We start from the raw sequence: 57,671 nt of genomic DNA, 5'->3' as shown, positions 1-57,671 counted from the left end.
AATGACCCAGCGCCTGGAAAGGGCGGTGGCGGCACAACCGAGTTCCGCCGAGGGCTTGTATTTCCTGGGGCGTACCTACATGGCGCAGGATCGGCCAGCGGATGCGGCGAAGATCTTCGAGCGCACCGTAGCGGTGGCGGGGCGGCAGCCCGAGTTGCTGGGGCAGTGGGCCCAGGCGCAGTATTTTGCCGATGGCAAGAAATGGTCGGACAAGGTCCAGGCCTTGACCGACGAGGCACTGAAGCTCGATCCCAAGGAAGTCACCAGCCTGGGCCTGTTGGGTATCGCCGCGTTTGAAGGCGAGCGCTATCAGGATGCGATCGATTACTGGGGGCGCCTGCTGGCGCAACTGCCGGAGGACGACAAATCCCGCGAGGCGCTGCAAGGCGGTATTGCCCGCGCCACCGAGAGGCTGCAAGCCAGTGGCGGCAAGGTGGCTCAGGCTCCGGTCGTCAAGACCGGTGCGCTGCTCAAGGTCCATGTCGACCTGGCGCCGGCACTCAAGGCCAAGGTGCAACCGGGCGACAGCGTATTCATCTTTGCCCGCGCCGTTTCCGGCCCGCCTGCGCCGCTGGCGGCCAAGCGCCTGACGGTCGCCGACCTGCCCGTCAACGTCGAGCTGGGGGACGCGGACGCGATGATGCCGCAACTGAAACTGTCGAACTTCCCTGAAGTCCAACTGGTGGCGCGTATCTCCCGCGCCGGTCAACCGACTGCCGGCGAATGGATTGGCCGCAGCCAGCCCCTGGCGAGCAGCACCACCACGCCGCAACAACTGACCATCGACAGCCCGGACCAATGACAGGAATTTTCACCATGACCGCCATCGCTCGTATCACTCTGTTGACGCTCGTCCTGGGCCTGAGCGCTTGTGCGGTCCATCGTCCCCCGGAGCCCTCGACGCCGCTGCCCCCCATTCCGCCTTCGACGCCGACCACCAAACCCGCGCCGTCCACCGCGCCGGGCAAGCCGGTCACCCCGAACAAACCGGCCAAGCCGTTGCCGCGCACCTCCGCCAGTTTCGCCCCGCCACCTGGGGGTAACAGCCACTGGGACGCCAAGCTTGGGGTCTATGTGCTGGATAACCAGCCCAACACCTTCTATCGCCAGCGCACCTACTACCGCTGGAACAATGGCTGGAGCCGCTCCGTCAGCCCGAACGGGCCTTGGGAAGACACCACCATCGAAGGCGTACCGGGGGGATTGGGGCGCCAGTTCCACTGAAAAGTGCTTGCTCCTCAGACCTGTAGGAGCTGCCGAAGGCTGTAATCTTCTCGCTGCAGACTCAATTGTCTGGGCAAAGATCGCAGCCTCGCTTCGCTCGGCAGCTCCTACATCGCTCCTGCAAGGTTCGACCTGTCATCCCCATCGTCGTAGAATGCGCGCCTTTGTGAGCTATCGGAGTACCTGACCATGACGACCACCCCGGCCGGCGACTACCTGGAAACCCTCTACGAAGGCTACGGCCAACGTTTCCGGATGGACAAGCTGCTGCACGAAGTGCGTACCGAGCACCAGCACCTGGTGATCTTCGAGAACCCGCGCATGGGGCGGGTGATGGCACTCGATGGCGTGATCCAGACCACCGAAGCCGATGAGTTCATCTATCACGAGATGCTCACCCACGTACCCATCCTGGCCCACGGCAAGGCCAAGCGCGTGCTGATCATCGGTGGCGGTGATGGCGGCATGCTGCGTGAGGTGACCAAACACCTGGGCGTCGAGCACATCACCATGGTGGAAATCGACGGCACCGTAGTGGACATGTGCAAGGAATTCCTGCCCAACCACTCCAAGGGCGCCTACGACGACCCGCGACTGAACCTGGTGATCGACGACGGCATGCGCTTCGTCTCCACCACCCAGGAGAAGTTCGACGTCATCATTTCCGACTCCACCGACCCGATCGGCCCGGGTGAAGTGCTGTTCTCGGAGAATTTCTACCAGGCTTGCCATCGCTGCCTGAACGACGGCGGCATCCTGGTGACCCAGAACGGCACGCCATTCATGCAGTTGGGCGAAGTGCAGACCACCGCCGGTCGCCTGCGAGGCCTGTTTGCCGACTGGCACTTCTACCAGGCTGCCGTGCCGACCTACATCGGCGGTGCCATGACTTTCGCCTGGGGCTCGACCGACAGCGCTTACCGCAAGCTCTCCCGTGAAACCCTGCATGAGCGGTTCATCGGCAGTGGCATCGTCACCCGCTACTACAACCCTGAGATTCATCTCGGTGCGTTTGCCATGCCGCAGTACGTATTGCAGGCGATCAACAAGCCGAGTAACGACTGATTTGGCTGAGTTTTTTTTGTGGCGAGGGGATTTATCCCCTCTCCACAATATGGGCCGCCTGATATTGAGGTGGGTTCGGGCATTTTGTGTTTCCAGATATTCATTGGACGAAATTTTCACAAAATCTTGCGGACAATCCTCCGCGCTTTTATTGCCGTCGGTTATTTAATGGCAATGCCTTAACCGTTCGTGCAACATCTGCGCTCTTGCGCAAACCCCGGGCCAGGCTTTGGTTGGCAGAGGGCGCGCCTTTGTATTTTCTGTTACTCCAACTCCAATAGGGTCCTCAAACGACATGGCAATCCCGGACGCCCTGAGTCAGCAGCGAAGCACGCATCGCCTGCTGCAACCGACCGTCAAATCGCACCTGGCCTACACATTGCTCTGCGCCCTGGTGATGATGGTGATGTTCAGCCTGCTGCGCGTGGCGCTGCTGGTCTATAACCGCCAAATGATCCTCGACACCCCGGCCTCGACCTTCGTCGAAGCCTTCGCCAATGGCCTGCGTTTTGACCTGCGCCTGGTGGTCTACCTCAGCGTTCCGCTGCTGCTGGCGCTGTTCAGCGCCCGCGCCATGGCGGCCCGAGGTTTCTTTCGTTTCTGGCTGACCGTCACCTCCAGCGTTGCGCTGTTCCTGGGCCTGATGGAGATGGACTTCTACCGTGAGTTCCACCAGCGCCTCAACGGCCTGGTCTTCCAGTACGTGAAGGAAGATCCGAAAACCGTGATGAGCATGCTCTGGTACGGTTTCCCGGTGGTGCGCTACCTGCTGGCCTGGGCCGGTGGCACTATCATCCTGAGCTTGGCCTTCAAGGGCGCGGACCGTGCAACCCGTCCGCGCGGCCCGTTCAGCGGCGGCAGCATCGGCACCCGCCAGATCGCCCCGTGGTACGGTCGGGTGGCGGTGTTCGTCGTCTGCCTGCTGGTGGCTGTGGTCGCGGCCCGTGGCACCTTGCGTCAAGGCCCGCCGTTGCGCTGGGGCGATGTCTATACCACCGATTCGAACTTCGCCAACCAGCTGGGCCTCAACGGCACGCTGTCACTGGTGGCGGCGGCCAAGAGCCGCATGTCCGAAGACCGTGACAACATCTGGAAAGCCACCCTCGAGCAGCCACTGGCACAACAGACCGTGCGCGACATGCTGGTGTTGCCCGACGACAAGCTGGTGGATACCGCCACCGCTGCCGTGCGCCGCGACTACATGCCGCCAGCCGACAAGACCCTGCCGATCAAGAACGTGGTCGTGATCCTCATGGAAAGCATGGCCGGTCACTCGGTAGGCGCCCTGGGTGCTCCGGGCAACATCACGCCTTACCTGGACAAGCTGTCCAAGGAAGGCTTGCTGTTCGACCGCTTCTTCTCCAACGGCACCCATACCCACCAGGGCATGTTCGCCACCATGGCGTGCTTCCCGAACTTGCCCGGCTTCGAATACCTGATGCAGACGCCAGAAGGCAGCCACAAGCTGTCGGGCCTGCCGCAACTGCTCAGTGCCCGTGACTTCGATGACGTGTATGTCTACAACGGTGATTTTGCCTGGGACAACCAGTCGGGTTTCTTCAGCAACCAGGGCATGACCAACTTCATCGGGCGTAACGATTTCGTCAACCCAGTGTTTTCCGATCCGACCTGGGGCGTGTCCGACCAGGACATGTTCGACCGTGGTCTGATCGAGCTCAAGGCGCGGGAAAACGGCAAGCCGTTCTATGCCCTGCTGCAAACCCTGTCCAACCACACGCCATATGCGCTGCCGACGCCATTACCGGTGGAGCGGGTCACCGATCGCGGCAGCCTGAACGAACACCTGACTGCCATGCGCTACTCGGACTGGGCGTTGGGCCAGTTCTTCGAGAAGGCACGCAAGGAGCCTTACTTCAAGGAGACGCTGTTCATCGTGGTGGGCGACCATGGTTTCGGTAACGAACGCCAGATCACCGAGATGGACCTGGGCCGTTTCAACGTGCCCATGTTGATGATCGGTCCTGGTATCCAGGAAAAGTTCGGCCAGCGTAACCACACCGTGGGTACCCAGGTCGACATCGTTCCTACCATCATGGGGCGGATCGGTGGACAGGTGCGCAACCAGTGCTGGGGCCGCGACCTGCTGAACCTGCCGCAAGGCGATACCGGTTTTGGTGTAATCAAGCCGTCGGGCAGTGATCAGACTACGGCGATCATCCAGGGCGACCGGATCCTGGTACTGCCAAAGGAAAAAGAAATGGGGCCGAAGATGTTCCGCTATGAACTGGGGGCCAACCCGCGTGCAGAAGTCATTCCGGATGCACCCGATAGCGCCCAGATGAAGCTCAAGCTCGAGTCTTTCCTGCAAACCGCCACCAAGAGTCTGCTGGATAACACCGCCGGCGTGGTGGATGGAAAGCCGGACTGATGATCGGCAAATAAAAAAGAGGCCTTGAAGAAGGCCTCTTTTTTTTTGCCATTGATTTATATCTTGCCCAGTAACAGCAGTATCAACAGCACTACCAACACTACGCCGATGATGCCGGACGGGCCGTAACCCCAACTTCTGGAGTGCGGGAAGACCGGCAGACCGCCGATCAGCAAAAGGATCAGGATAATGATGAGTATTGTGCCCATTGTTGATTTCCTTATTGGTCAGTTTTGGAGTGATACAACTTTCAACTGCCAGCGCGCTGCATTAAATCCGGGCGGCTTAATAAGTCCGACCGTAACGTCCTGTAAAAAATTCAAAGTTTTTTAGTGCCTGTCGGGCGGCCGGGAAACCTATGGCGAGGTCTTCACAACCTATTACGGTTTGCCCCCGCCATTCAGCAATCTGATGGAGCGTGGGTCTCGCCGGCTCCTTCGCTACACTCGGCCCATCTCTCCCGGAACAACAAGGCTGTTTCCTATGCAAAATCGCATGATGATCACCGGTGCCGGCTCGGGCCTGGGCCGCGAAATCGCACTGCGCTGGGCCCGCGAAGGCTGGCGCCTGGCCTTGTCGGACGTCAGTGAGCCAGGCCTTCAGGAAACTCTCAGGCAGGTGCGCGATGTCGGCGGCGACGGTTTTGTCCAACGCTGCGATGTGCGTGATTACAGTCAGCTGACGGCGTTCGCCCAGGCCTGCGAAGAAAAGCTCGGCGGCATCGACATCATCGTCAACAACGCTGGCGTGGCTTCGGGCGGGTTCTTTAGTGAATTGTCCTTGGAGGATTGGGACTGGCAGATTGCGATCAACCTGATGGGGGTGGTCAAGGGCTGCAAGGCGTTCCTGCCGTTGCTGGAAAAAAGCCGCGGCAAGATCATCAACATTGCCTCCATGGCGGCGCTGATGCAGGGGCCGGCCATGAGTAACTACAACGTGGCCAAGGCTGGCGTGGTGGCATTGTCGGAAAGCCTGTTGGTCGAACTGGCGCAGCAGGAAATCGGTGTCCACGTCGTCTGTCCGTCGTTCTTCCAGACCAACCTGCTTGACTCCTTCCGTGGCCCGACCCCGGCCATGAAGGCCCAGGTGGGCAAGTTGCTGGAAAGCTCGCCGATCACTGCGGCCGATATCGCTGACTACATCTTCCAGCAGGTCGACCAGGGCGAGTTCATGATTCTGCCCCACGAACAGGGACGCATGGCCTGGGCGATGAAGCAGAAGAATCCGCAGTTGCTGTACGACGAAATGACCGTCATGGCCGACAAAATGCGCGCCAAGGCTAGGCAGAACCCAACTTGACCTTGCCATGCAGTGTCCTCAGGATGGCGCCATTCCGGCCCTCCTGATGGACATCTGCATGCTCAACTATCTGTGGTTCTTTCTCGCCGCGCTGTTCGAAATCGCCGGCTGCTACGGGTTCTGGATGTGGTTGCGCCAGGGCAAGAGCGCCTGGTGGATCGCACCGGCGTTGCTCAGCCTCGCGGTGTTCGCCCTGTTGCTGACCCGCGTTGAAGCGACCTATGCCGGTCGTGCCTACGCCGCCTATGGCGGCATTTACATCATCGCCTCCATCGCCTGGCTGGCCGTGGTGGAGCGGGTGCGCCCGCTGGGTTCCGACTGGATCGGCGTGGCGCTCTGCATGCTGGGTGCCAGTGTCATCCTCTTCGGTCCTCGCTTCTCGGGACCTTGAAAACGGCGCGGTTCGAGCCGTTTTTGCAGGAAGTTTCCGTCAGTTCCCAGAGTCTTGTTTGTAGGGGGTTACTGAATTCTCGCCCGTGTCTTGTGAACAGGAAACAGGCCGGGCATGGTCAAGGTCCAGACCTTCTTAAGGACAAGAACCATGCTCGTACTAAGCCGTGCCGTGGGTGAACTGATTTCCATCGGTGATGATATTTCCGTTCGTGTGCTGTCGGTCAGCGGCACCACCGTGCGGTTTGGCGTGGAGGCGCCGCGGCACATCGATGTTCATCGCTTCGAGATATACGAAAAGATCCAGAGAAAGAAGAGTCAGGTCGCCCGCAAGGCGTGTTCAGTCAAATAGGTGCTTGGGCACGTCGTGCTTGAGCATCAACTGACACTGCTCGCTCTCCGGGTCGAAAACGATCATCGCCTGCCCCTTGGTCAAGGCCTGCCTGACGCGTAGCACACGAGTTTCCAGGGGCGTGTCGTCGCCGTTGTCGGTGCCGTCGCGGGTCACGAAGTCCTCGATCAGGCGGGTGAGCGTGTCGACTTCGAGTTGGTCGTGGGGGATCAGCATGGGGTACCTCGGCTGGACAGTGTCGCAAATGCTACGGGCTATGAGCCCTTGCGGCTAGCCTTGGATTTGCGGCCTCTGTTTTGGCCACATCGCGAGCGGGCTCGCTCCCACAATGGATCTGCGTACGCGCGCCCTGTGGGAGCGAGCCTGCTCGCGATGACAATCTCCGGACAGTGAGAATCCTCCGTCAATTATCCGAGCGCTGCCCCACCAGGCTATCCACCGAAGGCACCCGGGTATCGCTTTCCATCTGCGCATCGTGTTCGAGTTGGTGACTGAAGCGGTCCAGGGAGCCCTGGGCTGGTTGCGCATCGCTGGCGAACACCGGCGGGCTGAGGATGTAGGCACCGAGCAGGCGGCTGAGGGCGGCCAGGCTATCGATATGGGTGCGTTCGTAGCCATGGGTGGCATCGCAGCCGAAAGCGAGCAGGGCAGTGCGGATATCATGGCCGGCAGTGACGGCCGAGTGGGCGTCGCTGAAGTAGTAACGGAACAGGTCGCGGCGTGCCGGCAGCTCGTTCTCCTTGGCCAGTTTCAACAAATGGCGTGACAGGTGATAGTCGTAGGGCCCGCCGGAGTCCTGCATCGCCACGCTCACGGCGTGTTCGCTGGAGTGCTGGCCGGGTGCGACCGGGGCGATGTCGATGCCAACGAACTCGCTGACATCCCAGGGCAGCGCGGCGGCCGCGCCACTGCCGGTTTCCTCGGTGATGGTGAACAAGGGGTGACAGTCGATCAGCAGCTCTTCACCGCTGTCGACAATCGCCTTGAGCGCCGCCAGCAACGCCGCGACCCCGGCCTTGTCGTCCAGGTGGCGAGCGCTGATGTGGCCGCTCTCGGTGAATTCCGGCAAGGGGTCGAAGGCGACGTAATCGCCGACGCCCACCCCCAGGGTTTCGCAATCGGCGCGGGTGGCGCAATACGCATCCAGCCGCAGCTCAATGTGATCCCAACTGATGGGCATTTCATCCACGGCGGTGTTGAAGGCGTGCCCGGACGCCATCAAGGGCAACACGCTGCCGCGGATCACTCCGGTGTCGGTGAACAGGCTGACCCGGCTGCCTTCGGCAAACCGGCTGGACCAGCAGCCTACCGGCGCGAGGGTCAGGCGACCGTTGTCCTTGATGGCCCGCACCGTGGCGCCGATGGTATCCAGGTGGGCCGACACGGCCCGGTCGGGACTGTTCTTGCGACCCTTGAGGGTGGCGCGGATCGTGCCGCGGCGGGTCATTTCGAAAGGGATACCCAATTCTTCGAGGCGTTCGGCGACATAGCGCACGATGGTGTCGGTGAAGCCGGTCGGGCTGGGGATGGCGAGCATTTCCAGCAGGACTTTTTGCAGGTATTCGAGATTCGGTTCGGGGATTTTGCTGATCATGGAAACTCCTGAACGGTTGAGTATCCGATCGCTCCCACGCTCTGTGTGGGAATGCAGCCGGTGACGCTCTGCGTCATCTGGACGCGGAGCGTCCCTTGAGGCATTCCCACGCGAAGCGTGGGAACGATCAGTCCACTACTGAGGGGTGTCAGATCACTCCCTGGCTATGGGGAAACAACAGGTCCACAAAGCGTTCGGCAGTGGGTTGTGGTTCGTGGTTGGCCAGGCCGGCGCGTTCGTTGGCTTCGATGAACACGTACTCGGGTTGATCGGCGGCCGGCACCAGCAGGTCCAGGCCGACCATGGGGATGTCCAGGGCGCGCGCCGCGCGTACCGCCGCATCGGCCAGGGTGGGATGAAGAATACCGGTGACATCTTCCAGGACGCCGCCCGTATGAAGGTTCGCGGTGCGTCGTACGAACAGATGCTCGCCGGCCGGCAGCACGCTGTCGTAGTCATACCCTGCGGTACTCAGTGTGCGCTGGGTTTCGGCGTCCATCGGAATCTTGCTTTCCCCTCCGGTGGCTGCCTGCCGTCGACGGCTCTGGGCCTCGATCAGGGCCCTGATGGTGTGCTGGCCGTCGCCGATGACTTCCGCGGGACGCCTGATCGCCGCGGCCACTACTTCAAAGTTGATCACCAGGATGCGCAGGTCGAGCCCTTCGTGAAAGCTTTCCAGCAACACTCGGCTATCGAACTGCCGGGCCGTTTCGATGGCGCTCTGCACCTCTTCGATGGTGCGCAGGTCCACCGCCACGCCCTGGCCCTGTTCACCGTCCAGCGGCTTGACCACCACCCGCTCGTGTTCATCGAGAAACGCCAGGTTGTCGTCGGCATTGCCTGCCAATTGTTGCGCTGGCAGGTTCAGGCCGGCGTTCTTCAGCACTTTATGGGTCAGGCTCTTGTTCTGGCACAAGGTCATGCTGATGGCGCTGGTCAGGTCGCTCAGGGATTCTCTACACCGTACCCGGCGGCTGCCGTGGATCAGGGTGAATAAACCGCCTTCGGCGTCGTCCACCTGCACTTCGATGCCCCGGCGATGCGCTTCCTCCACAATGATCCGCGCATAAGGGTTGAACTGTGCTTCCGGTCCAGGCCCCAGGAACAGCGGCTGATTGATGCCGTTCTTGCGCTTGATGGCGAAGGTCGAGAGGTTGCGAAAACCGAGCTTGGCGTAAAGGTTCTTGGCCAGGCGATTGTCATGCAGCACCGACAAGTCGAGGTAACTCAAGCCTCGGCTCATGAAATGCTCGATAAGGTGACGTACCAGCACTTCTCCGACACCGGGCCGTGCACACTGTGGGTCCACCGCCAGGCACCAGAGGCTGCTGCCATTTTCCGGATCGTTGAAAGCTTTCTGGTGATTGAGACCCATGACACTGCCGATGATCGCGCCGCTGTCATCGTCTTCGGCCAGCCAGTAGACCGGCCCGCCCTGATGGCGCGGCGTCAAGCGCTGGGGATCGACCGGCAGCATGCCTCGGGCCTGGTAGAGCTGGTTGATGGCTTGCCAATCGGTGTCGTTCTGGGCCCGCCGAATCCGGAAGCCGCGAAACACGCGCGTGGCTTGCCGATAGTCGCTGAACCAGAGGCGCAGCGTGTCGGAAGGGTCGAGGAACAATTGCGCCGGCTCCAGCCCCAGCACTTGCTGGGGGGCCGCGACGTAAAGGGCAATGTCACGCTCGCCGGGTTGTTCGTTGAGCAGCTCCCGACCCAGGGTCGCCGGGTCCGGAAAGGTATGGCCGATCAGCAGTCGGCCCCAGCCGCAATGCACCGCAATGGGCGCGGCACCCAGTTCGCTGCCGTCTACGGCCAGGCGCGCCTGCAAGCGTTCATACGAAGGCGCCTGGCCGCGCAGCAGCCGCTGGTTGTGAAGTGTCGTGTGGGGTTTCATCGATCAGATTCCTTGCTCGCTGAGCCACAGGTTCAGCGCCGCCAGTTGCCACAGCCGGGAGCCGCGTAGCGGGGTCAACTGACCGTTGGGGTCGGTGAGCAGGCGGTCGAGCATGGCCGGCTTGAACAGCCCGCGATCCTGACTCGGGTCCAGCAGCAATTCGCGGACCCAGGCCAAGGTGTTGCCCTCCAGGTGCTTGAGTCCCGGCACCGGGAAATAGCCTTTCTTGCGATCGATCACCTCGCCGGGAATCACCCGCCGGGCGGCTTCCTTGAGGACTTGCTTGCCGCCATCGGGCAGTTTGAATTTCGCCGGGACCCGCGCCGAGAGCTCAACCAGCCGGTAATCCAGAAACGGTGTGCGCGCTTCCAGGCCCCAGGCCATGGTCATGTTGTCGACACGCTTGACCGGGTCGTCCACCAGCATCACGGTGCTGTCCAGGCGCAGGGCCTTGTCGACGGCGGCATCGGCACCCGGTTGAGCGAGGTGCTCTTTGACGAAATCACCGGCGGCGTCGTTGGCGGTCAGCCATTTCGGCTGCACGGTGGCGGCGTATTCCTCGTAGCTGCGGTCGAAGAACGCGGCGCGGTAGGCCGCGTAGGGATCGCTTGCACCATCCACTTGGGGATACCAGTGATAACCGGCGAACAATTCGTCGGCACCCTGGCCGCTTTGCACCACTTTGCAGTGCTTGGCCACTTCCCGCGACAGCAGGTAAAAAGCGATGCAGTCGTGGCTGACCATCGGCTCGCTCATGGCACGGAAAGCCGCCGGCAGTTGCTCGATGATTTCTTTTTCGTCGATGCGCAGTTGGTGATGGCGGGTGCCGTAGTGCTTGGCGATCAGGTCCGAATACTGGAACTCGTCACCCCGTTCGCCGCCGGCATCCTGGAAACCGATGGAGAACGTGGACAGGTCTTCCACGCCGACTTCACGCAGCAAACCCACCAGCATGCTTGAGTCCACGCCACCGGAAAGTAGCACCCCCACATCCACGGCGGCCCGCTGGCGAATGGCAACGGCTTCTCGGGTGCTGTCGAGCACGCGGTCGATCCAGTCTTCCAGGTTCAGGTCCTGCTCATCGGCCCGTGGGCCGTAGGGCAAGGTCCACCAGGTTTTCTGCTCGACACTGCCATCGGCTTCAACTCGCATCCACGTGGCTGGCGGCAGTTTTTCAATACCGGCCAGCAGGGTACGGGGCGCCGGGACCACAGCATGGAAATTCAAGTAGTGGTTGAGAGCGACGGGGTCGAGCACCGGGCTGATGTCGCCGCCCTTGAGCAGTGCCGGCAGCGCTGAGGCAAAGCGCAGGCGCTGGCCAGTGCGCGAAAGGTACAACGGTTTGACGCCGAGACGGTCGCGGGCGATGAACAGGCGTTTGGCGTCGCGTTCCCAGATGGCGAAGGCGAACATGCCGTTGAGCTTGGGCAGCAGCGCTTCGCCCCAGGCGTGATAGCCCTTGAGCAACACTTCGGTGTCGCCACCGGAACAAAAGGCGTAGCCCAACGCTTCCAGCTCGGCTCGCAGTTCCGGGTAGTTGTAGATCGCGCCGTTGAAGGCCAGGGACAGGCCCAGTTGATTGTCGATCATCGGCTGAGCCGAGGCATCGGACAAGTCCATGATCTTCAGGCGTCGGTGGCCCAGGGCAATCGGGCCCTGGCTATGGAAACCCCACGCATCGGGGCCGCGAGGGGCCAGGTGATGGGTCATTCGCTCTACGGCCGCAAGGTCCGCAGGTTGTTGATCGAAACGTAACTCTCCAGCTAATCCGCACATAAGTCCTTACCGGTTTTTCCGTTGGGGAGGGTACGCGCCGAAATGGCGGGTACCCTGGAACTGACCGATGGGATTGCCGTGAGTTTTAGATCGATGCGTTATAAGGCGACGGGTGGGGGCGGGTTGGCGGGATGTCGCCGGGCCCTTGAGGGAGCGAGCCTGCTCGCGATGGGGGCGGCATGATCAACATTAAAGTCAGCTGATCCATCGTCATCGCGAGCAGGCTCGCTCCCACAGGTTTGGTTGTGGGCATTTAAGCTGCGTCAGGCCTTGCCGCGAATCAGCGCCCGTAGCGCAAAGCGATTCGGATGGCAGGCCTCGGCCACGCTCCGGGGCAAGGGCAAAGGTTCGTTGTCCAGCCAGGCGGCGATCAGTTCGCCGGACAGTGGCGCGGTGATCAGGCCGCGGGAGCCATGGCCGCTGTTGACGTACAGGCCATCGAGCCAGGGGCAGGGGGTGTCCGGGACCTGGCGGGCATCTTTGCTCAGGGCGTGATACGCCTTGGTAAATGCCCGGTTGTCCGCCAACGGCCCGACAATCGGCAGATAGTCCGGGCTGGTGCAACGAAACGCCGCACGGCCTTCGAGCTGCTCCGGATCCAGGAGGCCGGCGTCCAGGCGGTCCACCAGGTCGAGAGAGATTTCTTCGAGCATTTGCAGGTTGCCGGCATGTTCGGCGGCGGTGGGTGTCAAGTCATCGCTCTTGAAGTCGAAACTGGCCCCCAGCGTATGTTCGCCCATTCGCGGCGGGGCCACGTATCCCTCCGCGCAGACCACCGTGCGCAGGCTCTGGCTGCGGGCCGTCTGCGGCAGGCGGGTGATTTGCCCGCGTATGCGCTTGAGGGGCAGGTCGGCGGCTGCTTCGAAACGTTTTATCTCGGCAGCGCTAGCCAGGATCGCCACCGGTGCGCTGGCCAGGCAGCGCTCACCACCCCAGGCTTGCCACTGGCCGTCGACGCGGCGCAGATCCAGCACTTCACGGTGAGGCAACACCTCGATCGACGAGCCCGAGGCCTGCCAGCGGCACAGCGCCGGCGGATGTACCCAACCCCCTTCAGGGTAGAACAGACCGCCACAGGCCAGGCCGATGCCGGACAGCGCCTCGGCTTCGGGTTGCTCCAGTGTGTGCAGCAGATCGGCCGGGAACGCGGCGGCCAGTTGCGCCTGGCGCTCGGCTTCCTTGTGGTTGAAGGCCAACTGCAGGACACCGCAGCCGTCCCAGTCCATGCCCCGCTGCAGGTGTTCCAGCAAGCGCCGCGTGTAGCCGAAGCCGCTGAGGATCATCTGCGACAACGCCGTGCCGTGAGCGGAAAGCTTCAGGTACAACACCCCCTGGGGGTTGCCGGACGCTTCCTCGGCCAACCCGGCATGCCGCTCCAGTAACGTCACCTGCCAGCCACGGGCCGCGAGGCTCGCCGCGCTGGCGCAACCGGCCAGGCCACCGCCGATCACCAGGGCCCGGCGTTCGCCGGTGAGCGGAGCGGGGCGGGCATACCAGGGTTTTGCCGGAAGGGGGGCGGCCTGCTCCTGTGATTCCGGCCAGCCAAGGAACACGCCCCGCAGGATTTCCCATTTATGCCCGATGCCCGGCGTGCGCTTCATCTTGAAGCCCGCCGCGTTCAACAATCGTCGCACCCAACCGGTGCTGGTGAAGGTGCTCAGAGTGGCGCCAGGCGCCGCCAGCCGGGCCAGTTCGGCGAACAGCTCGGCGGTCCACATGTCGGGGTTCTTGGCTGGTGCGAAACCATCCAGGAACCAGGCGTCGATGTGTCCGTCCAGCTGTGGCAACTGTTCCAGGGCGTCACCGATCATCAGCGTCAGCGTCACCCGTCCGCCCGCCAGTGTCAGGCGCTGGAAACCTTGATGGATCGCGACGTATTGCTCAAGCAATTGATCGGCCTGAAGCTTGAGGGACGGCCACAGGGCAAGGGCCCGGTGCAGGTCTTGAGGGCTCAGGGGGTATTTTTCGACGCTGACAAAATGCAGTCGCGCCCCGGCGGGCGCGCGTTGCTCGAATAATTGCCAGGCACACAGAAAGTTCAGCCCGGTGCCAAACCCGGTCTCACCGATCACCAGCCGCCCATGGACCGGCAACGCGGCGAAGCGCTCGGCCAGGTTGTTCTGTTCAAGAAACACATAGCGGGTTTCTTCCAGCCCCGACTGGTCGGAAAAATACACATCGTCGAACACCCGGGAACGGGGCAGACCCTGGTCATCCCAGTCAAGTTGGGCGTGGTGCTGTACGGGGGGCATGGCAGGCTCAGTTAAATCCGGGACGCTATTCTAGCCCGAGGCTGGGTAACTGCGCAGGAGCTCCTACACATCGCGGTATCCAATCCGCTAGTCTTGCCCCAATCCCTGGAAGGAGCTGCCTATGTTCGAATCCGCCGAAATCGGTCATGCCATCGATAAAGACACCTTTGAAGCTGAAGTGCCGGCACTGCGTGAAGCACTGCTCGAAGCCCAGTTCGAGTTGCATCAGCAGAGCCGCTTCCCGGTCATCGTGCTGATCAACGGTATCGAGGGCGCGGGCAAGGGTGAGACGGTGAAGTTGCTCAACGAGTGGATGGACCCGCGGCTGATCGAAGTGCGCACGTTCGACCAGCAGACCGACGAAGAACTGGCGCGGCCGCCGGCCTGGCGCTATTGGCGGATGCTGCCGGCCAAGGGGCGCATGGGGATTTTCTTCGGCAACTGGTATAGCCAGATGCTTCAGGGCCGGGTTCATGGCGAGTTCAAGGACCCTCGGCTCGATCAGGCGATCAATGCCGCTGAGCGCCTGGAAAAAATGCTCTGCGATGAGGGCGCGCTGATCTTCAAGTTCTGGTTTCATCTGTCCAAGAAGCAAATGAAAGCCAGGCTCAAGGGGCTCAAGGATGACCCGCTGCACAGTTGGCGCATCAGTCCGCTGGACTGGCAGCAATCCCAGACCTACGACAAGTTCGTCAAGTACGGCGAGCGGGTGTTGCGCCGCACCAGTCGCGATTATGCGCCGTGGCATGTGATCGAGGGCGTGGACACCTATTATCGCAGCCTCACGGTCGGCAGGATCCTGCTCGAAGGCATGCGCCAGGCACTGGATCGGCCGGCGATCAAGCCGGAAAAGGTCAGCGTGGCACCGCTGCCGGTGTTGGATGACCAGGTGACCCTGATTGACAGCCTGGACATGACCCAGCGGCTGGACAAGGACGACTATGAGGAACAGCTGATCACCGAGCAGGCCCGGTTTGCCGGCTTGTTGAGGGACAAACGCATGCGCCGGCACGCGCTGGTGGCCGTGTTCGAAGGCAACGATGCGGCGGGCAAGGGCGGAGCGATCCGGCGGGTCGCGGCGGCGCTCGATCCACGCCAGTACAGCATTGTGCCAATCGCCGCGCCCACTGAAGAAGAGCGTGCCCATCCCTACATGTGGCGGTTCTGGCGGCATATTCCGGCGCGGGGCAAATTCACCGTATTCGATCGTTCCTGGTATGGCCGGGTATTGGTGGAGCGGGTCGAAGGCTTCTGCAGTCGGGCCGACTGGCTGCGGGCCTATGGCGAGATCAATGATTTCGAGGAGCAGATTGCCGACGCCGGCGTGGTAGTGGTCAAGTTCTGGCTGGCCATCGACAAGGAGACCCAGCTCGAACGCTTTCAGGAACGCGAGGAAATCCCCTTCAAGCGCTTCAAGATCACCGAGGACGACTGGCGCAACCGTGACAAGTGGGACGCCTACCGGGCGGCGGTGTGCGACATGGTCGACCGCACCAGTACCGAGATATCCCTCTGGACCCTGGTAGAAGCCAATGACAAGCGTTGGGCCCGGGTCAAGGTGTTGCGCACCCTCAACGAGGCGCTGGAGGCCGCGTTCAAGCGCAGCGGGAAGTAACGGGCGATGAGGTCGCATATGCGGGGTGAATGATTGTCGCAGTCGGTTATGAGGTGGATTTATGCTCGATCCATCTTGACCGCCTACAACAATGAGGAACCGCCATGCGAGAAGTAGTGATCGTCGACAGCGTACGGACCGGCCTGGCCAAGTCGTTTCGCGGCAAGTTCAACATGACCCGCCCGGACGACATGGCGGCCCATTGCGTCAATGCGCTGTTGACGCGCAACGACATCGACCCGGCCAGCGTTGAGGACTGCATCGTCGGTGCCGGCTCCAACGAGGGGGCTCAGGGCTACAACATCGGCCGTAACGTGGCGGTGCTTTCCCACCTGGGCATAGGCACCGCCGGCATGACCCTCAACCGCTTCTGTTCCTCGGGCCTGCAAGCCATCGCCATTGCCGCCAACCAGATTGCGTCCGGGTGCAGCGAGATCATCGTCGCCGGTGGTGTGGAGTCCATCAGCCTGACGATGAAAAGCGTCAACACCGATCACCTGATCAATCCGCTGCTCAAGGATCAGGTTCCAGGCATCTATTTCCCCATGGGCCAGACCGCCGAGATCGTCGCCCGCCGCTACCAGGTCAGCCGCGAAGCACAGGACCGTTATGCGTTGCAGAGCCAGCAACGCACTGCCCGGGCCCAGGCGGCCGGGTTGTTCGATGACGAGATCGTACCGATGGCGGTCAAGTACAAGGTGGAGGATAAGAACACCGGTGCGGTGCAGATTCTTGACGGCGTGGTCGACCGCGACGATTGCAACCGCCCGGATACCACCTACGAAAGCCTGGCCGGCCTGAAGCCGGTGTTTGCCGAAGACGGTTCGGTGACGGCGGGCAACTCATCGCAACTGTCCGACGGTGCCTCGATGACCCTGGTGATGAGCCTGGAAAAAGCCCTGGCGCTCGGACTCAAGCCCAAGGCGTTTTTCCGCGGCTTCACCGTGGCCGGTTGCGCGCCGGACGAAATGGGCATCGGTCCGGTGTTCTCGGTGCCGAAACTGCTCAAGGCCAAGGGCTTGCGGATCGCCGATATCGATGTGTGGGAACTCAACGAGGCGTTCGCGTCCCAGTGCCTGTACAGCCGTGACCGTTTGGAAATCGACAATGAAAAATACAACGTCAATGGCGGCTCGATTGCCATCGGCCATCCGTTCGGCATGACCGGCTCGCGCCAGGTCGGACATCTGGTGCGGGAGCTGCAACGGCGCAACCTGCGCTACGGCATCGTGACCATGTGCGTGGGCGGCGGGATGGGGGCGACGGGGTTGTTCGAGGCTGTGCGTTAAACACGAAGCCGAGGAAAGACACTATCTGTGGCGAGGGGATTTATCGAAACGTCGCACCGCCCCGCTGGGCTGCGTAGCAGCCCCACCGCCGTTGACTCAAGCAGTCTGATCCACCGAGTTGCCTGGTTTTGGGGCTGCTTTGCAGCCCAGCGGGGATAAATCCCCTCGCCACAGGTCTGGGTAATCCTTTGTCAGCTGGCGATCTCAAGCGCCTTCTGCATCCGCTCGATATACGCCGCGACCTCTTGCTCCGCGGCCTCACGACTGGCAAACGGTCCTTCCTGGGTTCCTTCCCGGGTACTGAAATAGAATTCACCGTTTATCCGGCAGATCCGGTCACTGGGAAAGACCATCGCAGGGGCGAGGTCTTGGGCGCGTTTGCCAAGCATGGGGGCTCCAAGAAGCATCGAAATCGGTTGAGTGAAGTTTATGCGGTAGCGTCAACTGGCGCTTGGTCAGGCGATAGGCGGCAATGTGCCATCCCTCCTTTCCGCAATGACCTTTGAACTGTTAGTGCCCAACTGTCCCTGTGTTGCAGGGCCATCTCCCCCTAGAATAGTCGCTCTTTTCGTGAGCCTCGGGGATTGCATGCACATTTCGTCCGGTCGCTGGGTCTACGGCCTTTTCCTCGCCTTGTTGACCGCCCTGTTGTGGGGAATCCTGCCGATCAAGCTCAAGCAGGTGCTGCAGGTGATGGATCCGGTCACGGTGACCTGGTTTCGCTTGCTGGTGTCCGGCGGCTTGCTGTTCATCTACCTGTCGGCCACCCGACGCCTGCCCAGCCGCAAGGTGCTCGGTTCGCGTGGCGGCTGGTTGGTGGCAATGGCGGTGCTGGGGCTGGTAGGCAACTATGTGTTGTACCTGATGGGCCTGAATCGCTTGAGCCCCGGCACCGCACAACTGGTGGTGCAGATGGGGCCTATCCTGCTGCTGGTCGCCAGCCTGTTTGTGTTCAAGGAACGTTTCAGCCTGGGGCAGGGGATCGGCCTGTTGGTGCTGCTGATCGGCTTCACGCTGTTTTTCAACCAGCGCCTCGCCGAATTGCTGACGTCCCTGAGCGAATACACCGCCGGGGTCTTGATGGTGTTGCTGGCGTCGGCAGTCTGGACGTTCTATGCCCTGGGCCAGAAGCAGTTGTTGACGGTGTGGAATTCGTTGCAGGTGATGATGGTGATCTACCTGTTCTGTGCGTTGCTGCTCACGCCGTGGGTCCATCCGTTGGAAGCACTGCAACTGAGCCCGCTGCAAGGCTGGCTGTTGTTTGCCTGCTGCCTCAACACCCTGATTGCCTACGGCGCCTTTGCCGAGGCCCTGGCCCACTGGGAAGCCTCGCGGGTCAGCGCGACCCTGGCGATCACGCCGCTGGTGACCTTCGCGGCGGTGGCCGTGGCTGCCTGGTGGTGGCCCGACTATGTGCATGCCGAGCAGATCAATCTGCTGGGGTATGGCGGGGCGGTGCTGGTGGTGGTGGGGTCAGCGCTGGTGGCGTTGGGGCCTTCGCTGATTGCCGGGCTGAGGGCCCGGCGTGAGCGGTTGGCTGTGGAGCGGTAGCGGCCTGCAGGTGACAGTGATGTGAGTCGACCGGCCTCATCGCGAGCAGGCTCGCTCCCACATTGGATCTTCAGCGTATGCAAATCCCGGGTTCGACCGGGATCCCTTGTGGGAGCGAGCCTGCTCGCGAAGGCTCACTTCCTGTCAACCAGAGTTCAGCCCTGGCTACCGGCTTCCAGCATGTTTTCCGGCCGCACCCAGGCATCGAACTCCTCGTCGGTCAGATAGCCCAACTGCAGCGCTGCCTCGCGCAAGGTCAGCCCTTCGTTGTAGGCTTTCTTGGCGATCTCGGCGGACTTGTCGTAGCCGATATGCGGGTTCAACGCTGTCACCAGCATCAACCCACGCTCCAGGTGCGCCGCCATCTGCTCGCCATCGGGCTCGAGCCCGGCGATGCAATGTTGCTGGAAGTTGCTGCAGCCATCGGCCAGCAGGCGGATCGATTGCAGCAGGTTGTGGATGATCACCGGCTTGAACACGTTCAACTGCAAATGGCCCTGACTGGCGGCAAAGCCAATGGTCACGTCATTGCCCATGACCTGGCAGGCCAGCATCGACAAGGCTTCGCACTGGGTCGGGTTGACCTTGCCAGGCATGATGGAACTGCCCGGCTCGTTGGCCGGCAATTTCACTTCGGCGAAGCCGGCCCGAGGTCCGGAGCCCAGCAGGCGCAGGTCGTTGGCGATTTTCATCAGGGTCACGGCCAGGGTTTTCAGCGCGCCGGAAAGCGTGGTCAGGGGCTCGTGCCCCGCCAGTGCCGCAAACTTGTTCGGCGCGGTAACAAATGGCAAACCGGACAGCGCCGCGAGTTCGGCGGCAATCGCTTCGCCGAAGCCGTGGGGCGAGTTGAGCCCGGTGCCGACCGCCGTGCCGCCCTGGGCCAGTTCGCAGACCGCCGGTAGCGCGGCACGGATCGCCCGTTCGGCGTAGTCGAGCTGGGCAATGAAGGCTGACAATTCCTGGCCGAACGTGATCGGCGTGGCATCCATCATGTGGGTGCGACCGGTCTTGACCAGTTTCAGGTGGCGCGCGGCCAGTTCCGCCAGCCCGCCGGACAGTTCGCTGATGGCCGGCAACAATTGCTTGTGGACGGCTTGCACGGCGGCGATGTGCATGGCGGTAGGGAAGCAGTCGTTGGAGCTCTGGGAGCGGTTGACGTGGTCGTTGGGGTGCACCGGGGTCTTGCCGCCGCGGGGGTTGCCCGCCAGCTCGTTGGCGCGCCCGGCGATCACCTCGTTGACGTTCATGTTGCTCTGAGTGCCGCTGCCGGTCTGCCAGACCACCAGCGGGAACTGGTCGTCATGCTGGCCGTCCAGCACTTCGTCGGCGGCCTGTTCGATCAGTCGAGCGATGTCGGCGGGCAAGTCGCCGTTGCGGTCGTTGACCCGCGCGGCGGCTTTCTTGATCATCGCCAGGGCATGCAGCACCGACAGCGGCATGCGTTCGTTACCGATGGCGAAGTTGATCATGGAACGCTGTGTCTGGGCGCCCCAGTAGGCGTCCTCCGGGACTTCAACCTGGCCAAGGCTGTCGGTTTCGATACGGCTCATTGGGTCAAACTCCTGATAGGTCTGAATGCGCAGTTTAGGCCCTGTCGGGCGGTACCGGTTCCGTCAATCTAGGGGCGGTCGGTTCGGTCCGTCAATCGGGACCGGCAAGCACCGGGGTTGAGGCCTGGCGTTTTTTAGGCGCAGAATGGTCGCCCTTGGGGTTTTACCTCGCCAGTTAGATAAGGAAACTCGATGACCCGTCTTCGCGCCATCTGTACCGCAGTTGCTCTGGTGTGTGCCAGCGGCCCTGTTCTCGCCGATACCGCCAGCCACAACGCCAGCGCCGAAGCGTTCCTGACCTTGGCACACGCTGACAAACTGGGCACCCCGGTGTACATGCAGGTGCAACAGATGTTTGCCCAGCGCTTCGAGCAGACCAAGGCTCCCGAGTCGAAAAAAGCCACCCTGGAAACCTACCAGGCCAAGGCCAATGCCGCGCTTGACCAGGCCATCGGCTGGAACAAGCTCAAGCCGGACATGGTCAAGCTCTACACCACCAACTTCAGCGAGTCGGAGCTCAAGGACCTGGTGGCTTTCTACCAGTCGCCCCTTGGCAAGAAAGTCCTGGAAAAAATGCCGCAGCTGACCCAGCAGTCGGCCCAACTGACCCAGGCCAAGCTGGAAAGCGCCGTGCCGGTGGTCAACAAGCTGCTGGCGGACATGACCACCGAGCTTGAGCCCAAAGCTGCTGCCCCTGCCAAGAAAAAGCCGTAAGCGGAGCCCGGTATGAGCATGCAACAACGCATCGAATCGACCCTCGGCCTCCTGCAGCCCGAGCACCTGCAAGTGCTGGATGAAAGCCACATGCACAGCCGTGGGTTACAGACCCACTTCAAGGCGGTGGTGGTGAGCCGGCAATTTGAAGGACTGAATCGGGTCAAGCGCCACCAGAAGGTCTACGGCACGCTGGGTGAGCTGATGGGCGAATTCCATGCGTTGGCGCTGCACACCTACACCCCCGAAGAATGGGCACAGATCGATGCCGCCCCGGCTTCGCCGACCTGTGCCGGTGGCAGCAAGCACTGATCGGCGTGGCGAAGGATTTATGTAAAGCCCCGACGTCGAAGTCCTGCAACCCATGAGTTTTTGTTAGAATTCGCACGCGCCGCTTACCCGGCGCGTTTTTTTTGCATCCGGTTCACCCTTTACGAGGGTAGCCACCTGGAGAAATACCCATGACACAACCCATTGTCGTGGCGGCACTGTATAAGTTCGTCACCCTGGAAGATTACGTCGAGCTGCGTGAGCCCTTGCTCAAGGCGATGCTCGATAACGCTATCAAAGGCACTCTGCTGATCGCCGAAGAAGGCATCAACGGCACGGTCTCCGGTACCCGTGAAGGCATCGACGGCTTGCTGGCCTGGCTCAAGAACGACCCGCGGATGATCGATATCGATCACAAGGAGTCGTACTGCGACGAGCAGCCGTTCTACCGCACCAAGGTCAAGCTCAAGAAAGAAATCGTCACCCTCGGCGTCGAAGGCGTGGATCCGAACAAGCAGGTCGGCACCTATGTCGAACCCCAGGACTGGAACGCGCTGATCAGCGATCCGGAAGTGTTGCTGATCGATACCCGTAACGACTACGAAGTGTCTATCGGGACATTCGAAGGCGCAATCGATCCCAAGACCACCAGCTTTCGCGAGTTTCCCGACTACATCAAGGCCAACTTCGACCCGGCCCGGCACAAGAAGGTCGCGATGTTCTGCACCGGCGGCATCCGCTGTGAAAAAGCTTCCAGCTACATGCTGAGCCAGGGCTTCGACGAGGTTTTCCACCTCAAGGGTGGCATCCTGAAATACCTCGAAGAGGTTCCCCAGGAAGAAACCAAATGGCGCGGCGACTGCTTTGTGTTCGATAACCGCGTGACCGTTCGCCACGATCTCAGCGAAGGCGACTACGATCAATGTCATGCGTGCCGTACACCGGTGAGCCTGGAAGATCGCGCTTCGGAGCACTACGTGCCGGGCATCAGCTGCCCGCATTGCTGGGACAAACTGAGCGAGAAGACCCGTCGCAGTGCGATCGACCGGCAAAAGCAGATCGAATTGGCCAAGGCTCGCAACATGCCGCACCCGATCGGCTACAACTACAAGCAATCATCCTCCGAGGCTTGAACCATGCCGCCACGTCTGCTGTATGTCATGGACCCGATGTGTTCCTGGTGCTGGGGCTTCGCGCCGGTGGCCGAAGCATTGGTCGAGCAGGCGCGGGTCCAGGGCGTGGAGCTGCACCTGGTGGTGGGCGGGTTGCGTACGGGCAGCGGTTCGGCCCTGGAGCCCACTACCCGGCGTTACATCCTCGAGCACTGGCAGGCTGTCACCCAGGCCACCGGCCAGCCCTTCAAGCTGGAGGGCGCGTTGCCGGACGGTTTCGTTTATGACACCGAGCCGGCCTGCCGGGCTGTGGTGACGGCCCGGAGCCTGGCGCCGGACCTGGCCTGGAAGCTGCTCAAACTGATCCAGCAGGCTTTTTATGTGCAGGGTCGCGACGTGACCCATGCCAGCGTCCTGGTGGAACTGGCCGAACAGGCCGGACTGCCACGCATCGAGTTTGCCGCGGCGTTTGACAGTGCCGATCAACATGCGGCCACTGCCGCGGATTTCACGTGGGTGCAGGATCTCGGCATTGCCGGGTTCCCTACGCTACTGGCCGAGCGCGAGGGCCAATTGGCCCTGCTCACCAACGGTTACCAACCCCTGAGCCAACTGTCACCACTGCTTGGCCGCTGGCTGGAGCGTGCGGCCTGTGCCTGACCTGCCGGATGGCACCTCGGAGCCACAGCGCGTCGATCGATTGAGCTGGGCGGAAATCCGTCGCCTGGCCCTCAAACACAAGAAAGCCCTGTGGATTGCCAACGGCGTGGCGGTGCTGGCGACGCTTTGTAGCGTGCCGATCCCTTTACTGTTGCCATTGTTGGTGGATGAAGTGCTGCTAGGGCGTGGCGACGCCGCCCTGAAGGTGATGAACCACGCCTTGCCGACGGGGTGGCAAACGGCTGCGGGCTATATCGGCTTGATGCTGCTGGCGACCTTGACCCTTCGGTGCGGCGCGTTGCTGTTCAACGTGTTACAGGCACGTTTGTTTGCCAGGCTCGCCAAAGACATCGTCTATCGCATCCGTGTCCGTCTGATCGAGCGCCTCAAACGTATTTCCCTGGGGGAATACGAAAGCCTGGGCAGCGGCACCGTGGCCGCGCACCTGGTCACCGACCTGGACACTCTCGATAAATTCGTCGGCGAAACCCTCAGCCGTTTCCTGGTGGCGATGCTGACGCTGGTGGGCACCGCCGGCATCCTGATGTGGATGCATTGGAAACTGGCGCTGCTGATCCTGTTGTTCAATCCGCTGGTGATCTATGCCACGGTGCAGTTGGGCAAGCGGGTCAAGCACCTCAAGAAGCTGGAGAACGACAGCACCTCGCGCTTCACCCAGGCATTGACCGAAACCCTGGACGCGATCCAGGAAGTGCGCGCCGGGAACCGTCAGGGTTTTTTCCTCGGTCGCTTGGGTCAGCGCGCCCGGGAGGTGCGTGATTATGCGGTCAATTCCCAGTGGAAAAGCGATGCGTCGGGCCGCGCCAGTGGCTTGCTGTTCCAGTTCGGCATCGACATTTTCCGTGCTGCGGCGATGCTCACGGTGCTGTTTTCCGACCTGTCCATTGGCCAGATGCTGGCGGTGTTCAGCTACCTCTGGTTCATGATCGGTCCGGTGGAGCAGTTGTTGAACCTGCAATACGCCTATTACGCGGCGGGCGGTGCGTTGAGTCGGATCAACGAACTCCTGGCCCGGGCCGACGAACCTCAGTACACCGGCGGTGTCGACCCGTTCAAGGGCCACGATACTGTGGGCATCGACATCCAGGGCTTGAGCTTCGGCTATGGCGAGGAACTGGTGCTCGACCAGTTGAACCTGTCCATCTCACCCGGCGAAAAAGTCGCCATCGTGGGGGCCAGCGGTGGCGGCAAGAGCACCCTGGTGCAGCTGTTGTTGGGCCTGTATACGCCGCAGTCGGGCAGCATCCGGTTTGGTGGCGCCACGCAGCAGGAGATCGGCCTGGAAACCATCCGTGAAAATGTCGCGGTGGTGCTGCAGCATCCTGCCTTGTTCAACGACACGGTGCGGGCCAACCTCTCCATGGGCCGCGACTGCAGCGACGAGGCCTGCTGGCGGGCATTGGCCATTGCCCAGCTCGATACCACGGTGCGCGCGTTGCCCCTGGGGCTGGAGAGTGTGGTTGGACGTTCCGGGGTGCGGCTGTCCGGTGGGCAGCGTCAACGCCTGGCCATTGCCCGCATGGTATTGGCCGAGCCGCGGGTGGTGATCCTTGACGAAGCGACCTCCGCACTGGACGCCGCCACCGAGTACAACCTCCACCAGGCCCTGGCGCGTTTTCTGAGTGGACGCACCACGCTGATCATTGCCCACCGGTTGTCGGCCGTGAAACAGGCCGACCGGGTATTGGTGTTCGATGGTGGGCGAATCGCTGAAGACGGCGACCATTTGCAATTGATTGCCGAGGGCGGCCTGTACGCCCGACTCTATGGTCATTTGCAACAGATACAGCAGCCTTGAGTTTCCTGTGATTTTCTGCGCTTAGTATCCAAAAAAATCAGCCAAATGCCCCGATTTATTCGAATTTCCATCCAAAGCCTATAGATCCTTCGATCCAACCATTCCAAGGATCGAAAACTGGCCTAGGCTCTGAAATCAGGAGCGGATTTCTCCCGGGTGCTCATCGGCAATGCCTGTGCAAGGGACCTCATGAAGCAAAAGCGGACTCTCGGAACGCCTCGTTTGTTGGGCATCGTCTGGCCCTTCATTGCCGTTGTGCTATTTCAGGCATTGCTCGGAGGCGTCAGTCTCTACGTATTATCAGCCGTTCGTGGCTATGTCGCGGGGGAAAGCCTCTGGTCCAAGGGGCAGAAGGACGCCATTTATTACCTGAATCTCTATGCCGACAGCCGCGACGAATCGATTTTCCGTAAATATCAGCAAGCCATTGCCGTGCCCGAGGGCGGTCACGACTTGCGGGTGGCGCTGGATCGACAGCCGCCTGACCTGGAAGCGGCACGGGCGGGCATCCTTCAAGGGGGAAACCACCCGGACGACGTGCCCAGCCTGATCTGGCTCTATCTGAATTTCCGTCACTTCAGTTACCTGGAAGAAGCCATCGATCTCTGGACGGTGGGCGACGGCTATCTGATCGAGCTGGATAACGTTGCCCGGCAGATGCACGACAGCATTGCCGAAGGGACTGCTTCAGAGACCGATATCCGCGGCTGGAAGGCGCGGATCTTTGCCATCAACGACTCCGTTACCCCGGCAGCCAAGGCTTTCAGCGACGAGCTGGGCGAGGGATCGCGCTTTATCCTGCGCCTGTTGCTGGTGACCAACTTCGCCACAGCACTTGGGCTGATTGTCCTGGCCTTGTTGCGTACCCACAAACTGCTGACTCAGCGACAGGTGTTCGCCAATGCCTTGCAACTGGAGAAGGAGAGGGCGCAGATCACTTTGCAGTCCATCGGCGACGGGGTCATCACCACCGACGTCGAAGGCGCCATTGCCTACATGAATCCCGCTGCCGAGGCGATGACCCACTGGAAGGCCGAACACGCCACCGGACTGCCCTTGGCCGCGCTGTTCAACCTGATCGACGACAATGCCCAGACCGAAGGCCTGACGCTGATCGAACACATTCTCAGCGGTCGGCTCGGTGGTGGCAGCGAACATTCCAAACTGATCCAGCGCCTGGACGGCAGCACGGTGTCGGTGACCCTGGTGGGGGCGCCGATTCGCCATGCGGGCAAGGTCAGCGGCGCCGTCCTGGTCCTGCACGACATGACCCAGGAGCGCCAGTACATTGCCAACCTGTCGTGGCAGGCTACCCATGATGCGCTGACCGGCCTGGCGAACCGCCGGGAATTCGAGTACCGGCTCGAGCAGGCCTTGCATAACCTGACGCGCCAGGTCGGGCGCCATGCCTTGATGTTCCTCGACCTGGACCAGTTCAAGCTGGTCAACGATACCTGCGGCCATGCGGCGGGTGACGAATTGTTGCGGCACATCTGCGCGTTGCTGCAATCGGGCCTGCGGGAAAACGACACCCTGGCCCGGTTGGGCGGCGATGAGTTCGGTATCTTGCTGGAGAACTGTTCGCCGGAGGCCGCGGAGAAGATCGCTGAAGGTCTGCGCCAGACCGTGCAGAATCTGCACTTTGTCTGGAAAGGGCGGCCATTCGTCACCACCGTGAGTATTGGCCTGGTGCACATCGCCCAGAACCCGACCACCCTGGAGGCGTCCCTGCGCGCCGCCGACATGGCCTGTTACATGGCCAAGGAGAAGGGCCGCAACCGAGTCCAGGTCTACCATGCCGACGATTCGGAGTTGTCCCTGCGTTTCGGTGAGATGGCCTGGGTCCAGCGCTTGCACATGGCCCTGGAGGAAAACCGCTTCTGCCTCTATGCCCAGGAAATTGCCGCACTGGGGCCAGGTGACCATGGTGGCGGGCACATTGAGATCCTGTTGCGCTTGCATGACGAGGCCGGGCGGATGATTCTGCCGGACAGCTTCATTCCTGCGGCGGAGCGCTATGGCCTGATGACGTCCCTGGACCGTTGGGTGGTGGAGAATGTCTTCAGAATCATCCGCCAGTGCCTGAACGATTCGCGGCAGGGCCCAATGGCCATGTGTGCGATCAATCTGTCAGGCACGACTATCGGAGATCAGGCATTCCTCGACTTCCTGCGTAAACAGTTCGCGGCGTATTCGATTCCGCCGGAAATGATTTGTTTTGAAATTACAGAGACCAGCGCTATTTCGAATTTGGGCAGCGCCATTCGCTTTATCAATGAACTCAAGAGCTTGGGTTGTTACTTCTCGCTGGATGACTTTTGCGCCGGAATGTCTTCATTCGCTTACCTGAAACATTTACCTGTAGACTTCCTGAAGATCGACGGGAGTTTCGTAAAGGATATGCTGGACGACCCGATTAACCGTGCAATGGTCGAGGTGATCAACCACATCGGCCACGTCATGGGTAAGCGCACCATTGCCGAGTTTGTGGAAACTGCCCAGATCGAGCAGGCATTGCTGGAGATTGGAGTGGACTACGCTCAGGGGTATGTCATCGAGCGCCCGCAGTTGTTTACCTGTGACACGTTGCAATGCAGGCCGGCCCGGCCCCAGCCGTTGTTATTCAAGGCCCCCGGCACGTTCCGCTGAGCCTCTTGTTGATCCGGAAAAAAATCACAATCAAAAGGAGCCCGACAGTGATCGACACATTCAACCGAACAGGCCCGCTCATGGACGCCAAAAGCTATCCGCAATGGGCACAGCAGCTCATCGCCGATTGCGGCGAGAGCAAGCGCCGGGTTGTCGAACACGAGCTGTATCAGCGCATGCGCGACAATAAGCTCAGCGCCAAGACCATGCGCCACTACCTCATCGGTGGTTGGCCGGTCGTTGAACAGTTCGCCTTATACATGGCACAGAACCTCACCAAGACCCGCTTTGCCCGCCATCCCGGCGAGGATATGGCCCGGCGCTGGCTGATGCGTAACATTCGTGTCGAACTCAATCACGCCGACTACTGGGTGAACTGGAGCGCCGCCCACGGCGTGACGCTGGAGGACCTCCAGGCGCAGCAGGTAGCGCCTGAACTCCATGCCTTGAGTCATTGGTGCTGGCATACCAGCTCTTCGGACTCGCTGATCGTGGCAATCGCAGCGACCAACTATGCCATTGAAGGCGCGACCGGGGAGTGGTCGGCGCTGGTGTGTTCCAGCGGCATCTACGCGGCGGCCTTCGCCGAGGAAGACCGCAAGCGCGCCATGAAATGGCTGAAGATGCACGCCCAGTACGACGACGCCCACCCATGGGAAGCGCTGGAAATCATCTGCACGCTGGCGGGCATGAATCCGAGCCAGGCCTTGCAGAACGAACTGCGCCAGGCCGTGTGCAAGAGCTACGACTACATGTACCTGTTCCTGGAACGTTGCATGCAACTGGAACAGTCGGAGACGGCCGGAAAATTGGCACCTCACCGCGAGCGCCTGGCGCTGGCCGGGAGCTGATGCCTAGTTGACCGATGTGGGAGCGGGCCCGCTAGCGAAGCGGTCTGGCTGGCCAACGGGGAGGTTGGCTATCGGACCGTATCGCGAGCAGGCTTGCTCCCACATTTTTGTTTAATGCAATCAGACTCACCTTGAACCCTTGTGGGAGCGAGCCTGCTCGCGATAGCGGTGAACCAGCTTGCAGAAGTATCGAGCCTGCCACCGACCCTTCGCGAGCGGCTCCTGCACCCAGCCTGACTCGCCTGTTTTCAATCAACCCGCCATCGCCAACCGATTCCGACCTTCGCGCTTGGCCACATACAACGCGCTGTCGACCCGGCGCAGCAGGCTTTCCATGGACTCACCCGGCAGCAGCGTCGCGCAGCCGAGGCTGACCGTCAGCTCAATCCTGACACCTGCCGCGAAATAATCCTGCAACTGGGCGGCATACCGCAGTCGCTCGCCAATCGTGGCTGCGGCCTCCCGACTGGTGTTGGAAAGCAGGATCAGAAACTCCTCGCCGCCGAACCTGAAGACCATGTCCACATTGCGCAGTTGATCCTTGATCGACTCGGCAACGGCCTTGAGCACCTCATCACCGGCGCCATGGCCGTAGGTATCGTTGATACGCTTGAAGTGGTCGATGTCGAGCATCAGCAGCGACAACGGCTGCATATGACGCCTGGCCATGTCGATTTCCCGCTCCATGACCTGGTCCATGGCAATGCGGTTGCCGGTTCCGGTCAACGGATCGCGCAGGGCGCTCTGGGTGGCGGCGCGGTAGAGCAGGGCGTTACGCAGCGGAAACAACAGGGTCGACAGCACTGATTCGAGGTCGCTCTGTTCCGCGTCGCTAAAGCGCTGATTGCGGCGGAACACCAATTCGCCCAGCTGTTCGCCTTCATGGCTGAGGTTGTAGCTGAGCAGATGATGCCCGCGTTGACCGAACTCCAGCCGCAGATCGCTGGGCTTGTGCTGATAGGCCAGCGCATCCAGGGGCACCAGTCGTTGAACTTCACGGAAAAACAGGCCCAGAATCCGCTGAGGTTCCAGGCTGGTCGGCAATTGCTGACTCAGTTGCTGACGCAATTGCGACAGGCTGACGGCGCGTGCGACGAGCGGCGACGGTTGACCGAGGCCCAGGCGCTGCAGTTTGGCGCTGTCGAAATCAATCGCGTTGGTCTGGATGGGCGTTTTCATTTGGCGTGAGCCCCTAAGCAGAATCTATCCTGGCGCCGGGTGAGGTGGCTGTGGGCTGCGTGTCGTACTGGCCCTTAAGTCCCGTAGGACATTGATTTGAGTCTAGTCTGCTTTCCTTGGCTGACGCAGGCCTCGTATCAACCTCCGCTACCCGCCGGACATGGCGTGTTTAGAAGGGTTAGAGCGAAAGTCGTGCCAGTGCGTTCACTTTTGAAAAACCCATTGAAAATCAATGAGGTGAAATCAAGCGCCCCTGGCGCGCCGATTTTTGCGCGACATGGGTTTGGCGGTTCGCCTGGCTCGGCGTTGAAGCGGGGGCGCATCGCGACGGTAAACCGCCGCGACGTGAGGATGAGTCTTTACTGTGCGTTGAACGCCTGACCGTTGACGCCCTTGCTGTCCGGCCCCATCAGGTACAGATAGACCGGCATGATCTCTTCCGGTGTCGGATTGTTGAGCGGATTTTCCCCCGGATAGGCCTGGGCGCGCATGCTGGTACGGGTTGCGCCGGGGTTGATGCTGTTGGCGCGCACCGGCGCGACGGTATCGACTTCGTCGGCCAGGGTCTGCATCAACCCCTCGGTGGCAAACTTGGACACGCCATAAGCGCCCCAGTACGCTCGACCCTTGCGACCGACGCTGCTGGAGGTGAACACCACGGACGCGTCCGTGGACAGCTTGAGCAGGGGGAGCAAGGTGCTGGTGAGCATGAACATGGCATTGACGTTCACGTGCATCACCCGCATGAAGTTCTCGCCGGACAGTTGTTCCAGCGGCGTGCGCGGGCCGATGATCGAGGCGTTGTGCAACAGGCCGTCCAAGTGACCGAACTCGGTTTCGATCATGGCTGCCAGTTCGTCGTATTGATGGGGCAGGGCGGTTTCGAGGTTGAAGGGAATCACCGCCGGCTGTGGATGGCCGGCCGCTTCGATTTCATCATAGACCTGGGTCAGGTTGGCTTCGGTCTTGCCCAGCAGTAGCACGGTAGCGCCGTGGGCGGCGTAGGCCTTGGCGGCAGCCGCGCCGATGCCACGACCGGCACCGGTGACCAGGATGACCCGGCCGTCGAGCAGGTCGGGGCGGGCGGAATAATCAAACATAAAAACCTCATGAAACATAACGATGCGTGGTGATGCACGGTGTGGCGACGGGTTGTATTGTGGCGAGGGGATTCATCCCCGCTGGGTCGCGAAGCGACCCCTTGCGTATTACTTGATACACCGCAGTGACTGACATCTCTTGGAGGCGCTTCGCACCTCGGCGGGGATAATCCCCTTGCCACAAAAAATCTACTTATTGTCTTGCCACACGAAGTAGTCAGTTCAGCAACTGCACAACGCGTTATCCAGCACTTCGCGCAACGCCAACGGGTGATCGATCACCACGTCCGCGCCCCAGTGCTTGGGGTTGTCGTCCGGGTGGATATAGCCGTAGGTCACTGCGCAGGTCTTGGTGCCGGCGCTGCGCCCGGACTCGATGTCCCGCAGGTCGTCGCCCACGAACAGCACGCTGGCCGGGTCCAGGTCGAGCAGCTTGCACGCCAGGATCAGTGGTTCCGGATCCGGTTTGCTGTTGGTCACGTGATCCGGGCAGATCAGCACCTTCGAGCGCTCGGCCAGGCCCAGTTGCTGCATGATGGGCTCGGCGAAGCGCACCGGTTTGTTGGTGACCACCCCCCAGATCAGGTTGGCGGCTTCAATGTCGGCCAGTACTTCGGCCATGCCGTCGAACAGGTGGCTATGGACAGCGCACCCCTTGAGGTAGCGGTCGAGGAATTCCTGGCGCAGGTCCTCGAAGCCCGGTGATTCGGGGTCCATGGAAAAGGTCACCGCGACCATCGCACGGGCGCCACCGGAGATTTCGTCACGAATGTGCTGCGTGTTCATCGGTGGCAAGCCACGGTCGGCGCGCATGGCCTGGCAGATGGCGATGAAGTCCGGCGCGGTGTCGAGCAGCGTGCCGTCCATGTCGAAGAGAACCGCTTTGAGACGCATCGACTTACTCCTCGCGCAGGGTCTGGATCATGTAGTTGACGTCAACGTCGGCGGCCAGCTTGTAGTGCTTGGTCAGCGGATTGTAGGTCAGGCCGATGATGTCCTTGACGGTCAGCCCGGCCATGCGGCTCCAGGCGCCCAGCTCGGAAGGACGGATGAACTTCTTGAAGTCGTGGGTGCCACGGGGCAGCAGCTTCATGATGTATTCCGCACCGATGATGGCGAACAGGTACGCCTTCGGGTTGCGGTTGATCGTGGAAAAGAACACCTGGCCGCCGGGCTTGACCATGCGGAAGCAGGCGCGGATGACCGAGGACGGGTCCGGCACATGTTCGAGCATTTCCAGGCAGGTGACCACGTCGAACTGAGCCGGCATTTCCTCGGCCAGGGCCTCTGCGGTGATCTGCCGGTACTCTACGTTGACGCCGGACTCCAGTTGGTGCAACTGCGCCACAGCCAGCGGCGCCTCGCCCATGTCGATGCCCATCACGGTTGCCCCGCGCTGGGCCATGGCTTCGCTGAGAATGCCGCCGCCACAGCCGACGTCGAGCACCTTCTTGCCGGCCAGGTTGACCCGCTCGTCGATCCAGTTGACCCGCAGCGGGTTGATATCGTGCAGCGGCTTGAATTCGCTTTCGCGGTCCCACCAGCGGTGAGCCAAGGCTTCGAACTTGGCGATTTCGGCGTGGTCGACGTTGCTCATGTGCAGATCCTCGAAAAACTTGAAAAAATCAGTTGCCCCGAGCCGTGGCTCAAGAGGCAGGGTTATTCGTCGTGACCGCTGATGCGGCGACCCCAGGCCTGGGCCGTGGCGGTCAGTTGCGGTTCGTCCAGGCGGGTCAGCCGGCCGTCCTCAAGCAACGGCTTGCCGGCCACCCACAGGTGTTTCACGCAATCGCGGCCGGTGGCATAGATCAGCTGCGACACCGGGTCGTAGATCGGTTGCTGGGCCAGTCCCGACAGATCGAAGGCCACCAGGTCGGCGGCCTTGCCGACTTCCAGCGAACCAACGGTGGCCTCGATGCCCAGGGCCCGGGCGCCATTGAGCGTGGCCATGCGCAACGCCCGATGGGCATCCAGGGCCGTCGCTGAACCGGCGACGGCCTTGGCCAACAGGGCTGCGGTGCGGGTTTCCCCCAGCAGGTCCAGGTCGTTGTTGCTCGCCGCGCCGTCGGTGCCGACCGCCACATTGACGCCGGCCTGCCACAAGCGCTCCACCGGGCAGAAGCCACTGGCCAGCTTCAGGTTCGATTCCGGGCAATGGATCACACTGCAATTGCTTTCTACCAGCAAGGCCAGGTCTTCATCGCTGATCTGAGTCATGTGCACCGCTTGGAAACGCGGCCCCAACAGGCCAAGCCGCCCCAGGCGAGCCATTGGTCGCTCAGCGGTGTTATCCACAGCCTGCTGCACTTCGAAGGCGGTTTCGTGAACATGCATATGAATGGCCGCGTCCAGCTCTTCGGCAATCACACGGATTTTCTCCAGGTTCTCGTCGCCCACGGTGTAGGGTGCATGCGGACCGAATGCGACTTTGATCCGTGGATGGTGCTTGAGATCGCCAAACAATTCGATGCCCTGACGAATGGCGTCGTCGGCACTGGCGGCCCCGGGAATCGGGAAATCGAGGATCGGAATGGCGATTTGCGCACGGATGCCGCTGTTATGGACGCGCTCGCTGGCAACCTTGGGATAGAAATACATGTCAGAAAAACAGGTGATGCCACCCTTGATCTGCTCGGCGATCGCCAGGTCGGTGCCGTCGCGCACGAAGTCTTCATCGACCCATTTGCCCTCGGCCGGCCAGATATGCTGTTCAAGCCAGGTCATCAGGGGCAAGTCGTCGGCCAGACCGCGGAACAGTGTCATCGCCGCATGCCCGTGGGCATTGATCAGGCCCGGGCTGAGCAACATGCCCGGCAACTCGCGGACCTCGGCAGCCTCACATTTCAGGGCTTCGGCCCGTGGGCCGATGAACACGATGCAACCGTTGCGGATGCCCAGACCGTGATCCTTGAGTACCACACCGGCGGGTTCGACAGGCACCAACCAGGTCGGCAGCAATAGTAAGTCGAGCGCAACGGCTGGCTTGGGCATCGTGGATCGGTTCCATGGGTTATAAAGGATGGCGAAGTATACCCGAGCGTCATCACGCTGGGATCGCTATAATCGGCGGCTTTGTTCAAGAGTGCGGAGTGTAGGATGCGCGATCAACTGTTGGCTGCGGAGAAGGTGAAGGCCATCGATTGGCGGGATGGCGCCCTGTACCTGCTGGATCAGCGTGTTTTGCCGTTCGAGGAAAACTGGATCGCCTACACCAGTGCGGCCGGCGTGGCCGAGGCCATTCGTGCGATGGTGGTGCGCGGCGCGCCGGCCATCGGGATCAGTGCGGCTTACGGTGTGGTGCTGGCCGCGCGGGCGAGGGTGGCCGAGGGCGGTGATTGGCAAACGGCGCTGGAGGCGGATTTCACCTTGTTGGCCGAATCCCGGCCGACGGCGGTGAACCTGTTCTGGGCCTTGGATCGGATGCGCGACCGGTTGGCGCGCTTGAAGGAGCATGCCGAGCCGCTGGCCGCCCTTGAGGCCGAGGCTGTCGCCATTCACGAAAGTGATCGTGAAGCCAATCTGACCATGGCCCAGCTCGGCGTCGACCTGATCCGCAAGCATCAGGGCAATGCCCAGGCCATCCTGACCCATTGCAACACCGGTGCCCTGGCCACCGGCGGCTTCGGCACGGCCCTGGGGGTGATCCGCGGCGCATTCATCGAGGGGATGGTCGAGCGTGTCTACGCCGACGAAACCCGTCCATGGCTGCAGGGCTCGCGCCTCACGGCCTGGGAGTTGGCCAATGAGGGCATCCCGGTGACCCTCAACGCCGATTCCGCCGCTGCCCATATCATGAAGACCAAGGGCGTGACCTGGGTGATCGTCGGCGCCGACCGCATCACCGCCAACGGTGACGTGGCGAACAAGATCGGTACCTATCAACTGGCGGTCTGCGCCATGCACCACGGCGTGCGCTTCATGGTGGTGGCACCGAGTTCGACGATCGACATGAACCTGGCCAGTGGCGAAGACATCCCGATCGAAGAACGCGACGGGCGCGAACTGCTGGAAGTCGGCGGCAAGCGGGTTGGCGCGGATGTGGAGGCGTTCAACCCGGTGTTCGACGTCACGCCGGCCGACCTGATCGATGCCATCGTCACGGAGAAGGGTATCGTCGAGCGCCCGGATACCGCGAAGATGGCGCAATTGATGTGCCGCAAGCGGCTGCATTAAGACGGTTTTGTCAGGTGCATTGCCTTCGCGAGCAGGCTCGCTCCCACATGGAATTGCGGTGTGTCAGGAACCCCGGGCATACAAAACACTCCTGTGGGAGCGAGCCTGCTCGCGATGAGGTCCTTGAAACCTGCAGATCTCCTTGCATTTGAGTGCAATTTCTCCAGTCGCAGTGCTTCTAAGCCCCTCTCGTCCCATTCCAGCCTGTCACCGGTCAACTAACTATGCTCCATGCGCATCTGGGGGATAGGTGCGTGGCGGCTCTTGTGATAACATCCGGCGGTTTCCAAGGTCGCTTCACGAAGCGGTCTTTACTGCGCAGATCCATGGCATAACTCGTTGATTTGTCGTAAGTCGCTGCACGGCACTTGTCCTGTAGCGGCGAGCTTCGTTCGTCCCGTCTGGATGTGACGAGGTTTCACCAGAAAAAGGAATCAGGCTTCTCATGGGCGAACTGGCCAAAGAAATCCTCCCGGTCAATATCGAAGACGAGCTGAAACAGTCCTACCTCGACTACGCAATGAGCGTAATCGTCGGGCGGGCGCTGCCGGATGCGCGCGATGGCTTGAAGCCCGTGCACCGGCGCGTGTTGTTCGCGATGAGCGAGCTGGGCAACGACTTCAACAAGCCGTACAAGAAATCCGCCCGTGTCGTCGGTGACGTGATCGGTAAGTATCACCCTCACGGTGACACTGCGGTGTACGACACCATCGTCCGGATGGCGCAGCCATTTTCCCTGCGCTACCTGCTGGTAGACGGCCAGGGCAACTTCGGCTCCGTGGACGGCGACAACGCTGCGGCCATGCGATACACCGAAGTGCGCATGACCAAGCTCGCCCACGAGCTGCTGGCCGACCTGCACAAGGAAACCGTGGACTGGGTGCCGAACTACGACGGCACCGAAATGATCCCGGCGGTCATGCCGACCCGTATCCCGAACCTGCTGGTCAACGGTTCCAGCGGCATTGCCGTGGGCATGGCAACCAACATCCCGCCGCACAACCTCGGTGAAGTCATCGACGGCTGCCTGGCCCTCATCGACAACCCCGAGCTGACCGTCGATGAGCTGATGCAATACATCCCCGGTCCGGACTTCCCCACCGCCGCGATCATCAACGGTCGTGCCGGTATCATCGAGGCCTATCGCACCGGTCGCGGCCGCATTTATATGCGCGCTCGCTCGACGGTCGAAGACATCGACAAGGTCGGTGGCCGCCAGCAGATCGTCATCACCGAACTCCCGTACCAGCTGAACAAGGCCCGTCTGATCGAGAAGATCGCCGAGCTGGTCAAGGAGAAGAAGCTCGAAGGCATCACCGAGCTGCGGGACGAGTCCGACAAGGACGGCATGCGCGTCGTGATCGAGCTGCGTCGCGGCGAAGTGCCTGAGGTGATCCTCAACAACCTCTACGCTCAAACCCAACTGCAAAGCGTGTTCGGTATCAACATCGTTGCGTTGATCGATGGCCGTCCGCGGATCCTGAACCTCAAGGACCTGCTGGAAGCCTTCGTGCGTCACCGTCGCGAAGTGGTTACCCGCCGTACCGTGTTCGAACTGCGCAAGGCCCGTGAGCGTGGTCACATCCTGGAAGGCCAGGCTGTGGCCTTGTCGAACATCGACCCGGTCATTGCCCTGATCAAGGCTTCACCGACGCCGTCGGAAGCCAAGGAAGCGCTGGTCAGCACGCCTTGGGAGTCCAGTGCGGTGATGACCATGGTCGAGCGCGCTGGCGCCGACTCCTGCCGTCCGGAGAACCTCGACCCGCAATACGGCCTGCGCGACGGCAAGTACTTCCTGTCCCCGGAACAGGCGCAAGCCATCCTGGAACTGCGCCTGCACCGCTTGACCGGCCTGGAGCATGAGAAGCTGCTGGCCGAGTACCAGGAGATCCTCAACCAGATCGGCGAGCTGATCCGCATCCTCAACAGCGCCACGCGCCTGATGGAAGTGATCCGCGAAGAACTGGAAGTGATCCGCGCCGAATACGGCGACGTGCGCCGCACCGAGATCCTCGATGCGCGCCTGGACCTGACCCTGGGTGACATGATCCCGGAAGAAGACCGCGTGGTGACCATTTCCCACGGTGGCTATGCCAAGACCCAGCCGCTGGCCGCCTACCAGGCCCAGCGTCGCGGTGGCAAAGGCAAGTCGGCGACTGGCGTCAAGGATGAGGACTACATTGCTCACCTGCTGGTTGCCAACAGCCACACCACGCTGTTGCTGTTCTCCAGCAAGGGCAAGGTGTACTGGCTCAAGACCTACGAAATTCCCGAAGCGTCTCGCGCCGCCCGTGGTCGTCCGCTGGTCAACCTGCTGCCACTGGACGACGGTGAGTACATCACCACCATGTTGCCGGTGGAGGAATACACCGAAGGCCACTACATCTTCATGGCGACCGCCAACGGCACCGTCAAGAAGACCCCGCTGGAGTCCTTCAGTCGCCAGCGCAGCGTGGGCCTGATTGCCCTGGAGCTGGACGAAGGCGACGTGTTGATTTCCGCCGCCATCACCGATGGCGAGCGTGAGGTCATGCTGTTCTCCGACGGTGGCAAGGTTACCCGCTTCAAGGAATCCGACGTTCGCGCCATGGGCCGTACCGCCCGCGGTGTGCGCGGCATGCGCCTGCCGGAAGGTCAGAAGCTGATTTCCATGCTGATCCCCGAAGAGGGCAGCCAGATCCTCACCGCTTCGGCGCGTGGTTATGGCAAGCGTACCGCCATCAGCGAATTCCCCGAGTACAAGCGTGGCGGCCAGGGCGTGATCGCCATGGTCAGCAACGAGCGTAACGGCCGTCTGGTCGGTGCAGTCCAAGTGCTCGATGGCGAAGAGATCATGCTGATCTCCGACCAGGGCACCCTGGTACGTACGCGGGTCGACGAAGTGTCGAGCCTGGGCCGTAATACCCAGGGCGTGACGCTGATCAAGCTGGCCAGCGATGAAACGCTGGTGGGGCTTGAGCGGGTGCAGGAGCCGTCGGAAGTCGAAGGCGAGGAGCTGGAAGGCGAGGACGACGTGGCGTTCGACGGTACCCTGGGTGCCGATGTCGACGACATGGCCGGCGACGATCAATCGCTCGACGCTGCCGCAGACGAAGAAGAACCGCAGGAATAAGCGGACACGCAGGGGGCGGATGAAGATTCGCCCCCTTGTTGTTTGTCCCTTTTGAAATTTTGCGAGACTGTGCATGACAGCTCAACTGTGGGAGCGAGCTGTGGGAGCAAGGCTTGCCCGCGATAGCGATAGATCAGTCGACATTCATGTTGAATGCAAGTCTGTAATCGCGGGCAAGCCTTGCTCCCACAATGGGCGCCCGCTGATACCGTATTAATGTGTGACCACCAGATCAGAGCGAGATTGGATGTGAGCAAGAGAGCCTATAACTTCTGTGCCGGCCCGGCGGCGCTTCCTGAAGCGGTCCTGAAGCGTGCCCAGGGTGAACTTCTCGACTGGCATGGCAAGGGCCTGTCCGTCATGGAAATGAGCCATCGTAGCGATGAGTTCGTGTCCATTGCCACCAAGGCCGAGCAGGACCTGCGTGATCTGCTGAACATCCCGTCCAACTACAAGGTGTTGTTCCTGCAGGGCGGCGCCAGCCAGCAATTTGCCCAGATCCCGTTGAACCTGCTGCCGGAGAGTGGCAAGGCTGACTACATCGACACCGGTATCTGGTCGCAGAAAGCCATTGAAGAAGCCTCGCGTTACGGCCACGTCAACGTTGCCGCCACCGCCAAGCCCTACGATTATTTCGCCATCCCCGGTCAGAATGAGTGGAACCTGTCCAAGGACGCGGCCTACGTTCATTACGCACCGAACGAAACCATCGGCGGCCTGGAATTCAACTGGATCCCGGAAACCGGTGACGTGCCATTGGTGGCCGACATGTCTTCGGACATTCTTTCGCGCCCTGTGGATGTCTCCCGTTTCGGCATGATCTACGCCGGCGCCCAGAAGAACATCGGCCCGAGCGGCATCCTGGTCAGCATCATTCGCGAGGACCTGTTGGGTCGTGCCCGTTCCCTGTGCCCGACCATGCTCAACTACAAGGTCGCAGCCGACAACGGCTCGATGTACAACACGCCGCCGACCCTGGCCTGGTACCTGTCCGGCCTGGTATTCGAATGGCTCAAGGAGCAGGGCGGTGTCGAAGCCATCGGCAAGCTCAATGAAGTGAAGCAACGCGTGCTCTACGACTTCATCGACGCCAGCGGCCTCTACAGCAACCCGATCAACAAGACCGACCGCTCCTGGATGAACGTACCGTTCCGCCTGGCCGACGACCGTCTCGACAAGCCGTTCCTGGCGGGTGCCGACGAGCGCGGGCTGCTGAACCTCAAGGGCCATCGCTCGGTCGGTGGCATGCGCGCCTCCATCTACAACGCCGTGGACATCAATGCGGTCAACGCACTGATCGCCTACATGGCAGAGTTCGAGAAGGAACACGGCTGATGTCAGAGCAAGAACTCAAGGCGCTGCGCCTGCGCATCGATGCCCTGGACGAAAAAGTCCTGGAGCTGATCAGCGAGCGCGCGCGCTGCGCCCAGGAAGTCGCCCGGGTGAAAATGGCCTCCCTTGCCGAAGGTGAGGTGCCGGTGTTCTATCGACCCGAGCGTGAGGCTCAGGTGCTCAAGCGCGTCATGGAGCGCAACAAGGGCCCGCTGAGCAACGAAGAGATGGCGCGGCTGTTCCGCGAGGTCATGTCGTCGTGCCTGGCCCTCGAGCAACCGCTGAAAGTGGCGTACCTGGGCCCTGAGGGGACCTTTACCCAGGCCGCCGCCATGAAGCACTTCGGCCACGCGGTGATCAGCAAGCCGATGGCGGCCATCGACGAAGTCTTCCGCGAAGTCGCGGCCGGCGCGGTGAATTTCGGCGTGGTGCCGGTGGAAAACTCCACCGAAGGCGCGGTCAACCACACGCTGGACAGCTTCCTCGAACATGACATGGTGATCTGTGGCGAAGTCGAGCTGCGCATCCACCATCACCTGCTGGTGGGCGAGAACACCAAGACCGACAGCATCAGCCGGATCTATTCCCACGCCCAGTCCCTGGCCCAGTGCCGCAAGTGGCTGGACGCCCATTATCCGAATGTCGAGCGCGTGGCGGTATCGAGCAACGCCGAGGCGGCCAAGCGGGTCAAGGGTGAGTGGAACTCGGCGGCGATCGCCGGGGACATGGCGGCCGGTCTCTATGGGCTGACTCGCCTGGCTGAGAAAATCGAGGATCGTCCGGACAACTCCACGCGATTCCTGATGATCGGCAACCAGGAAGTGCCACCGACCGGCGACGACAAGACCTCGATCATCGTCTCCATGAGCAACAAGCCCGGTGCGCTTCATGAGCTGCTGGTGCCGTTCCACGACAATGGTATCGATCTGACCCGGATCGAGACCCGTCCGTCGCGCAGCGGTAAATGGACCTACGTGTTCTTCATCGATTTCGTCGGCCACCACCGCGACCCGCTGGTAAAAGGTGTGCTGGAGAAAATCAGTCAGGAAGCAGTGGCACTCAAGGTGCTGGGTTCCTACCCCAAGGCAGTTCTTTAAGGGCGGATAGCAAATGAGTGGCAACTTCCTCGCTCTGGCACAGCCAGGCGTGCAACAACTTTCGCCTTACGTTCCGGGCAAGCCCGTGGACGAACTGGCTCGCGAGCTGGACCTGGATCCGGCCAGCATCGTCAAACTGGCAAGTAACGAGAACCCGCTGGGTGCCGGTCCCAAGGCGCTGGCGGCGATCCGTGATGAACTGGCCGAGCTGACCCGTTACCCCGATGGCAATGGGTTCGCCTTGAAAAGCCTGCTGGCCGAGCGCTGTGGTGTCGAGCTGAACCAGGTGACCCTGGGCAACGGCTCCAACGATATTCTCGAGCTCGTGGCGCGTGCCTACCTGGCGCCGGGCCTCAACGCGGTGTTCAGCGAACATGCGTTTGCGGTCTACCCGATCGCGACCCAGGCGGTCGGTGCCGACGCTCGCGTGGTTCCGGCCAAGGATTGGGGGCACGATCTGCCGGCCATGCTGGCGGCCATCGACGCCAACACCCGAGTGGTGTTCATCGCCAACCCGAACAACCCGACCGGCACCTGGTTCGACGCCCAGGCCCTGGACGACTTCCTGCAGGACGTCCCGGAGCACGTGCTGGTGGTGCTGGACGAGGCGTACATCGAGTACGCCGAAGGCAGTGACCTGCCCGATGGCCTGGACTTCCTCGCGGCCTACCCGAACCTGCTGGTTTCGCGCACGTTCTCCAAGGCCTATGGCCTGGCGTCGTTGCGGGTCGGTTACGGCCTGTCCACCGCCGTGGTGGCTGACGTGCTGAACCGCGTGCGTCAACCGTTCAACGTCAACAGCTTTGCCCTGGCCGCCGCCTGTGCTGCACTGCAGGATGAGGAATACCTGGCTCAGAGCCGCCACTTGAACGAAGCGGGCATGCAGCAGTTGGAAGCGGGTTTCCGCGAGTTGGGCCTGGGCTGGATTCCCTCGAAAGGCAACTTCATCTGCGTCGACCTGGGGCGTGTTGCGGCGCCGGTGTTCCAAGGCCTGTTGCGTGAAGGCGTGATCGTGCGTCCAGTGGCCAATTACGGCATGCCGAACCACCTGCGCATCACCGTTGGCCTGCAAGCGGAAAACAGCCGTTTCCTCGAGGCGTTGAGCAAGGTCCTGGCTCGTGGTTGATGTCACTTCACTGCAACCTGCTGCACCTATGATCGGTCGCCTGGTGGTGGTCGGTCTGGGGCTGATCGGTGGCTCGTTCGCCAAGGGCTTGCGCGAAAGCGGTCTGTGCCGCGAGGTGGTCGGCGTCGACCTGGATCCGCAGTCGCGCCAACTGGCGGTGGAACTGGGCGTGGTAGATCGTTGTGAAGACGATCTGGCGGCTGCGTGCCAGGGGGCTGACGTGATTCAACTGGCGGTGCCGATCCTGGCCATGGAGAAACTCCTGGCACGGCTGGCGACCATGGACCTGGGCCAGGCGATCCTGACTGACGTCGGCAGTGCCAAGGGTAACGTCGTGCGTGCGGCTACCGAAGCCTTCGGCGGGATGCCGGCGCGCTTCGTGCCGGGTCATCCGATTGCCGGCTCCGAGCAGAGCGGCGTGGAAGCTTCCAACGCCGAGCTGTTTCGCCGTCACAAAGTCATATTGACGCCGCTGGAGCAGACCGATCCGGCGGCGCTGGCGATGGTGGACCGCTTGTGGCGTGAATTGGGTGCCGATGTCGAGCATATGCAGGTCGGACGTCATGATGAAGTCCTGGCCGCCACCAGCCATTTACCGCACCTGTTGGCGTTCGGTCTGGTGGATTCATTGGCCAAACGCAATGAAAATCTTGAGATCTTCCGTTACGCTGCCGGCGGTTTCCGCGATTTCACGAGAATCGCCGGTAGCGACCCGGTCATGTGGCACGACATCTTCCTCGCCAACCGCGAAGCTGTCCTGCGCACACTCGATACATTTCGCAGCGACCTCGACGCCTTACGCGACGCGGTCGATGCAGGGGACGGGCACCAACTGCTGGGCGTTTTCACACGCGCCAGGGTGGCCCGCGAGCATTTCAGTAAAATCCTGGCCCGTCGGGCCTATGTGGACGCTATGAATTCCAACGATCTGATTTTCCTGGCACAACCTGGTGGCTCCCTGAGCGGGCGTATTCGTGTACCGGGCGATAAATCGATTTCCCACCGCTCGATCATGCTCGGCTCCCTGGCCGAAGGCGTGACCGAGGTGGAAGGCTTCCTCGAGGGCGAAGATGCCCTGGCGACGCTGCAAGCGTTCCGCGACATGGGGGTGGTCATCGAAGGGCCGCACCACGGCCGCGTGACGATCCACGGTGTTGGCTTGCATGGCCTCAAGCCTGCGCCAGGCCCGATCTACCTGGGTAACTCCGGCACTTCGATGCGCCTGTTGTCCGGCCTGCTGGCCGCACAGGATTTCGACAGCACCCTGACCGGCGACGCGTCGCTGTCCAAGCGGCCGATGAACCGCGTGGCCAACCCGCTGCGGGAAATGGGCGCGGTCATCGAGACGGCCGCCGACGGTCGTCCACCGATGGTCATCCGTGGTGGCAACAAACTCAAGGGCCTGACCTACACCATGCCAATGGCCAGTGCCCAGGTGAAATCCTGCCTGCTGCTGGCCGGTCTCTATGCCGAAGGCAAGACCACTGTCACCGAGCCGGCGCCGACCCGTGACCACACCGAGCGCATGCTCCGTGGTTTTGGCTATCCGGTCACGGTCAATGGCGCTACGGCGTCCGTTGAGTCGGGCGGCAAGTTGACCGCGACCCACATCGAAGTGCCGGGCGACATCTCTTCGTCGGCGTTCTTCCTGGTGGCAGCGTCCATCGCCGAAGGCTCCGAACTGGTGCTCGAGCACGTCGGCATCAACCCGACCCGTACGGGCGTGATCGATATCCTGCGCCTGATGGGCGCCGACATCACCCTGGAGAACCAGCGTGAAGTGGGCGGCGAGCCGGTGGCGGACCTTCGCGTAAGAGCAGCTAAACTCAAGGGTATCGAGATTCCCGAGGCGCTGGTTCCGCTGGCGATCGATGAGTTCCCGGTGCTGTTCGTGGCTGCGGCCTGCGCGCAAGGGCGGACGGTGTTGACCGGCGCTGAAGAGCTGCGGGTCAAGGAATCGGACCGTATCCAGGTGATGGCGGATGGTTTGCTGGCGCTGGGCGTCAAGTGCGAGCCTACGCCGGACGGCATCATCATCGACGGTGGCCAGATCGGCGGCGGCGAAGTCCATGGTCACGGCGATCATCGCATCGCCATGGCCTTCAGTGTTGCGTCCCTGCGAGCGAACGCGCCGATTCGCATCCATGACTGCGCCAACGTTGCGACGTCGTTCCCGAACTTCCTGGCGCTGTGCACGCAGGTTGGTATTCGAGTGGCAAAAGAGGCACGGTCGTGAACATCAAGGCACCGGTCATCACCATCGATGGTCCGAGCGGTTCGGGCAAGGGCACCGTCGCCGGGATGCTGGCCAGGCAGCTGGGCTGGAACCTGCTCGATTCGGGGGCCCTGTACCGCCTGCTCGCATTTGCGGCCAGCAACCATGGCGTGGACCTGACCAACGAGGAGTTGCTCAAGGCCCTGGCGGCGCACCTGGATGTGCAGTTCATTGCGGCGACCGACGGTCAGCTGCAGCGCATCATCCTGGAAGGCGACGAAGTCAGCGACGTCATCCGTACTGAAACCGTTGGCGCCGGGGCCTCCCAGGTCGCCGCGCTGCCGGCGGTGCGCGAAGCCTTGTTGCAGCGTCAGCGTGCATTTCTGGAGCAGCCGGGGCTGGTGGCCGATGGTCGCGACATGGGTACGGTGGTCTTTCCAGACGCGCCATTGAAGATTTTCCTGACCGCCAGCGCGGAGGAGCGGGCTCGTCGCCGATATTTGCAGTTGAAGGGCAAAGGCGAGGATGTTAGTCTGTCGAGTCTGCTAGATGAGATCCGTGCACGTGACGAACGTGACACCCAGCGCGCAGTAGCCCCGCTCAAGCCGGCGGCTGATGCAATACAGCTGGATTCCACGGAGTTGTCCATCGAACAGGTGTTGCAACGCATCATGAGCGAGATCGCCATTCGCGATATCGCCGGGTGACCAGGAAGCTCCGCAGGGGACCAGTCATAGTCCTGCGGTGCTTCTTCTATATGAAACTAACCCACATCGTCTGGGGTGTGGAGGCGGGCGTATTCTTCGCCCTAATCAACAGGAATTAAAATGAGCGAAAGCTTTGCGGAACTCTTTGAAGAAAGCCTGAAAACCCTGAACCTTCAGGCAGGCTCCATCATCACCGGTGTTATCGTTGATATCGATTACCAAGCTCGCTGGGTAACCGTTCACGCTGGTCTGAAGTCTGAAGCACTCATCCCGCTTGAGCAGTTCTACAACGATGCTGGCGAGCTGAACATCAACGTCGGTGACGAAGTTCACGTTGCTCTGGACTCGGTTGAAGATGGCTTTGGTGAAACCAAGCTGTCCCGTGAAAAAGCCAAGCGCGCTGAATGCTGGATCGTTCTGGAAGCGGCTTTCGCAGCTGAGGAAGTGGTCAAGGGCGTTATCAACGGTAAGGTTAAAGGCGGCTTCACTGTCGACGTTAACGGCATCCGTGCGTTCCTGCCAGGTTCCCTGGTTGACGTCCGTCCAGTGCGCGACACCACGCACCTGGAAGGCAAAGAGCTGGAATTCAAGGTCATCAAGCTGGACCAGAAGCGCAACAACGTTGTCGTTTCCCGTCGCAGTGTCCTGGAAGCCGAAAACTCCGCCGAGCGCGAAGCTCTGCTGGAATCGCTGCAGGAAGGCCAACAGGTCAAGGGTATCGTCAAGAACCTCACCGATTACGGCGCATTCGTCGATCTGGGTGGCGTCGATGGCCTGCTGCACATCACCGACATGGCCTGGAAGCGTATCAAGCATCCTTCTGAAATCGTCAACGTTGGCGACGAGATCGATGTCAAGGTTCTGAAGTACGATCGCGAGCGCAATCGTGTTTCCCTGGGACTCAAGCAACTGGGTGAAGATCCATGGGTCGCTATCAAAGCCCGTTACCCAGAAGGCACCCGCGTCACTGCCCGTGTTACCAACCTCACCGACTACGGCTGCTTCGCTGAGCTGGAAGAAGGCGTTGAAGGTCTGGTACACGTTTCCGAAATGGACTGGACCAACAAGAACATCCACCCTTCGAAAGTCGTACAAGTCGGCGACGAAGTGGAAGTCATGGTCCTGGACATCGACGAAGAGCGTCGTCGTATCTCCCTGGGCATCAAGCAGTGCAAGTCCAACCCATGGGAAGACTTCTCCGGCCAGTTCAACAAGGGCGACAAGATCTCCGGCACCATCAAGTCGATCACCGATTTCGGTATCTTCATTGGTCTGGACGGCGGCATCGACGGTCTGGTTCACCTGTCCGACATCTCCTGGAACGAAGTGGGCGAAGAAGCCGTACGTCGCTTCAAGAAGGGCGACGAGCTGGACACCGTCATCCTGTCGGTTGACCCAGAGCGCGAGCGCATCTCCCTGGGTATCAAGCAGCTGGAAAGCGATCCGTTCTCCGAGTACGTTCAAGAGAACGACAAAGGCGCAATCGTTAAGGGCATCGTGAAAGAAGTTGACGCCAAAGGCGCCATCATCACCCTGGCCGACGATATCGAAGCGACTCTGAAAGCCTCCGAAATCAGCCGTGACCGCGTTGAAGACGCGCGTAACGTTCTGAAAGAAGGCGAAGAAGTAGAAGCCAAGATCATCAGCGTTGATCGCAAGAGCCGCGTAATCCAGCTCTCGATCAAGTCGAAAGACGTTGAAGACGAGAAAGAAGCTATCCAGAGCCTGCGCGACAAGCCAGTTGCTTCGGATGCTCCAGTAGCCACCACTCTGGGTGACCTGCTGCGTGCTGCACAAGCGGAAAAACAGAACTAAGTTCTGACTTTCTGTAAAAAAGGGCGACTTCGGTCGCCCTTTTTTGTGGATGCGATGTTGTTAATCCCTGCATTCCATCTGGGCATGTCTCGTCAGGGTTTACTGTCACGATGAAACCAATTCTCTGGTAGAACGGTCTCTTTGTTAAGCGGATCAATTATCTATATGGCGATCAAGGTTGTTTGGCATTGGATGTGCCTCCTGCGTATAGGACTTGAATGAACAGATTCTTTCTTGTGTTGGTGGTATTGACGCTGGCAGGTTGCTCTACAAGCGCCAAGACCCACGCAGTACGCGGTGTCAGTGGCATCGAGATCGATTGCTCGGGGTTGGGCTCCGGCTGGGAGAAGTGTCATAAGCGCGCTGCCAGGGAGTGCAAGGGGGCGGGTTATAAAGTGATTACCCGATCCGACGATGCGAAGGATGAAGACTCGTATCCCTTCGGGTTCAATCCGGCGGGTTATCTGACGCGGACGATGCTGGTTATGTGTCGATAGTGGGGGGGCGCTTATGCTGCGTGCCCCGAAAAGGAGCAGTGCGGTGTATGGAAGATTTGTCAATACTTGGGCTGTTCAAATTCCTCGGAGCATGCTAAAACCTTTCGAAGCACTGATCTAGCTGCTTGAAAAAGAAGGGAAAAATATGACGAAGTCGGAGTTGATCGAACGAATTGTCACCCATCAAGGGCTGCTCTCATCCAAGGATGTGGAGTTGGCCATCAAGACTATGCTTGAACAAATGTCCCAATGCCTGGCGACCGGAGATCGTATCGAGATCCGTGGCTTCGGCAGCTTTTCCCTCCATTACCGTGCGCCACGGGTGGGGCGTAACCCTAAGACCGGCCAGTCCGTGAGTCTTGACGGCAAATTCGTACCTCATTTCAAGCCGGGTAAGGAACTCAGGGATCGGGTGAATGAGGATGAGGAGGTATGAATGTGCTGGATCAAGAATGATGCGTAACCTCTCACGCGCAGTACTTACCGTGTTGATACTGTTGCTGGTTTTGTTAGTTCTAGTGTTTGTTCTAGAGAACCAACAGCGCTTCACTTTAGCTTTTCTAGGCTGGTCTTTACAGAACGTGCCAGTATCGATTGCTGTAATACTTGCTTTGCTCGTTGGTATGGGTATGGGACCTTCTTTCGCGTTTTTGTTCGGACGTATCAAAGGAAAGCGTCGCCGTTCGTGACGTTCGATCAAGGCCGGCTAGCTTTAGTTCTACGTTGGCGGGCAATCCCTTGGGCCTTGATGAGGTTTTTCATGATTGTGCAATGTGGCTTTCAGTTGCGAAGGCCATGGGAATCCCTTTTCCGGATGCTTGTTTGGAAGTAAAGAACGAGTGGAATGAGTCTGGGGTGAGGATGACAAACAGCAAGCATGGTCAGGTGGCTCTTCGCCGGATACCAAGGTATTAAATTTTGTACGACCGCATCCGTGTTGATCAGGTGGAAGTTTTTTGTTTATAGCCTAGGCTCAACATTCTCCAAAAGCCAAATAGTCTGAATAGCTTTCGCGACCAGGAGCACCCTGCAGATTTTTCGTGTGGCGAGTACAGGGGGCAGCATCGCCCACAGCTTTCCACTCTATTTGTGCGGGTATTTTAGAAACTGAACTGTCGTCGGTACCATATGCCGCTTTCTTGCATTATATAAGTCGGCTGTACCTCCGCACGTGGTGTTGGGCTGGACTGGTGCCGCAATCGCACGACCAACGCCTTCTTGAATGCACGCGGCGTACTGAATAACTCCGTTCTGTCTCTTTATCGTTGGCGACGGTCAATCAGTCCTGGCAGATGGAGGGCGGGGACCTTGCTGTTACTTCCTCAACCTTTTCGGGGCGTCTAGCGCAGTTCTATGAAAAAGCTTCGCTCGGTCTCCAAATTGCCTCCCATTCCTGGGATGAGGGGCGTCGACAGGTTGTATGGTGAGTTGGTTGAGGAGTCTGCCTGGTGATCGTCTGCTCCGTCGATTTGTCTCATTTTTTGCTCATGAGCAGTGGCACGGTGCCATCTTGCCCATAAATTGTAAACATGCGATCCTTTCTGAAATATTTCTAAATGAAGCTGCCTCTGTGGCTTAACATTGTTTTATCTATTCTTGTTATGAGAAAAACGTTGGGTGGATCAGAGAGTTATGAGTGTTTTTCTTCAAAAGTTATTGCTCTATGTTCCGGTAAAGATGGTGCCAGCTGTATCAGGTGTTTTTTTAGTTTTCTTCTTATATAGATCGTTTCCTGAAGGGCAGTATATAAGTTATTCGGTAAGTGTATTTTGTTCTTTGATTGCTGCCCAGTTATGCGCTGGTTGGGTAGGGAACTCATTCGTTTATTATTATTCTGGGGTGAAGGAAAGAGGCTTATTTACCTCGAATTGCATATGTATGGTTTTGTTTATTGCTCCGATCGCATCTTCTCTGGCAGCAATCGTATCTGTATTTTTTGTCGCTGGGGAAGGTTTTTTTGTCTATGTTTGGTTGTTGTGCTTTAGTCAGATTTTATTTTTTTTTCTTTCGTCGACGTGTCAAGCGGGCTTCTTGGTGAAACAGCAACTTGTCGCTGTTCTTCTACAGACCCTTACCCAGATTGGATTGGTAATGCTTTTTTTTAGGTATGTAGATATTGATTTCAGGTACGCCCTGCTCGCATCGGTCGCCGGCTATACTGTTTCAGTGTTATATATGCTTTTCTGTGTATTGCGTGTTTATAAGGCTTCGAATCCGTTCTCAAGTGTTGAGCTATTTAAGCGTGATCTAAAGCTTGTCTATCAATATGGTGCCGCGCTTTCGCCATGGATTCTAGGCATGTTGGTGATGGCGGGGGCTGATCGCTTTGCAATTGGGCATTATGGAGTTGAATATGGAGACTCATATTTATCTTTAAAAGATCTTTTTGTTGGTGGTGCAGGGCTTCTAAGTATGCCTCTGTTGATGATGGTTCACCCATTTGTAATTAACAAGTTTCGGGAAGGCAAATTTGCTATAGAAATTATAGAGAGTTCTTCAAGCTTACTGATTGTGGCATTTTCTCTCTTGTGGTGCGTCCTGTACTTTGTCGGTTTTGAGTTTTTTGAGCGAATGACGGGCAAAAAAATTGGAACATCTACAATAATTGTTTTCTATGCTTTTCTGGGAGTTTTTTTGAATAGTACGGCTGTGTATTTTCAAAAGCGGCTTGAAGTGCATAGGCGGATGAAATTACTTGCATATCTTTCACTGGGGGCCGCGATTATGTCCATCGGATTGGCTTGGGTTGGTGGAATGTTATGGGGGCTTTATGGCATATCCTTGGGCGTGCTCCTGGCTCAATTTATTTATTTTGGCTTCGTCGTTGCCAGTATGTATAAGCGGCTCAATGTGTACAAAGCTTTTACATTTCCTACGATAGTGTCATTTTTGGCTTTTTCTGTGGGTTATGCTTTGCATTTAAGTTTGCAGCTTGAATGGGGGGATAGTCTTTGGTGGAAAGTGTCCATCTATTGGATAATAGGCTTTTCGATTGTTTCGCTTATTTCCTTCTGGAAAGGCGTTAGGTGGGGTGAGTTCATGAAGGCTACCCTATAATCGGTATACGTTATCATGTTGGTTCTGTAGGGTTTCGGTGGCTGGATATTCGCCTTGTTGCTGCACGTTATGCGTACGTATTTATTTGGTTGGTTCGTTCGTGTTGCATGACTGCGCAGGCAGATGGCTTTGGTCGGTCTGGTTGGTTTTAAGAAGGTCGGAATGAGAAAAAATATTGTCTTGTTGGGATTCTATGTTGGAGACGAGTATTTTGAGAAGTACTCAAAAGGCGATTCCTTTCCTCAAGTAGCTGCATATAAGCTTGAGGGTAGGTTCCTCGATGCTATGCGCTTGGGTGGTGCTTTCGTAAATACCGTTGCGAGCATTGCGGTTTCTACATACCCACGAAATAAAAGGATATTTTTTCCTGGTATGCAGAAGGTCAATAACGAAGGCAGTTGCCGTATTGTCCCTCTTCTCAATCTGCCGATGCTAAAAATGTTAAGTCGCCTGCTCGGGACTCTCTATGGACTCTTTCGTTTGCGAAAATCTAAAACAGACATGGTTTGCGTTTACGCTGCTCATACGCCAAACTTGGTCGCCGCGTATGTATTCCGTAAACTCCTGGGCGTTAATTATTTTGTTTATATACCTGACCTTCCCATTTATATGGATATGGGAGTAGGCAGGCTCCTTGTTACGAGGGTCTTAAAAAAAATAGATAGTTGGTTGATCGATAATCTAATTTCTCGATCCGCGGGAGTTTTTGTTGCAAGTGAGTATATGGTTGCTGATAGTTCTAGGTGGTCGAAAAAACCGTTCATGGTTCTTGAAGGTATCGTCCACTCAGGGAGCGAAGCATCTCACAATGTACCCAAGGAAGAAGAGAGCGGCATCATTTTCTATGCCGGAGGCCTCAGTAAAGCCTATGGAATTGTAGAACTGGTCGAAGGCTTTATTAAGGCGAATACTGGCTACGAACTTTGGCTGTGTGGTCGCGGTGAGCTGGAATCATATCTTTCGGAAGTGTCGAAGTGTCATTCGTCAATTAAGTATTTAGGCTTCTTGAGTGCAAAAGAGGTTGAGAGTATACAAGCTAGAGCGGCGTGTTTGATTTTAACTAGGAATCCGCAAGAACGTTACACACGGTACTCATTCCCTTCCAAGCTGCTGGAGTACATGGCCAGCGGGATACCTGTTCTCACCACGCGACTTGACGGAATACCCAAAGAGTATTTTGAGTTCTTAAATGTTATTGAGGACTCCACCTCTGAAGGGATCTGCGCGGCGTTGACAGATTTTTGCGCGGCTAATCGACAGATTTTGTTCAAAAAGGCGGAATATGGTAGAGTCTGGCTTCTGAGGAATAAGTCCAGCTCTGCCGTCGGACGAAAAATTATAAGTTTTATGGAGGAAAAAAATGACCATTTTTAACGGTAAGAAATTGTTGATCACCGGCGGGACTGGTTCTTTTGGTAATGCGGTACTTAAACGGTTTTTGAATACTGATATCGCTGAGATTCGTATCTTTAGTCGAGATGAAAAGAAGCAGGATGATATGCGTAAGATCTACGCAAATCCAAAGCTGAAATTTTATATCGGCGATGTGCGTGATTATCAAAGTGTCTTGAGCGCCACTCGTGGAGTAGACTATGTCTTTCACGCTGCCGCTTTAAAACAAGTACCCTCGTGTGAATTTCATCCAATGGAAGCGGTGAAGACAAACGTCTTGGGTACTGAAAACGTTTTGGAAGCTGCGATTCAGAACGATGTCAAGCGCATAGTTTGCTTGAGTACCGACAAAGCTGTATACCCGATCAATGCGATGGGTATTTCAAAGGCTATGATGGAAAAGGTGATGGTTGCCAAGTCGCGCAGCGCTGACGATGAGAAGACCGTGATTTGTGGTACGCGCTACGGCAATGTAATGGCGTCACGCGGCTCGGTGATACCTTTGTTCATTCAGCAGATTCGTGATGGGAAGCCTTTGACCCTAACCGATCCGAGCATGACCCGCTTCATGATGACGTTGGCCGATGCGGTGGACTTGGTGTTGTATGCTTTTCAGCATGGTAACAATGGCGATCTGTTCGTACAGAAAGCACCAGCAGCGACGGTAGAAACGCTTGCCAGGGCGTTAACTCAGATGCTTAAAGTTCCAGAACATCCGATCCAAGTCATTGGTACTCGGCATGGTGAGAAGCTTTACGAAGCATTGCTGAGTCGGGAGGAGATGGCTTGTGCCGAAGATCGCGGTGATTATTTCCGAGTACCGCCTGATCTGCGTGATTTGAACTACTCAAAATTCGTAGAGGAAGGTGAAGAAAAAATATCTCACTCGGAAGATTACAACTCCCATAACACTACTCAGTTGGATGTGGACGGTATGAAAGAGCTATTGCTTAAGCTTAATTTCATGCGCGCAATACAACGCGGCGAACAAGCAACACCTGAGGAGTAGGAAATGAAGGTGCTAATTACCGGCTCCAACGGATTTATCGGTAAGAATCTCATAGCGCACCTAGGTGAGCGCAGCGACGTAGAAATCCTGCGATTTACTCGAGAGGATGACGTTGCTCAATTACCTAGCTTGCTCACGCAAGTGGATTTTGTATTCCATTTGGCGGGTGTTAATCGTCCGCAGAATCCGGAAGAGTTCAAGGCTGGTAACACCGACTTAACTCGCGCAATTTGTGATGCTGTAGCGCTAAGTGGTCGTTCGATTCCTGTCCTTTATACCTCTTCTAGTCAGGCCGAGCTGGACAATGCTTACGGTAATAGTAAGCGCGGAGCTGAGGCGGCGTTGACCGAACTTGCCGATAATTACGGTATAAAGGTCTACGTATTCAGACTGCCAAATGTTTTTGGTAAGTGGGCACGTCCTAACTATAACTCTGCTGTTGCTACGTTTTGTCATAATACTGTTCAGGGCTTGCCAATACAGATTCACGATGCTCAGGCGAAAATTGATCTTGTCTATATAGATGATGTTATCAGATACTTCATTGCCGCGATGGATGGGCTGCTTTCATCTGAGCGCTTTGCTACCGTGGAGCCTATGTACACTATTAGTGTGGGTGCACTGGCAAAGCAGCTGGAGGCATTTCGTGATAGTCGAGATACGTTAATTACTGAGCCCGTGGGGAAAGGGTTGATAAGGGCTCTTTACTCTACCTACGTCAGTTATCTTCCCCCGGATCGCTTTACTTATGAAGTTCCCAAGTATGGAGATTCTCGGGGTGTATTTGTTGAGATGCTGAAAACGGCTGATAGCGGTCAGTTCTCATACTTTACAGCCCATCCTGGAATCACTCGCGGTGGGCATTATCATCATTCGAAAACTGAAAAATTTCTGGTGATTAAAGGTACGGCTTGTTTTCGATTTCGCCATATTGTTTCCGGTGAATTTTACGAGTTATTCACATCGGGTGAAAAACCGGAAATAGTGGAAACTGTTCCGGGATGGACTCACGACATCACGAATGTGGGGGGGGAGGAGATGATAGTCATGCTTTGGGCCAATGAAATTTTTGATCGCGAGCTCCCGGATACCTACACTCGTCCAGTAGCTACGTCTATTCAATAAGGCTTTTAATTATAAGAGTTTCAGCTTGGATTCGTTGATTTATTGTGGTCTCGATGGATTCATGGTTGTTTAATTATTATTCAGTGTGGTTTCTGAAATGAAAAAATTAAAGGTTGTAACTGTCGTAGGGACCCGTCCAGAGATCATTCGTTTGTCGCGTGTGATGGCTGCCTTGGATCAGTATTGTGATCATATTCTTGTTCACACTGGGCAAAATTATGATTACGAATTGAACGAGATTTTTTTCCAGGATCTAGGTATCCGAAAGCCTGATCACTTTTTGAACGCTGCGGGTGCAAGCGGGGCCGAAACAATAGGTAATGTGATCATTGGTGTCGACCGACTTCTGTCTGAGGTGTTGCCTGAAGCTCTGTTGGTACTGGGGGATACAAATAGTTGTATGGCCGTGATTCCGGCAAAGCGACGGAAAATTCCGACATTTCATATGGAGGCCGGTAATCGTTGCTTTGACATGCGTGTACCTGAAGAAATCAATCGTCGAATTGTCGACCATACTGCCGATATTAATCTGACTTACAGTACGATTGCACGTGATTATCTCCTTCGGGAGGGGCTCTCGCCTGATATGGTTATAAAAACCGGTAGTCCTATGTTTGAGGTGTTAAATTATTATCGTGAGGGTATTGAAGAGTCAGATGTTCTTTCTCGCCTTGGCTTGGAAAAGGGCAAGTTTTTCGTAGTCAGCGCACATCGCGAGGAAAATATTGATTCGGATAAAAATTTTGGCAAGCTGGTCGAAACTCTTAATGGCGTTGCTGAGCATTATGGATATCCGGTTATCGTCTCCACGCATCCGCGTACAAAAAAACGAGTTGATGAACTCGGCGTAAAGTTTCATTCAAATGTCCAGCTACTCAAGCCACTCGGTTTCAAGGATTATAACAAGTTACAGTTGGAGTCCAAGGCGGTTCTGTCCGATAGTGGCACCATCAACGAAGAGTCCTCTATTCTTAACTTCCCGGCGTTGAATATTCGGGAGGCGCATGAGCGTCCTGAGGGGATGGAGGAAGCTGCTGTAATGATGGTAGGCCTGGAAATCGAGCGTGTGATGCAGGGCTTATACGTACTGGAAGAACAAAGTCACGGTGCGGAGCGCGGCATGCGGCTTGTTTCAGACTACAGTATGCCAAATGTAGCAGAGAAAGTAGTACGTATCATACATAGCTATCGCGACTATGTTATGCGGACCGTCTGGAGAAGGTATTAATACGCATGGCTATTCGTGTGTTACTGCTCACGCAGTGGTTTGATCCTGAGCCGACTTTCAAAGGACTGGTTTTTGCTCGTGAGTTGGTTGCGCAGGGCTTTGAAGTTGAAGTCGTTACGGGGTTTCCCAATTATCCAGGCGGGAAGTTGTATCCTGGCTATAAAATTAAAGCGCTTCAACGAGAGGTTGTTGACGGTATCCATATAACGCGTGTGCCGCTCTATCCTAGCCACGGGCAGAGCGGTATTGGGCGGGTGCTAAACTATGTTAGTTTTGCAGCCAGCGCCCTGTTATATGGTCTTCTTCGCGCAAAGAAGCCTGATGTCATTTACGCTTACCATCCTCCGCTGACGGTCGGAATTGCAGCGGCGTTCATTCGTTTTTTTCGGCGAGTACCGGTGGTTTACGACATTCAGGATATGTGGCCAGACACGCTCAAAGCTACGGGGATGTTTTCCAGCGAAAAGCTCTTGAAAGTTGTCTCAAGTGTGTGCAATTGGGTTTATCGACATGTGGATCAGATCGTGGTGTTGTCGCCAGGGTTCAAACGCTTGCTAATTGAGCGGGGGGTGCCTAAGCAAAAAGTCGATGTGATATACAACTGGTGTGCAGAGGACTTGGTTAGTTCTAGTTCGGTAAGCCTTCCTGATCAATTTCCAGAGACCACAAAATTTCGAATATTATTTGCTGGAAATATGGGCAAGGCACAGTCGCTGGATACAGTTATTGAAGCTGCTCAGTTACTGCGAAAAAATAACAAACAAGTGGCGTTCATTTTTCTCGGTGGCGGAGTAGAGGCCTCAAGGTTGGAGGCACTTGTCGAAAGGCAAAAGCTGCAGGATATTTTTTTTCTGCCAGCCGTTCCTATGTCTGAAGTGGGTGCTTATTTAGCCGGCGCTGATGCATTGCTTGTGCATTTGAAGAAAGATCCGTTGTTCAGGATCACCATTCCTTCCAAAACCCAGGCATATATGGCGGCTGGGAAGCCAATATTGATGGCTGTGGAAGGTGATGCGGCTGACCTCATACGCGATGCTGGTTGTGGTGTTGTCAGTGAGTCAGACAATCCCCGGGCGCTTGCTGAGGCTATCATTGCGTTGATGGAAGTTTCCGAGGAGGGGCGTGCTCTGATGGCTGAAAATGGACAGGCGTTTTATCGTAAGGAGCTGTCCTTGCAGGTAGGTGTTGAGCGTTTTGCGGCACACTTCAGGCGATTATCGAAATAGAATCTGAATAGTAAGCTGTTTTTCCGTGGAGCTCCGATGTTAAAACGTGTCTTCGATATTGTGGCCTCCCTGGCCGGATTGATTGTCTTGTCTCCCGTGATAGCGATCATCGCGTACTTGATTCACAAGCGATTAGGATCACCGATTCTATTTCGTCAAGTGAGGCCCGGTCTCGGAGGTATACCTTTTGAGATGGTGAAATTTCGTACTATGCGAGATGCCATGGATGCCAAAGGTCACCCGCTACCTGATTCTGAACGTATGACAGACTTTGGCAGATTTCTTCGGTCGAGTAGTCTGGATGAGTTGCCTGAGCTCTGGAACGTGATCAAGGGAGATATGAGCCTGGTTGGGCCACGTCCGCTGCTGATGGAATATCTGCCTCTGTACGATGAGATGCAAGTCCGTAGGCACGATGTACGTCCAGGCGTGACCGGTTGGGCTCAAATAAACGGTCGAAATGCGTTGTCTTGGGACGAAAAATTTCAGCTTGATGTTTGGTATGTAGAAAATCAGTCATTGTGGCTTGATCTTAAAATCATCTTCCTCACGGTAAAGAAGGTATTGATCCGCGACGGAATCAGTGCTGAGGGCGAAGTTACAATGCCTAGGTTCACGGGTTCGAAGAAATGAAGAGGTTGGCGATTCTTGGGGCGAGTGGCCATGGGAAGGTTGTCGCCGACACTGCAGAGTGCTGCGGATGGCAAGCTATCGAGTTCTTTGACGATGCGTGGCCAAGCGTCAGTTCCATCGGGGTATGGCCGGTAGTTGGTAACACCGAAGATCTAGTTGCTCGCGTGGAGGAGTTCGACGGTGTACTGGTGGCTATTGGCAACAACCGTATTCGGCGGAATAAAATTGACGAACTAAAAGCTTCTGGTGCGAGACTGCCAGTACTGGTGCATCCTTCGTCCACTGTAAGCCGATACGCTAACATCGGTCCTGGAAGCGTCGTATTCGCATCTGCGGTAGTCAATGCCTACGCCTCTGTTGGTGGAGGAGCGATCTTGAACACCGGCTGTAGTGTCGATCACGACTGCGTTCTTGGTTTATGTGTGCATGTCAGTCCAGGCGCTCGACTGGCGGGGGCCGTAAGCGTCGGTGATGGAAGCTGGATTGGTATCGGAGCGAGTGTCAGGCAGGTGCTCAGCATCGGCGTTAACGTAACGGTGGGAGCAGGCTCCACGGTGGTGTGCGATATATCTGATAACATGACAGTGGTAGGGACACCCGCTCGTGAGATTGTCAGCCCCTGAGCTTTACCAATGAATCCGCAAAACGGACTGGCCGTTTGAGTTTTCGACGATTCTTTATTAATTCTGGATGACAGGTAAAAAACGTGTTGAATACTCCATTTTCTCCTTGGCCTTCGTTCACAGAGGAAGAGGCCAATGCCGTTCGTGACGTAGTTTTGTCCAATAAGGTCAACTACTGGACCGGACAAGAGTGTCGCGAGTTTGAGAAGGAGTTCGCCGCATGGACTGGCACAGCGCACGCTGTCGCCCTGACGAACGGCACCGTTGCGCTTGATCTCGCTTTGAAGGCTCTTGATATTGGCCCTGGAGACGAGGTCATCGTCACCCCTCGAACCTTTCTTGCTTCAGTTTCCAGCATCGTCAATGCCGGGGCTGTTCCCATTTTCGCCGAGGTGGATCGGGATACCCAGAACATAACGGCAGAGACTATCCAGTCGGTGTTGACGCCTCGGACCCGGGGAATAATCTGTGTTCATCTTGCTGGGTGGCCTTGTGATATGGATCCGATCATGGAACTCGCCTCCCTTCATGATCTCAAGGTAATCGAAGACTGCGCTCAAGCACACGGTGCTAGGTATAAGGGGCGGGCTGTTGGTTCCATTGGTCATATAGGAGCTTGGTCATTCTGCCAGGACAAGATCATGACCACCGGCGGTGAAGGTGGGATGGTCACGACGAATGATCGAGACCTTTGGTTGAAAATGTGGTCA

The 57,671-nt window shown here is 58.6% G+C and carries 50 protein-coding genes (2 of these 50 only partly in view); 37 read left to right on the top strand and 13 right to left on the bottom strand.

All coding sequences use genetic code 11. The features are described from left to right. The 4 genes from ccmI to FGE05_RS18400 form a co-directional block, all read left to right on the top strand. Positions 1-802, top strand: the 3' portion of a protein-coding gene (gene ccmI, locus FGE05_RS18415; RefSeq protein ID WP_139647161.1) for a c-type cytochrome biogenesis protein CcmI. The gene continues 401 nt to the left of window position 1, outside the view; 802 of the gene's 1,203 nt are visible here — the last part of the coding sequence; its start codon lies beyond the left edge, outside the window; it ends in the stop codon at positions 800-802. Between the two features lie 14 nt (positions 803-816). Beyond that, entirely contained in the window at positions 817-1,224 is a 408-nt protein-coding gene (locus FGE05_RS18410; protein WP_139647160.1) for a hypothetical protein, read from the top strand. A gap of 189 nt (positions 1,225-1,413) precedes the next feature. Continuing rightward, a complete protein-coding gene (gene speE / locus FGE05_RS18405) occupies positions 1,414-2,289 on the top strand; it encodes a polyamine aminopropyltransferase (protein ID WP_041022234.1) in 876 nt (291 codons plus the stop codon). A 295-nt stretch (positions 2,290-2,584) separates the two neighbouring features. Beyond that, on the top strand, positions 2,585-4,678 hold the full coding sequence (locus FGE05_RS18400) for an LTA synthase family protein (RefSeq protein ID WP_139647158.1): 2,094 nt from the start codon (positions 2,585-2,587) through the stop codon (positions 4,676-4,678). 56 nt (positions 4,679-4,734) lie between these two features. Here FGE05_RS18400 and FGE05_RS18395 read toward each other — a convergent pair whose 3' ends face one another. After that, entirely contained in the window at positions 4,735-4,887 is a 153-nt protein-coding gene (locus FGE05_RS18395; protein WP_018606531.1) for a DUF3309 family protein, read from the bottom strand. A 274-nt stretch (positions 4,888-5,161) separates the two neighbouring features. Between FGE05_RS18395 and FGE05_RS18390 the strand changes: the two genes are divergently transcribed. The 3 genes from FGE05_RS18390 (at position 5,162) to csrA (ending at position 6,719) form a co-directional block, all read left to right on the top strand. Beyond that, entirely contained in the window at positions 5,162-5,977 is an 816-nt protein-coding gene (locus FGE05_RS18390) for an SDR family oxidoreductase (RefSeq protein ID WP_139647156.1), read from the top strand. Between the two features lie 58 nt (positions 5,978-6,035). Next, a complete protein-coding gene (locus FGE05_RS18385) occupies positions 6,036-6,368 on the top strand; it encodes a YnfA family protein (RefSeq protein WP_139647154.1) in 333 nt (110 codons plus the stop codon). Positions 6,369-6,518: 150 nt separating this feature from the next. Continuing rightward, positions 6,519-6,719, top strand: a complete 201-nt coding sequence (csrA, locus tag FGE05_RS18380) for a carbon storage regulator CsrA (RefSeq protein ID WP_139647152.1) — start codon at positions 6,519-6,521, stop codon at positions 6,717-6,719. On the opposite strand, the gene FGE05_RS18375 is transcribed toward csrA, so the two are convergent. The 5 genes from FGE05_RS18375 to mnmC form a co-directional block, all read right to left on the bottom strand. Further along, entirely contained in the window at positions 6,708-6,935 is a 228-nt protein-coding gene (locus FGE05_RS18375) for a YheU family protein (protein ID WP_024778700.1), read from the bottom strand. The genes csrA and FGE05_RS18375 overlap by 12 nt on opposite strands. A 187-nt stretch (positions 6,936-7,122) precedes the next feature. Further along, positions 7,123-8,313, bottom strand: coding sequence for an osmoprotectant NAGGN system M42 family peptidase (locus FGE05_RS18370; protein WP_139647149.1), 1,191 nt, complete (start codon positions 8,311-8,313; stop codon positions 7,123-7,125). Between the two features lie 148 nt (positions 8,314-8,461). Next, positions 8,462-10,207 carry an N-acetylglutaminylglutamine synthetase gene (gene ngg, locus FGE05_RS18365; protein WP_139647147.1) on the bottom strand — a complete coding sequence of 582 codons (1,746 nt, stop codon included), beginning with the start codon at positions 10,205-10,207 and terminating at the stop codon, positions 8,462-8,464. Between the two features lie 3 nt (positions 10,208-10,210). Beyond that, on the bottom strand, positions 10,211-11,983 hold the full coding sequence (locus FGE05_RS18360) for an N-acetylglutaminylglutamine amidotransferase (RefSeq protein WP_139647144.1): 1,773 nt from the start codon (positions 11,981-11,983) through the stop codon (positions 10,211-10,213). 263 nt (positions 11,984-12,246) lie between these two features. After that, positions 12,247-14,235, bottom strand: a complete 1,989-nt coding sequence (gene mnmC, locus FGE05_RS18355; protein WP_139647142.1) for a bifunctional tRNA (5-methylaminomethyl-2-thiouridine)(34)-methyltransferase MnmD/FAD-dependent 5-carboxymethylaminomethyl-2-thiouridine(34) oxidoreductase MnmC — start codon at positions 14,233-14,235, stop codon at positions 12,247-12,249. A gap of 121 nt (positions 14,236-14,356) precedes the next feature. Here mnmC and pap point away from each other — a divergent pair, with 121 nt between their 5' ends. Then, on the top strand, positions 14,357-15,850 hold the full coding sequence (gene pap, locus FGE05_RS18350; RefSeq protein WP_139647140.1) for a polyphosphate:AMP phosphotransferase: 1,494 nt from the start codon (positions 14,357-14,359) through the stop codon (positions 15,848-15,850). Positions 15,851-15,954: 104 nt separating this feature from the next. Next, positions 15,955-17,139: a thiolase family protein gene (locus tag FGE05_RS18345; protein WP_139647138.1), complete on the top strand. Its 1,185-nt coding sequence runs from the start codon at positions 15,955-15,957 to the stop codon at positions 17,137-17,139. 191 nt (positions 17,140-17,330) lie between these two features. Here the strand turns inward: FGE05_RS18345 and FGE05_RS18340 are convergent, their stop codons facing one another. Next, complete coding sequence (locus FGE05_RS18340) at positions 17,331-17,528, bottom strand: DUF6316 family protein (RefSeq protein WP_041024548.1); 198 nt, start codon at positions 17,526-17,528, stop codon at positions 17,331-17,333. Between the two features lie 199 nt (positions 17,529-17,727). On the opposite strand from FGE05_RS18340, the gene FGE05_RS18335 reads away from it, so the two are divergent. After that, entirely contained in the window at positions 17,728-18,690 is a 963-nt protein-coding gene (locus tag FGE05_RS18335; protein WP_139647136.1) for a DMT family transporter, read from the top strand. A gap of 155 nt (positions 18,691-18,845) precedes the next feature. Here the strand turns inward: FGE05_RS18335 and FGE05_RS18330 are convergent, their stop codons facing one another. Beyond that, a complete protein-coding gene (locus FGE05_RS18330; protein ID WP_139647134.1) occupies positions 18,846-20,240 on the bottom strand; it encodes a class II fumarate hydratase in 1,395 nt (464 codons plus the stop codon). A 192-nt stretch (positions 20,241-20,432) separates the two neighbouring features. Between FGE05_RS18330 and FGE05_RS18325 the strand changes: the two genes are divergently transcribed. The 7 genes from FGE05_RS18325 (at position 20,433) to FGE05_RS18295 (ending at position 28,315) form a co-directional block, all read left to right on the top strand. Next, complete coding sequence (locus FGE05_RS18325) at positions 20,433-20,954, top strand: DUF2059 domain-containing protein (RefSeq protein WP_139647132.1); 522 nt, start codon at positions 20,433-20,435, stop codon at positions 20,952-20,954. Positions 20,955-20,966: 12 nt separating this feature from the next. Beyond that, positions 20,967-21,266 (top strand): BolA family transcriptional regulator, encoded by a 300-nt coding sequence (locus FGE05_RS18320; RefSeq protein ID WP_041024552.1) that lies wholly within the window; start codon positions 20,967-20,969, stop codon positions 21,264-21,266. Between the two features lie 149 nt (positions 21,267-21,415). Continuing rightward, complete coding sequence (locus tag FGE05_RS18315; protein WP_139647130.1) at positions 21,416-22,357, top strand: rhodanese-related sulfurtransferase; 942 nt, start codon at positions 21,416-21,418, stop codon at positions 22,355-22,357. A 3-nt stretch (positions 22,358-22,360) separates the two neighbouring features. Next, positions 22,361-22,996, top strand: a complete 636-nt coding sequence (locus FGE05_RS18310; protein ID WP_139647128.1) for a DsbA family protein — start codon at positions 22,361-22,363, stop codon at positions 22,994-22,996. Further along, the gene (locus FGE05_RS18305; protein WP_139647126.1) at positions 22,989-24,815 is read left to right on the top strand and encodes an ABC transporter ATP-binding protein; all 1,827 of its coding nucleotides are present in this window, start codon (positions 22,989-22,991) and stop codon (positions 24,813-24,815) included. The genes FGE05_RS18310 and FGE05_RS18305 overlap by 8 nt, the downstream gene beginning before the upstream one ends. Before the next feature lie 189 nt (positions 24,816-25,004). Continuing rightward, positions 25,005-27,464, top strand: coding sequence for an EAL domain-containing protein (locus FGE05_RS18300; protein ID WP_139647124.1), 2,460 nt, complete (start codon positions 25,005-25,007; stop codon positions 27,462-27,464). Positions 27,465-27,544: 80 nt separating this feature from the next. Beyond that, the gene (locus FGE05_RS18295) at positions 27,545-28,315 is read left to right on the top strand and encodes a TenA family transcriptional regulator (protein ID WP_217505877.1); all 771 of its coding nucleotides are present in this window, start codon (positions 27,545-27,547) and stop codon (positions 28,313-28,315) included. A gap of 252 nt (positions 28,316-28,567) precedes the next feature. Here the strand turns inward: FGE05_RS18295 and FGE05_RS18290 are convergent, their stop codons facing one another. The 5 genes from FGE05_RS18290 to FGE05_RS18270 form a co-directional block, all read right to left on the bottom strand. Then, positions 28,568-29,494 carry a GGDEF domain-containing protein gene (locus FGE05_RS18290; RefSeq protein WP_139647120.1) on the bottom strand — a complete coding sequence of 309 codons (927 nt, stop codon included), beginning with the start codon at positions 29,492-29,494 and terminating at the stop codon, positions 28,568-28,570. Between the two features lie 359 nt (positions 29,495-29,853). Beyond that, a complete protein-coding gene (locus FGE05_RS18285) occupies positions 29,854-30,594 on the bottom strand; it encodes a YciK family oxidoreductase (RefSeq protein WP_139647118.1) in 741 nt (246 codons plus the stop codon). 222 nt (positions 30,595-30,816) lie between these two features. Then, positions 30,817-31,488 (bottom strand): N-acetylmuramic acid 6-phosphate phosphatase MupP, encoded by a 672-nt coding sequence (mupP, locus tag FGE05_RS18280; RefSeq protein WP_139647116.1) that lies wholly within the window; start codon positions 31,486-31,488, stop codon positions 30,817-30,819. A 4-nt stretch (positions 31,489-31,492) separates the two neighbouring features. Next, entirely contained in the window at positions 31,493-32,191 is a 699-nt protein-coding gene (gene ubiG, locus FGE05_RS18275) for a bifunctional 2-polyprenyl-6-hydroxyphenol methylase/3-demethylubiquinol 3-O-methyltransferase UbiG (protein WP_139647114.1), read from the bottom strand. A 62-nt stretch (positions 32,192-32,253) separates the two neighbouring features. Continuing rightward, complete coding sequence (locus FGE05_RS18270; RefSeq protein ID WP_139647112.1) at positions 32,254-33,585, bottom strand: TRZ/ATZ family hydrolase; 1,332 nt, start codon at positions 33,583-33,585, stop codon at positions 32,254-32,256. Between the two features lie 105 nt (positions 33,586-33,690). Here FGE05_RS18270 and mtnA point away from each other — a divergent pair, with 105 nt between their 5' ends. The 20 genes from mtnA to FGE05_RS18170 form a co-directional block, all read left to right on the top strand. Then, on the top strand, positions 33,691-34,767 hold the full coding sequence (gene mtnA, locus FGE05_RS18265; protein WP_139647110.1) for an S-methyl-5-thioribose-1-phosphate isomerase: 1,077 nt from the start codon (positions 33,691-33,693) through the stop codon (positions 34,765-34,767). Between the two features lie 445 nt (positions 34,768-35,212). Next, on the top strand, positions 35,213-37,879 hold the full coding sequence (gyrA, locus tag FGE05_RS18260; RefSeq protein ID WP_024778723.1) for a DNA gyrase subunit A: 2,667 nt from the start codon (positions 35,213-35,215) through the stop codon (positions 37,877-37,879). Between the two features lie 249 nt (positions 37,880-38,128). Continuing rightward, complete coding sequence (gene serC, locus FGE05_RS18255) at positions 38,129-39,214, top strand: 3-phosphoserine/phosphohydroxythreonine transaminase (RefSeq protein WP_139647108.1); 1,086 nt, start codon at positions 38,129-38,131, stop codon at positions 39,212-39,214. After that, positions 39,214-40,308, top strand: coding sequence for a prephenate dehydratase (pheA, locus tag FGE05_RS18250; protein ID WP_024778725.1), 1,095 nt, complete (start codon positions 39,214-39,216; stop codon positions 40,306-40,308). The genes serC and pheA overlap by 1 nt, the downstream gene beginning before the upstream one ends. A gap of 13 nt (positions 40,309-40,321) precedes the next feature. Then, positions 40,322-41,434 (top strand): histidinol-phosphate transaminase, encoded by a 1,113-nt coding sequence (gene hisC, locus FGE05_RS18245; protein WP_139647106.1) that lies wholly within the window; start codon positions 40,322-40,324, stop codon positions 41,432-41,434. A 28-nt stretch (positions 41,435-41,462) separates the two neighbouring features. Next, positions 41,463-43,670 (top strand): bifunctional prephenate dehydrogenase/3-phosphoshikimate 1-carboxyvinyltransferase, encoded by a 2,208-nt coding sequence (locus tag FGE05_RS18240; RefSeq protein ID WP_257225678.1) that lies wholly within the window; start codon positions 41,463-41,465, stop codon positions 43,668-43,670. Beyond that, positions 43,667-44,356, top strand: coding sequence for a (d)CMP kinase (gene cmk / locus FGE05_RS18235; protein ID WP_139647102.1), 690 nt, complete (start codon positions 43,667-43,669; stop codon positions 44,354-44,356). The genes FGE05_RS18240 and cmk overlap by 4 nt, the downstream gene beginning before the upstream one ends. Before the next feature lie 120 nt (positions 44,357-44,476). Beyond that, complete coding sequence (rpsA, locus tag FGE05_RS18230; protein WP_041024567.1) at positions 44,477-46,171, top strand: 30S ribosomal protein S1; 1,695 nt, start codon at positions 44,477-44,479, stop codon at positions 46,169-46,171. Positions 46,172-46,389: 218 nt separating this feature from the next. Further along, the gene (locus FGE05_RS18225; protein ID WP_139647101.1) at positions 46,390-46,668 is read left to right on the top strand and encodes a hypothetical protein; all 279 of its coding nucleotides are present in this window, start codon (positions 46,390-46,392) and stop codon (positions 46,666-46,668) included. Positions 46,669-46,813: 145 nt separating this feature from the next. Continuing rightward, on the top strand, positions 46,814-47,104 hold the full coding sequence (ihfB, locus tag FGE05_RS18220) for an integration host factor subunit beta (protein ID WP_041024569.1): 291 nt from the start codon (positions 46,814-46,816) through the stop codon (positions 47,102-47,104). A gap of 16 nt (positions 47,105-47,120) precedes the next feature. After that, positions 47,121-47,357, top strand: coding sequence for a DUF1049 domain-containing protein (locus FGE05_RS18215; RefSeq protein WP_373682511.1), 237 nt, complete (start codon positions 47,121-47,123; stop codon positions 47,355-47,357). Positions 47,358-48,300: 943 nt separating this feature from the next. After that, the gene (locus tag FGE05_RS18210) at positions 48,301-49,725 is read left to right on the top strand and encodes a lipopolysaccharide biosynthesis protein (protein ID WP_139647098.1); all 1,425 of its coding nucleotides are present in this window, start codon (positions 48,301-48,303) and stop codon (positions 49,723-49,725) included. A gap of 123 nt (positions 49,726-49,848) precedes the next feature. Further along, positions 49,849-51,099 carry a glycosyltransferase gene (locus FGE05_RS18205; RefSeq protein WP_139647096.1) on the top strand — a complete coding sequence of 417 codons (1,251 nt, stop codon included), beginning with the start codon at positions 49,849-49,851 and terminating at the stop codon, positions 51,097-51,099. Then, positions 51,092-52,126 (top strand): polysaccharide biosynthesis protein, encoded by a 1,035-nt coding sequence (locus FGE05_RS18200; protein WP_139647312.1) that lies wholly within the window; start codon positions 51,092-51,094, stop codon positions 52,124-52,126. The genes FGE05_RS18205 and FGE05_RS18200 overlap by 8 nt, the downstream gene beginning before the upstream one ends. 3 nt (positions 52,127-52,129) lie before the next feature. Further along, positions 52,130-53,251 (top strand): NAD-dependent epimerase/dehydratase family protein, encoded by a 1,122-nt coding sequence (locus FGE05_RS18195; RefSeq protein WP_139647094.1) that lies wholly within the window; start codon positions 52,130-52,132, stop codon positions 53,249-53,251. A gap of 97 nt (positions 53,252-53,348) precedes the next feature. Continuing rightward, positions 53,349-54,479, top strand: coding sequence for a non-hydrolyzing UDP-N-acetylglucosamine 2-epimerase (gene wecB, locus FGE05_RS18190; RefSeq protein WP_139647092.1), 1,131 nt, complete (start codon positions 53,349-53,351; stop codon positions 54,477-54,479). 5 nt (positions 54,480-54,484) lie between these two features. Continuing rightward, complete coding sequence (locus FGE05_RS18185) at positions 54,485-55,705, top strand: glycosyltransferase family 4 protein (RefSeq protein WP_139647090.1); 1,221 nt, start codon at positions 54,485-54,487, stop codon at positions 55,703-55,705. A gap of 36 nt (positions 55,706-55,741) precedes the next feature. Further along, on the top strand, positions 55,742-56,338 hold the full coding sequence (locus tag FGE05_RS18180; RefSeq protein ID WP_139647088.1) for a sugar transferase: 597 nt from the start codon (positions 55,742-55,744) through the stop codon (positions 56,336-56,338). Then, positions 56,335-56,961, top strand: coding sequence for an acetyltransferase (locus tag FGE05_RS18175; RefSeq protein ID WP_139647086.1), 627 nt, complete (start codon positions 56,335-56,337; stop codon positions 56,959-56,961). Before FGE05_RS18180 ends, FGE05_RS18175 begins: the two co-directional genes overlap by 4 nt. An 83-nt stretch (positions 56,962-57,044) precedes the next feature. Further along, positions 57,045-57,671 carry the 5' portion of a DegT/DnrJ/EryC1/StrS aminotransferase family protein gene (locus FGE05_RS18170; RefSeq protein WP_139647084.1) on the top strand. The gene runs 552 nt beyond the window's last position, so 627 of the gene's 1,179 nt are visible here — the first part of the coding sequence; its start codon is at positions 57,045-57,047; the stop codon falls past the right edge of the window.

It is taken from the genome of Pseudomonas sp. ICMP22404, from assembly GCF_006227205.1.
Taxonomy (GTDB): Bacteria; Pseudomonadota; Gammaproteobacteria; order Pseudomonadales; family Pseudomonadaceae; genus Aquipseudomonas.
This window is presented reverse-complemented; position numbering and strand designations above follow the sequence as displayed.

Bases quoted from the DNA above. Each gene is read 5' to 3' on its own strand.
- FGE05_RS18340 (WP_041024548.1), bottom strand. From the start codon at position 17,528: ATGCTTGGCAAACGCGCCCAAGACCTCGCCCCTGCGATGGTCTTTCCC.
- FGE05_RS18400 (WP_139647158.1), top strand. From the start codon at position 2,585: ATGGCAATCCCGGACGCCCTGAGTCAGCAGCGAAGCACGCATCGCCTG.
- wecB (WP_139647092.1), top strand. From the start codon at position 53,349: ATGAAAAAATTAAAGGTTGTAACTGTCGTAGGGACCCGTCCAGAGATC.
- FGE05_RS18310 (WP_139647128.1), top strand. From the start codon at position 22,361: ATGCCGCCACGTCTGCTGTATGTCATGGACCCGATGTGTTCCTGGTGC.
- ubiG (WP_139647114.1), bottom strand. From the start codon at position 32,191: ATGAGCAACGTCGACCACGCCGAAATCGCCAAGTTCGAAGCCTTGGCT.
- FGE05_RS18410 (WP_139647160.1), top strand. From the start codon at position 817: ATGACCGCCATCGCTCGTATCACTCTGTTGACGCTCGTCCTGGGCCTG.
- mtnA (WP_139647110.1), top strand. From the start codon at position 33,691: ATGCGCGATCAACTGTTGGCTGCGGAGAAGGTGAAGGCCATCGATTGG.
- FGE05_RS18335 (WP_139647136.1), top strand. From the start codon at position 17,728: ATGCACATTTCGTCCGGTCGCTGGGTCTACGGCCTTTTCCTCGCCTTG.
- FGE05_RS18320 (WP_041024552.1), top strand. From the start codon at position 20,967: ATGAGCATGCAACAACGCATCGAATCGACCCTCGGCCTCCTGCAGCCC.
- FGE05_RS18385 (WP_139647154.1), top strand. From the start codon at position 6,036: ATGCTCAACTATCTGTGGTTCTTTCTCGCCGCGCTGTTCGAAATCGCC.
- FGE05_RS18330 (WP_139647134.1), bottom strand. From the start codon at position 20,240: ATGAGCCGTATCGAAACCGACAGCCTTGGCCAGGTTGAAGTCCCGGAG.
- FGE05_RS18300 (WP_139647124.1), top strand. From the start codon at position 25,005: ATGAAGCAAAAGCGGACTCTCGGAACGCCTCGTTTGTTGGGCATCGTC.
- FGE05_RS18215 (WP_373682511.1), top strand. From the start codon at position 47,121: ATGATGCGTAACCTCTCACGCGCAGTACTTACCGTGTTGATACTGTTG.
- FGE05_RS18395 (WP_018606531.1), bottom strand. From the start codon at position 4,887: ATGGGCACAATACTCATCATTATCCTGATCCTTTTGCTGATCGGCGGT.
- gyrA (WP_024778723.1), top strand. From the start codon at position 35,213: ATGGGCGAACTGGCCAAAGAAATCCTCCCGGTCAATATCGAAGACGAG.
- FGE05_RS18370 (WP_139647149.1), bottom strand. From the start codon at position 8,313: ATGATCAGCAAAATCCCCGAACCGAATCTCGAATACCTGCAAAAAGTC.
- FGE05_RS18290 (WP_139647120.1), bottom strand. From the start codon at position 29,494: ATGAAAACGCCCATCCAGACCAACGCGATTGATTTCGACAGCGCCAAA.
- speE (WP_041022234.1), top strand. From the start codon at position 1,414: ATGACGACCACCCCGGCCGGCGACTACCTGGAAACCCTCTACGAAGGC.
- rpsA (WP_041024567.1), top strand. From the start codon at position 44,477: ATGAGCGAAAGCTTTGCGGAACTCTTTGAAGAAAGCCTGAAAACCCTG.
- FGE05_RS18315 (WP_139647130.1), top strand. From the start codon at position 21,416: ATGACACAACCCATTGTCGTGGCGGCACTGTATAAGTTCGTCACCCTG.
- FGE05_RS18225 (WP_139647101.1), top strand. From the start codon at position 46,390: ATGAACAGATTCTTTCTTGTGTTGGTGGTATTGACGCTGGCAGGTTGC.
- FGE05_RS18240 (WP_257225678.1), top strand. From the start codon at position 41,463: ATGATCGGTCGCCTGGTGGTGGTCGGTCTGGGGCTGATCGGTGGCTCG.
- pheA (WP_024778725.1), top strand. From the start codon at position 39,214: ATGTCAGAGCAAGAACTCAAGGCGCTGCGCCTGCGCATCGATGCCCTG.
- FGE05_RS18180 (WP_139647088.1), top strand. From the start codon at position 55,742: ATGTTAAAACGTGTCTTCGATATTGTGGCCTCCCTGGCCGGATTGATT.
- FGE05_RS18375 (WP_024778700.1), bottom strand. From the start codon at position 6,935: ATGCTGATCCCCCACGACCAACTCGAAGTCGACACGCTCACCCGCCTG.
- ihfB (WP_041024569.1), top strand. From the start codon at position 46,814: ATGACGAAGTCGGAGTTGATCGAACGAATTGTCACCCATCAAGGGCTG.
- FGE05_RS18270 (WP_139647112.1), bottom strand. From the start codon at position 33,585: ATGCCCAAGCCAGCCGTTGCGCTCGACTTACTATTGCTGCCGACCTGG.
- FGE05_RS18210 (WP_139647098.1), top strand. From the start codon at position 48,301: ATGAGTGTTTTTCTTCAAAAGTTATTGCTCTATGTTCCGGTAAAGATG.
- FGE05_RS18285 (WP_139647118.1), bottom strand. From the start codon at position 30,594: ATGTTTGATTATTCCGCCCGCCCCGACCTGCTCGACGGCCGGGTCATC.
- csrA (WP_139647152.1), top strand. From the start codon at position 6,519: ATGCTCGTACTAAGCCGTGCCGTGGGTGAACTGATTTCCATCGGTGAT.
- mnmC (WP_139647142.1), bottom strand. From the start codon at position 14,235: ATGCCCCCCGTACAGCACCACGCCCAACTTGACTGGGATGACCAGGGT.
- FGE05_RS18345 (WP_139647138.1), top strand. From the start codon at position 15,955: ATGCGAGAAGTAGTGATCGTCGACAGCGTACGGACCGGCCTGGCCAAG.
- hisC (WP_139647106.1), top strand. From the start codon at position 40,322: ATGAGTGGCAACTTCCTCGCTCTGGCACAGCCAGGCGTGCAACAACTT.
- FGE05_RS18175 (WP_139647086.1), top strand. From the start codon at position 56,335: ATGAAGAGGTTGGCGATTCTTGGGGCGAGTGGCCATGGGAAGGTTGTC.
- FGE05_RS18360 (WP_139647144.1), bottom strand. From the start codon at position 11,983: ATGTGCGGATTAGCTGGAGAGTTACGTTTCGATCAACAACCTGCGGAC.
- FGE05_RS18185 (WP_139647090.1), top strand. From the start codon at position 54,485: ATGGCTATTCGTGTGTTACTGCTCACGCAGTGGTTTGATCCTGAGCCG.
- pap (WP_139647140.1), top strand. From the start codon at position 14,357: ATGTTCGAATCCGCCGAAATCGGTCATGCCATCGATAAAGACACCTTT.
- FGE05_RS18325 (WP_139647132.1), top strand. From the start codon at position 20,433: ATGACCCGTCTTCGCGCCATCTGTACCGCAGTTGCTCTGGTGTGTGCC.
- FGE05_RS18295 (WP_217505877.1), top strand. From the start codon at position 27,545: ATGGACGCCAAAAGCTATCCGCAATGGGCACAGCAGCTCATCGCCGAT.
- mupP (WP_139647116.1), bottom strand. From the start codon at position 31,488: ATGCGTCTCAAAGCGGTTCTCTTCGACATGGACGGCACGCTGCTCGAC.
- FGE05_RS18390 (WP_139647156.1), top strand. From the start codon at position 5,162: ATGCAAAATCGCATGATGATCACCGGTGCCGGCTCGGGCCTGGGCCGC.
- ngg (WP_139647147.1), bottom strand. From the start codon at position 10,207: ATGAAACCCCACACGACACTTCACAACCAGCGGCTGCTGCGCGGCCAG.
- FGE05_RS18205 (WP_139647096.1), top strand. From the start codon at position 49,849: ATGGCTTTGGTCGGTCTGGTTGGTTTTAAGAAGGTCGGAATGAGAAAA.
- FGE05_RS18195 (WP_139647094.1), top strand. From the start codon at position 52,130: ATGAAGGTGCTAATTACCGGCTCCAACGGATTTATCGGTAAGAATCTC.